Here is a 54541-nt window from a genome sequence, read left to right on the forward strand (position 1 = left end):
CGGCGGTGCCGGAACCGGTGGCGCTGGGCGAGCCGGACGCCGCGTACCCGTGGGCGTGGGCGGTGCACCGGTGGCTGGACGGCGAGGTGCCCGTACCGGGACGGCTGGAGCGTCCCGAGGCGCTGGCGGGGGAGCTCGGCGCCTTCGTACGGGCGCTGCACGGCGCGGGCACGGCCGGCGGCCACGCCGCGTACCGCAGCGAGACGCTCGCCTCGCGGGACGCCGCCACGCGCGCGGCGCTGGCGGCGGCAGCGGACCTGGTGCCGGACCCGGCCGCGCTGCTCACCGTCTGGGAGTCGGCCCTGGAGGCGCCGGATTGGGCGGGCGAGCCGGTGTGGATCCACGCCGACCTGCAGTCCGGGAACATGCTGCTGGGGCCCGGTGGGCGGCTCGGGGCGGTGATCGACTTCGGCTGTTTCGGGCTCGGCGACCCGGCGGTGGACCTGCTCTCCGCCTGGTACGTGCTGCCGGGCGGGGCGCGGAAGGAACTCCGGGCGGCGGCCGGCGCGGACGAGGCGATGTGGGTGCGCGGGCGGGGCTGGGCGGTGTCGGTCGCGCTGATGGAGCTGCAGTACTACCGGCGGCGCAGCCCCGCGATGGTGGCGTCGGCGCAGCGCGCGGTGGGCGGGCTGCTGGAGGGGGAGTAGGCGCCCGCGAGCCCGCCTGGCGGGGAGCGGGTCCGCGCGCGACAGCGGGCGGCGGGCGGAAGACGGCTGCGGGGGCGGGGTGGGCGGCGGCTGCGGGGGCCGGCGCGGGCCCGGCGGTCAGCCGGTGACGGTGGCCGGGGTCGGTGCGGGCTCACCGGTCGGGGTCGGGCGGTCGGCGGGGGCGGGGGCGGGGGCACCCGGGAGGTCGGTCACCCGAGGGGCCCGGGCGGGCGCGGGTGTCGGTGCGGCCGGGGTGCGGCCGGCGAGGCGGCAGCCGAGGCAGCCGGGGTGGCCGGCGCGGGCGGCGGTGTCGCGGTGGCGCCAGTGGCGGGCGTGCGGGGGCCGGGGGCCGCTGCGCTTGCCCCACCCGGCGAGGTGGAGCAGCCAGGCGGCGAGGCCGCCGAGGGCGGTGAGGGCGGCGCCGGCGATCAGTCCGGCGGTGGAGCCGGCGATGAGGGCCAGACCGGTCGCGGTGGTGCCGAGGACGGCGATGGCGGTGCCGGTCCAGCCGGCGACGGTGTGGCCCATGTCGTGGTGGTCGTGTGCGCCCATGTCGCCTTCTTTGGTGTGATGGGGTCCGCGTGGCCGGGCGTGCGAAGGCCGGCCCGCGGTGTGAGTGTTTATCTCACGAGCTAAGTAACTTAGATGCTAAGGAGATGTCCCGTGGAGGGCAAGCCGCGCCCCGAGGCGACCGCCGAGCAGGCGCTCTACGCGATGGACCGCATGATCGCGCTGGCCCAGTTCGGCCAGCAGGACATCGCCGCGCGGCTCGGGCTCAACGTCACCGACCTCACCTGCCTCGGCTTCGTCATCGAGGCCGCCCTCGCCGGCGAGCAGCTCGCCGCCGGCGACCTCGCCGAACGCGCCCAGCTCACCACCGGCGCCGTGACCGGCGTCCTCAACCGCCTGGAACGGGCCGGCTACGCCCGCCGCGAGGCGGACCCGGGCGACCGGCGGCGGGTCCGCGTGGTCATGGACGACACCGCGCAGGACCGGATCATGGCCGTCTACGGCCCGTTCTACGCCCGCCTCGGCGAGCTCTTCGCCGACTACACGCCCGACGAGGTCGCCGTCCTCGCCGACTGGTTCACCCGGGCGCGCGCCGCGATGCGGTCCTCCCTCGACGAGTTGAAGACCGGCTGAAGACCGGCCGAGGACGGGCTGAAGGAGTCGGCCGGCGAATGATCGCTGCGGGGGTGGAGTGGACCGAGGCGTGCGAGCGCTGCGGCGGAGCGATGCGCTGCGGCGGCGGGCAGACGCTGGTGCACGGCCGGCTGGAGTGGGGGATCGAGTACCGCTGCGCGTGCGGGGCCGCGGCGGCGGTTGCGGCGATACGGGACCGAGCGAGGCTCCTCGGTCGGAGCGTGGTGCGTAGAGAACACCAACGCAACGACCAGGGGCCTCGTCTGTTGCCCCACCCCGCTGAGCAGTCATTTCACCCTCCCAGGACAGGGTGAAAGGGGCTCAATGAATCAAGCCGGACTCCTCGCCTACGGCTTCACATCGAGACGCACGAGCGCGCCGATCTCGACGAGTTGGTCCGGCAGCGCCAAATCGGATACGCCCATGACCGTGCTGGCGGGCCGGTGCTTCCCGAAGTACTCGGCGTGGAGGCGTGCTGTCGTGTCGAAGTTCTCGCGCAGGTTTCTCACCAGAACCGTGGTCTCTGCTATCTGGCTACGCTCGGCCCCGAACTGCTTCAGTACCAGGTCCAGATTCTCCAGCGTGGTGCGGACCTGCAGTTCGAAGTCGTCGACACCCACGAAAGTGCCGTGATGGTCATGAGACAGCTGCCCCGACACATAAACCGTGTCACCGACCTGAGTGGCCTGACTGTATCCGTACAACGATTCCCACGGCATGCCGAATCCGAATGCCTTCACCTGAGTACTCATGACTCACTCCCTTGATACAGCTTGTGGGCCGCCAACTGCAGACAGGCCCCTTACGTGAAGAAGTTACGGGTTCGCGTAGACAATGCTTGTCTGGCAGTGCCGCCGAAGTGTCCTTTGTGCGCACAAAATTGGCTGCAGCGGCCCCTTCGGTCGCTGGCCGTCCTATTTCGCCCACCAGCACAGGATGAAAGGGACTCAATGACAGGGGTGGGCCCGGGCGTCCCCGGGTGGCTCGGCGATGTGGTGCGGGTTCGCTCGAATGCCTGAGCGGGGCCGTCGACCGGCTCTACGCTCCGTCAGGAGGACTGGTGCGCAGGCGGATCGGTCGAGGGGAGACGGGGATGAGTGCGGAGATCGTCCAGTTGGTGGAGCAGGCCGGCCCGTACCTGACGGCCGCCGCGAGTGCCTACGGCGGGGCCGTGCTGGCCCGGGCGGAGGACGCCGCCGTGGACGCCACCGCCAACGTCGGCCGCCGGATCCTGCAGGCCGTCTGGCACCGCCGCGCCGAACCCGAGCAGGCGGCCCTGGAGGCCGCCGTCCTGGACGTCGCGGAGGACGCCGAGGACGCGGACGCGGCGGCCGTGCTCCGGCAGCAGCTGAAGCGGGCCCTGCGCGAGGACGCCGGGCTGCGGGCCGAGATCGCCGCCCTGCTGCCGCCCGCACCCGCCGCCGGGGGCGTGACGGTCACCGCCGTCGGGACCCGGTCCATCGCGGCGCACACCATCACGAGCGCGAACACCGGCGACCGGGCGCGGATCACGCTGCCCCAGGCCGGCCCCGGGACGGGTGCGTGAGCGCCGAGGCGTCCGGCGAGCGGTCCGTCGCCGCGCAGAGCATCACCAACGCGTACACCGGCGACATCTCCTCGGTGGTGCTGTCCGCCGAGGTGCTGAACGCGGCCCGGGACGTCCAGGCCCCGCCCGGCCTGGCCAACCTCACCCCGCAGCCCCTGTGCCTGGGCCGCGACGAGGACCTGTCGTGGCTCGACACCGCCCTGGCCGCCGACGGCGGGACGGCCATCACCCAGGCGCCGGCGCTCCACGGCCTCGGCGGCATCGGCAAGACCACCCTCGCCCTCGCCTACGCCCACCGCCGCCGCGGCACGTACGCGCTCGTCTGGTGGCTCGACGCCGACACGCCCGCCGGTATCGAACGCTCGCTCGGCGCCCTGGCCACCCGGCTGTTCGCCGCCTGGGCGGGCCGGGCGGGCGAGCAGGAGCGCGCCGCGTGGGCGATGGCGTGGCTGCAGTGGCACCCCGGCTGGCTGCTGGTCTTCGACAACGTCGAGGACCCGCGCGACCTGGCCCCGTACACCGGCGCCCTGGCCGGCGGGCACGTGATCGTCACCAGTCGGAAGGCCACCGGCTGGCCGCCCACCACGCCGACCCGGGCGCTGGGGCTGCTCGACCCCGCCGAGGCCGCCGGGCTGATCTGCGCCTACGCCTTCCCCGACGGCACCCCCACGCCGCGCGAGCTCCGCGACGCGCGGGACCTCGCCGCGGACCTCGGCCACCTGCCGCTCGCGCTGGAGCAGGCGGGCGCCTACCTCCGCCAGAACCCCACCGTCACCGTCGACGCCTACCGCCGCCGGCTGCCCGCCAAGCTCGACAAGGCCGCCGACGGCATCGCCGCCGAGCGCACCATCGCCCGGATCTGGACCCAGACCCTCGACGCCCTCACCGCCCGCGACCCCCGCGCGGTCGAGGTCCTGCGCACCCTGGCCTGGCTCGGCCCCGACGGCGTGCCGGTCGGTCTCCTGGAGACGCCAGGCGCCGACAACGACGAGGTCCACGAGGCCCTCGGCCTGCTCCGCGCGTACAGCATGGCCGCCGTCGGCCGGCAGACCGTCGGTGTCCACCGGCTGCTCCAGGCGGTGCTGCGCTCCACCGCGCCGACCGGGCCCGACGGATCGCCGGCCGGGCGCGGCGCGGCCGAGGACGCCCTGGTCCGGGAGACCCTGGCGGCCCTCGACCCGCCGGCCCCGGACGCGCTCGCCCGCTGGGGCGTCCTGCTGCCCCACATCGTCGCCCTCGCCGCCACCAGGCCCGCCGGGCGCGTCGACCGCGCCGTCGATCTCTACGTCACCGCCGCCCAGTACCTCCGCGAGCAGGGCCACGACGCCCGCACGGTGCCGCTGCGCGAGGCCGTCCTCGCCCAGTCCGAGGAGGTGCACGGAGACCTCCACCCGGACACCCTGACCAGCCGCAACAACCTGGCCGGCGCGTACGAGGCGGCCGGGGAGCTGGAGCGGGCCGTCCACCTCCACACGACCGTCCTGGCCCAGAGCGGGACGGTGTTCGGCGACACCGATCCCAGGACCCTGACCAGCCGCAACAACCTCGGGAGCGTGTACGAGACGGCCGGCGACCCGCAGCGCGCGATCCCGCTGTACGAGACCGTCCTCGCCCAGCGCGCGGAGGTCCTCGGCGACACCCACCCGGACACCCTGACCAGCCGCAACAACCTCGCCGGCTGCTACGCGGCCACCGGGGACCTGGACCGGGCCGTGCCACTGTACGAGGCCACCCTCCGCCAGTTCGAGGAGGTGCTCGGCGCCACCGACCCGTCCACGCTGACCAGCCGCAACAACCTCGCCCACGCCTACGCGCAGGCCGGGCGCCTGGACCGGGCCATCCCGCTGTACGAGACCACCCTCGCCCAGTGCGAGGAGGTCCTCGGCGACACCCACCCCGACACCCTGGTCGGCCGCGGCAACCTGGCCGGCGCCTACGCGGACGCCGGGCGCCTCGAACTGGCGATCCCGCTGTACGAGACCACCCTCGCCCAGCGCGAGCAGGTCCTCGGCGACACCCACGCCCGGACCCTGGTCAGCCGCAACAACCTGGCCCACGCCTACGCGCGGGCCGGGGACCTGGACCGGGCCGTGCCGCTGTACGAGACCACCCTGGCCCAGTGCGAGCTCGTCCTCGGCGACACCCACCCGGGCACGGTGTCCGTCCGGGGGAACCTGGCCTGGGCCTACCGGAGGCTGGGCGTACCGGAGGCCGGTCAACCGCACCGAAGTTGACGACTGATCAGGTGTTTGGTTCGGGTCGAAACAGGATACGGTGTGGGATGTCCGGCGCGCCGGGTGGTCCTGGAGGGGCCGCGGCGCGAGCGACCGGACGGGTGGCGTGGGTGATTCGTACCGCCACCGGCTTCGCCGAGATCGAGGACACGCCCCGCCGCGGCCCTGCCGTGCGCTGCGCACGCGCGCCCTTCGACCGGCCAACGGGCAGAAGGAGCCTGGTGGATGAGTGACGACAGACACGCGCGGGGATTCCGCAGACTGTGGGCCGGCCAGTCGATATCGCAGTTCGGCGACCGGATCTCCGAGCTCGCCCTGCCGCTGATCGCGGTCGGCGCCCTGGACGCGTCGGTGACCGAGGTGTCGGCGCTGACGGCCATGGTGTGGGGGCCGAACCTGCTGGCGGTGTTCCTCGGCGCCTGGGTGGACCAGCGGCGCAGCAAGCGGCGGCTGATGGTGGTGGCGGACCTGGTGCGCGCGGCGGCGCTGCTCACCGTCCCGGCCGCCGCGCTCGCGGGTGCGCTGACGCTGGTTCAGCTGTACGCGGTGGCCGTGGTGACGGGTGCGGCCGGGGTGCTGTTCAACACCGCGTACCCGTCGTACTTCGCCGAGCTGGTGCCGCAGTCGGCGTACATCACCGCCAACAGCCGTCTGAGCGCCAGTCGTTCGGCGTCGTTCGTGGCCGGTCCGGCGGTCGGCGGCGGGCTGGTGCAGCTGCTGACGGCGCCGTTCGCGGTGCTGGTGGACGCGGTGTCGTTCGTCGGGTCGGCGGTGCTGATCGGGCGGACGGCGGTGGAGGAGGCCGAGCCGGGACCGGCCGGGCCGTCGATGCCGGCCCGGGCGCGGCTGGGGCTGGCGTTCATCGTCCGGCACCCGGTCCTGCGGGCGAGCCTCGGCACCTGTACGACGGTCAACCTGTTCACCTTCGTCGGCTACAGCCTGACGGTGCTGCTGGCGAGCCGGATCCTCGGACTGTCGGCGGGCGCGATCGGCCTCGCCTTCGGTGTCGGCGCGACCGGCAGCCTGCTCGCCGCGCTGGTCGCCCCCGCCGTGTCGCGCCGGCTCGGCGTCGGCCCGACGATCGCGCTCGGCGCGGTGCTCTTCCCCGCGTCGATGGCGCTGACGGCGGTGGCCGGCGGCCCGTTCTGGGCGCGGACCGGGGCGCTGGCGGCGGCTCAGTTCCTCGGCGGCATCGGGGTGATGTGGTTCGATATCAACCTCAACTCGCTGCAGGCGAGCGTCATCCCGGACGACATGCGCAGCCGCGTCTCCGGCGCGTTCAACACCGTCAACTACGGGATCCGGCCGCTGGGCGCGCTGCTCGGCGGCGTGCTGGGCACCACGCTCGGGGTGCGGACGGCGCTGATGGTGGCGGCGGTCGGCGGCACCCTGTGCGTGCTGTGGCTGCTGCCCTCGCCGATCCTGCGGATCCGCTCGCTGGACGACGTGGCGAAGCCGGTCGCGCCCGAGCCGGCCCCCGCGCCGGTGGGCTGAGCGGTCCGGCCCCCCGACTCAGTCGCGCGGGGCGAAGACGCAGAACTCGTTGCCCTCCGGGTCGGCGAGGATGTCCCACGCGATTTCCTCGTCGTCGCGCCCTCGCACCAGGGTCGCGCCGAGCGCGAGCAGTTCGGCGGAGTCGCCCACCACGTCGAGGTGCATGCGGTTCTTGACGGTCTTCGGCTCCGGCACCCGGTTCACCCAGATCAGCGGGCCCGCGCCGGCCGGGTCGACGATCGGCACCGGCCAGTCCTCGGGCCGCGGCTCGCCGGGACGGCGGACGTACCCCATCGCCGCGCACCACCAGTCGGCGAGCGCGTGGTGGTCGTGGGCGTCGATGCACAGGTCCTTGAAACGGGCGGGCACGTCGGTACTCCTCGCTGGGCCGCGGATCCACGGGTGGAACCCCGAGCGTACGCGGCGGCGTCCCCGGCTGCATGCGAATGATCAAGCTGCGCGGGATCGGGCTCCGGAGGATCGCGTCGGCGGGGGCCGGGCTGCGGACGATCGCGTCGGCGGTGGCCGGGCTCCGGAGGACCGCGTCGGCGGGGGCCGGGCGGCTGGCGATCGGACTGCGGGTGCTCGGACCGCGGCGGATCCGGGCTGCGTGGGCCGTCCCGGCGGCGGTCGCCGTGCTGCTGCTCGGCCACCGCCTGGTGCCGAACACCCTGTGGCACCTGGGGAGTCTGCTGGAGGCGCTGCTGCCCTGGCTCGGCCTCGCGGTGCCGGTCCTCCTGCTGGCCGCGCTGCTCCGCCGCTCGCGGCGGCTCGCGGTGGCCGCCCTGCTCCCCGCGCTGGCCTGGACGTCCGCGTTCGGCGGCCGGTTGCTGTCCGGCGGCGACGGCGGCGACGGTGCGTACGACCTGACGGTGGTGCAGCACAACGTGGCCGCGCAGAACGAGGATCCGCGCGGCACCGCCCGGGCGCTGGCCGCGACCGGCGCGGACCTGGTCGCCGTCGAGGAGCTGATGGATCCCGCGACGGCCGTGTACGAGCAGGAGTTGGCAGCCGCCTACCCGTACCGCGCCCGCTCGGGCACGGTCGGGCTGTGGTCGCGCCACCCGCTGTCGGACGTCCGGCCGGTCGACCTCAAGCCGAGCGGTCTGCAGGTGTACTGGAAGCGCGGCCTGCGGGCCGTCGCGCACACGCCGGACGGCGAGGTCGCCGTGTACGTCGCGCACCTGCCGTCGGTCAGGTTCGGCGGCCTGAGCGGCTTCACCTCCGAGCGGCGGGACGAGAGTGCCGGGAAGCTGGCCGCCGTGCTGGACGCGGAGCCGCTGCAACGCGTCATCCTTGCGGGCGATTTCAACAGCACCCTGGACGACCGCGGGCTGGCCCCGGTGACCTCGCGGCTGACCGCCGCCCGCTCCGGCTTCGACTTCTCCTGGCCGGCGGCCTTCCCGGTGGCCCGGATCGACCAGATCCTGTGCCGCGACCTGACCCCGGTGCGCACCTGGACCCTGCCCGCGACCGGCAGCGACCACCTGCCGGTCGCCGCGCGCATCCGCGTCAACGGGTCGTCGGCGTAGTACGTTCGTGGCGTGAGACTCCGGTTCGCCCACCCGATAGCGAGTGCGGCGCCGGTTACGACGGGGAAAGTCCGCCGTAATCCGGCGTAAACAATCTGTTGATCGACTGTCCCGATCAGCAGGTCCGGCACTCCCCACCCGAGGTGCGAACCCGATGAAGCTCACCCCCCGCGAGCAGGAACGCCTGCTCATCCACGTGGCCGCCGACGTGGCCCGCGCCCGCCGCGAACGCGGACTGCGGCTCAACCACCCCGAGGCCGTCGCCCTGATCACCTCCCACGTGCTGGAGGGCGCCCGCGACGGCCGTACCGTGGCCGAACTGATGGCCTCCGGCCGGGAGGTGCTCGGCCGCAAGGACGTGATGGACGGGATCCCCGAGATGATCCCCGACGTCCAGGTGGAGGCCACCTTCCCGGACGGCACCAAGCTGGTCACCGTGCACGGGCCGATCCGGTGAGCGGGGCCTTCGTCCCGGGCGAAGTCCTGTACGGCGAGGGGGAGATCGGGCTGAACGCCGGTCGCGCCGTCACCCGCGTCCGGGTCCTGAACACCGCCGACCGGCCGGTGCAGGTCGGCTCGCACTACCACTTCGCCGAGGCCAACCCCGGCCTGGAGCTCGACCGCGCCGCGGCCCGCGGGCAGCGGCTCAACATCCCGGCCGGCACCGCGGTCCGGTTCGAACCGGGCATCCCCGTGGAGGTCGAACTCGTCCCGCTCGGCGGGCTGCGCGAGGTCCACGGGCTGCGCGGCGAGACGGGAGGGCGGCTCGATGACTGACCGTCACGCGCTGTACCTAACCCGGGAGCGCTACGCCGACCTGTACGGTCCCACGGTCGGGGACCGGATCCGGCTCGCCGACACCGACCTGCTGATCGAGGTCGAGGAGGACCGCAGCCGCGGCGGCGACGAGGCGGTGTTCGGCGGCGGCAAGGTGATCCGCGAATCCATGGGCCAGGGCCGTGCCTCGCGCGCCGACGGCGCGCCGGACACGGTGATCACCGGCGCGGTGGTGCTCGACCACTGGGGCGTGGTGAAGGCCGACATCGGCCTGCGCGACGGCCGGATCACCGCGCTCGGCAAGGCCGGCAACCCCGAGACCATGGACGGCGTCCACCCCGACCTGGTGATCGGCCCGGAGACCGAGGTGATCGCCGGGAACGGGAAGATCCTCACCGCCGGTGCCATCGACGCCCATGTGCACTTCATCTGCCCGCAGTTGGCGGACGAGGCGCTGGCCGCCGGCATCACCACACTGGTCGGCGGCGGCACCGGGCCCGCCGAGGGCACCAAGGCGACCACCATCACCCCGGGCTCCTGGCACCTGGCCCGGATGTTCGCCGCGATGGACGACCTGCCGGTCAACATCGGCCTGCTCGGCAAGGGCAACACCGTCAACACCGCGGCCATGCACGCCCAACTGCGTGGCGGCGCCCTCGGATTCAAGATCCACGAGGACTGGGGTGCGACACCGGCGGCGATCGACGCCTGCCTTCGGGTCTGCGAGGAGAGCGGCGCCCAACTCGCCCTCCACACCGACACCCTGAACGAGGCCGGGTTCGTCGGCGACACCCTCGCGGCGATCGCCGGGCGCGGCATCCACGCCTACCACACCGAAGGCGCGGGCGGCGGGCACGCACCCGACATCATCACCGTGGTCGGCGCGCTCAACGTGCTGCCCAGCTCCACCAACCCGACCCGCCCGCACACCGTCAACACCGTCGACGAACACCTCGACATGCTGATGGTCTGCCACCACCTCAGCCCCCACGTGCCCGAGGACCTCGCCTTCGCCGAATCACGGATCCGGCCCTCCACCATCGCGGCCGAGGACCTGCTGCACGACCTCGGCGCGATCTCCATCATCAGCTCCGACTCGCAGGCCATGGGCCGGATCGGCGAGGTCGTCCTGCGCACCTGGCAGACCGCGCACGTGATGAAGGCCCGGCGCGGCCCGCTCGACGGCGACGGACGCGCCGACAACACCCGCGCCAGGCGGTACGTCGCCAAGTACACCATCAACCCGGCCAGGGCCCAGGGCCTGGACGGCGAGATCGGCTCCGTGGAGACCGGCAAGCTCGCCGACCTGGTGCTCTGGTCACCCGCCTTCTTCGGCGTCAAGCCCGACCTGGTGATCAAGGGCGGGCAGATCGCCTGGGCCCAGATGGGCGACGCCAACGCGTCCATCCCCACCCCGCAACCCGTGCTGCCCCGGCCGATGTTCGGCGCCACCGGACGTGCCCCCGGCCGCAACTCGCTCAACTTCACCTCCCAGGCCGCCCTCGACGACGGACTGCCCGAACGGCTCGGCCTGGCCAAGCAGTTCACCGCGATCCGGAACACCCGCGGCGTCACCAAGGACCAGATGGCCAACAACACCGCGCGGCCCGACGTCCGGGTCGACCCCGACACCTTCACCGTGACCGTCGACGGGGAAGCGGTCGTCCCGGCGCCCGCCGCCGAACTGCCGATGACCCAGCGGTACTTCCTGTTCTGACGGCCACCGTGAACACTGCCGCACTGCTGCTCCTCGCCGACGGCCGCTTCCCCGCCGGCGGACACGCCCACTCCGGCGGCGCCGAAGCCGCCGTCAAAGCCGGACGCATCCACGACACCGCCACCATGGCCGCGTTCCTCACCGGACGCCTGCACACCGCCGGGCTGACGGCAGCCGCACTCGCGGCCGCCGCCTGCCGGGCCTGCGCCGACGGCCAGGACCTCGTCGAACTCGACGAGGCAGCCGAAGCCCGCACCCCGTCACCCGCCCTGCGGTCCGTCAGCCGCCGCCTCGGACGGCAACTCCTGCGCGCCGCCCGCGCCGCCTGGCCCCACCCCGTCCTCGAACACCTCGCCACCCAGTACCCCGGCGGCGCCCACCACCCCGTCGTCCTCGGCGCCGTCGCCTACGCCGCCGGACTCGCCCCCCGCGACGCCGCCACCGCCACCGCCTACGAGAGCGTCAACGGCCCCGCCACCGCCTGCGTCCGGCTGCTCGGCCTCGACCCCTACCAGGTCGCCGCCGCACTCGCCGAACTCGCCCCGCAGGTCGACGCCGTCGCCGCCGCGGCCACCCGCGCGGCCGCGCAGCACCGGCTGCCCGCCGCCTCCGCCCCACTGCTCGACATCCACGCCGAACAGCACAGCACTTGGAAGGTGCGTCTCTTTGCATCGTGACCACGTGGACCTCCACGAAGCGCCCGTCCGGCACACCTACCCGGCGGCCGGCTCGGTGCCCGGCTCGGTGCCCGGCCCCGTGCCGGGTGCCCGCCGCGCCCTGCGGATCGGCCTCGGCGGGCCGGTCGGCTCCGGCAAGACCGCCACCGTCGCCGCCCTCTGCCGCGCCCTGCGCGAGGAACTCTCCCTCGCCGTCGTCACCAACGACATCTACACCACCGAGGACGCCGAGTTCCTGCTGCGCAACGCCGTCCTGCCGCCCGAACGGATCGCCGCCGTCGAGACCGGCTGCTGCCCGCACACCGCCATCCGCGACGACATCTCCGCCAACCTCGAAGCCGTCGAGGAACTCGAGGCCGCCGTCGGCCCCCTCGACCTCGTCCTGGTCGAATCCGGCGGCGACAACCTCACCGCCACCTTCAGCCGCGGCCTCGTCGACCACCAGATCTTCGTCATCGACGTCTCCGGCGGCGACAAGATCCCACGCAAGGGCGGCCCCGGCGTCTCCACCTCCGACCTGCTCGTCATCAACAAGACCGACCTCGCCCCCCTCGTCGGCGCCGACCTCGACGTCATGGCCCGCGACGCCAAGGCCCAGCGCGGCGCCCTGCCCACCGTCTTCACCGCCCTCTCCGCCCCCGACGGCGTCGCCCCCGTCGCCGCCTGGGTCCGCGAACGGCTCGCCGCATGGCGGGCCTGACCGCGTCCGGGGGCGCCGCCGCGACCGCCCGCGCCGCAGCTACTGCGACGGCCCGCGCCACCGCCGCGGCAGCCGTCCGCGCCCAGGCGCGGATCACCGCCGAACCCGACGGACGCGGCGGCACCGCCCTGCCCGAACTCGCCGGAGCCGGGCCGCTCGCCCTCCGCCGCACCCGCGACGGCGAAGGCGGCGCGGCCCGCGTCACCGTCATCGGCTCGATGGCCGGGCCGCTCGGCGGCGACCGGATCGGCCTGCGCATCGACGTCCGGGCCGGCGCGGCCCTGCACGTCGCCAGCGCCGCCGCCACCGTCAGCCTCCCCGGACCGCACCCCGCCCCCGCCCACTACGACCTCGACCTCACCGTCGGCGAGGACGCCACCCTCCACTGGCTCCCCGAGCAGGTCGTCGCCGCGAGCGGCAGCCACCTCATCACCCGCGTCCGGATCCGGCTCGCCGCCGGCGCCCGCCTCCGCTACCGCGAGGAACAGGTCCTCGGCCGCCACCACGACTGGACCACCGGCACCCCACCCGGCCGCCTCACCACCCGACTCACCGTCACCCGCACCGGCCGCACCGTCCTCGACCAGCAGACCGACATCGGCCCCGGCGCCCCGGCCTGGAACGGCCCCGCCGTCCTCGGCCCCCACCGCACCGCCGGCCAACTCCTCACCGTCGGCGACCCCTCCCCACCCCCACCACCCCCCGATGCCGACGCCGCCCTCCTCACCCTCCCCACCCCCGACGCCACCCTCCTCACCGCCCTCGCCCCCGACGCCCTCGCCCTCCGCCACCTCCTCGACCCCACCGCCCGGTAGCCCGTACGGGTCCTGCGGTCAGGCCCGCTTCCCCCGTGCCGCCGCCACGCCGGTCGGCCCGCTGCCCACGGCCACCGTGTCCGTGGCGCGGGCCGTGGCGGTGTCGACGACCGAGAGGGTGTCCGCGTTGAAGTCGCTCACGCAGACCTGCGAGCCTCCTGGGCCGACCGCGAGGCTGTTGGGGCCGTCACCCACGGCGACGGTGGCGGTGACGGCACAGTGACGGGTGCTGATCACCGACACAGTGTCCGAACCCGAATCGGTCACGTAGACACGGGAGCCGTCCGGGCTCACGGCCACGCTGTCCGGGCCGTCCCCGACCGGAACGCTGTCCACCACCACACCCGTCCCGGGGTCGACCACCGACACCGCATCGGACCGGAGGTCGGCAACGCAGACGAGGACATCGCCCCGCAGCGTCCCGTCGGCTGCGCCGGCCAAGCCTCCCGGACCCATCAGCGCCGCAGCCACACAGAGCACCACGGCCGCTCGCCGTCCCATGTCCTGATTCCTCGTCATGCGGCCAAGCCAGGCCTCCCGAGCGCAAAGGCCCGTGAGGATCACGCTCACACCGACCCGAACGGCGCACCCTCCGCCGTGCACAGCCCGCAGGCGGCTGATCGGGAGACGGGTCGGTCAAAGGCTCAGCAGGGCTGTGATTCCGTTCCCTCCGAGCGCGGGAACTCGGGGTCAGTACCAGCGGCTGAACGCGGCGGCGCCGGAGCCGGTGGCGGCGGCGTGGCGGAGGACTCGCAGTGGCGCGTCGACGAGTGCTGCCGCGCCGAAGTCGGTGTCGTCGCCCATGCCGGTCATCCAGGCCGTGATGCGGGTGAGGGCCGCGCTGCGCTCGGAGGGGGAGAAAAGGAGGGCTTCCTCCGCTCGCGGCAGGGCGTTGCGGACTTCCGAGGCCGACAGCAGGAAGTCCCCGAACCAGCCGGGAAGCATCGCCGACCGCTGTGCGCCGAGACCGTAGTGCAGGGCCGCGACGGGGTTCGCCTTGCGGGCGGTTGCGAGGTACAGGCCGGGGCCTTCGGCGTCGGGCATGAGTGCCGTGCCGGCGTCCCGCATGGCCTCGACCGCCTCGGTGGGCGGGTTGGCGTCCTCGACGAGATCCGCAAGGCGTCGGGCGGCAGGTGTCAGGGATACGGGCTTCGACGGGTCCACCGGAGGTTCGAAGAAAGGCTCGCGGTCGCCACCGTTCGACCACCACGCGAGGGCCTCGGCGAAGCCCGGCGGCTTCGTCCGGTCGCCCGGCCGGACGAGGTGGAAGAGGCGCTCGGGCAGCGCGAGCGCCTCCGCGTCCGGGACGACGCCGACCACCCACACCCCTGTCGAGCTCACCGGAACACCTCTCTGTCTGCGGGCGACGGGCAACTGTATCCGGCGCTTCGCGCAGGCCGGCCGCCCACCTCGCCGGGCCCCGCCGCGAGCTGCCGCTCGGTGGACCGGGAGACTGCCGGGATGACGCCTCGAAGCTTCGTCTTCCTCGACCCCGACGGAACCAGTGCCGGCGGTTGGCTGTACGCGGTGGTCGAGGCGGCGACCGGCGTGGTCTACCAGCAGCAGTACGGCGGAACCGCCTGCCGGCACGGGCAGGTCGAAGGCTTCCTGGTCCCATTGTTCGCCCGTGCCGAGCTCGACGCGCTGCGCGAGTTGTTCGAGAAGCGCTTCCGCGGATCCGGCACCTGGAACCACACATGGCCGGATGCCGAGCGGGACAGGCTCCGCGGGATCGTCGGCTCCATCCGCTACTGGGTGTCCGACGGGACGACCGACGAGCCGCACCCGCTGCGACTGGACGAGAGCCGGATCCGCGAGGCCGACGAGGCCTGGATCCCGGTGATCACCCCGATGGGCCCGGCCGTCCTGATGTGGCACAACTCGGACTGATACGAGGGACTCCGGGTAGCCTCGCTGCCGAGGAGAGGAGTGCCCTGCCGTGAGTCCGCCGGCCCACGATGGAGCCGAGCTCATTCCCCGGCCCGCGCAGGGTCCGGCCGCGCTCGCGGTCGTTGCCGTTGATCGGCTCCCGGAGATGGTCGACGGGCAGACCAAGGCGATGGCCGAGGCCCTCAGTACGGGGAGCGTGCAGCCGCTTCGGGCGTTCGTCGCCCACTGGGCGGCCGTCGTGGAGATCGAGCGCCACCCGGAGACGGCGAAGTCGTACCACCGGGCGAACTACCTGGCGAACCACGCCGGGACGGGCCGATGCTGATCGCGGCCGAAGGCGATCGCCCGTTGGTCAGGTGTCGCTGACGATCATGAGGTAGCCGACGGCGAGGACCGCGAGGACGACGAGCATGGCCAGGGCGAGGCCCAGGACGACAAGGAAGCCGGTGACGCCGGTGATCGCGGTCCGGCCGAGGCGGTTGGCGCGGGCGGCGCGGGCGAGGGCGTCGTCGAGGGCGGAGTCGTCGTTCCAGTCGGGGGCGTTCGGGGTGCTCATGGCGACACGATACGAGAGGTGATCTTGGGGTTCCGGGCTGGGGGAGGGTGGGCGTCTAGCCTGGCGGGATGATGGCTCGGGTGTCGCGGGGGCGCAGGTACCGGCCGCTGTCGCCGTTGCGGGAGCACGTGCGCGAGTCGTTCTGGGTGGCGCCGTTCGCGGCGTGTGCGGCGGCGGTGGTGCTGGCGGGGTTGACCAGCGAGCTGGACCAGCAGCTGTTCCAGGAGGTGTCGGCGCAGTCGGGGGACGCCGAGGCGCTGCTGCGGTTCACGAGTGCGGCGAAGGGCGTGGTGTCGACCGTCAGCTCGGCGATGCTGACGTTCATCGGTGTGGTGTTCTCGATCTCGCTGGTGGCGCTGCAGATGGCGGCGAGCCAGTTCAGCCCGCGGGTGCTGCGCCTGTACGTGCGCAGCCGGCTGACGAAGGCGACGTTCTCGGTGTGCCTGGCGACGTTCGTGTTCACGCTGCTGGTGCAGTTGACGTACGAGGACACCACGGACCCGTCGCAGGCGCAGACCGCCCAGGTGTTCTCGACGGTGGTGGCGCTGGCGCTGGTGATGCTGAGCCTGGCGCTGTTCGTGCTGTACGTGCAGGCGACGCTGCGGCTGCTGCGGGTGCCGCACGTGATCGACCGGGTGACCCGGGAGTCGGTGGCGGTGCTGGTGCAGTACCGGCGGCTGGCTCCGGAGACGGCGCCGCCGGGGGAGCTGCCGGGAGAGGGGCTGACGCTGCTGCACGAGGGCCGGGCGGGGGTGCTGCGGGACGTGAACATCGCGTGGCTGCTGCGGCTGGCGCGCAAGCACGGCGCGGTGCTGCACCTGGTGCCGCGGATCGGTGACTTCATCGCGCCGGGCACGCCGACGGTGGTGGTGGTCGGCGGGACGCCGCCGCGGCCGTGGCGGATCACCCGGGCGCTGAACGTGGGCGTGGACCGCACGATGCACCAGGACCTGAGTTTCGGCTTCCGCCAGCTGGTGGACATCGCGATCCGGGCGCTGTCGCCGGCGGTGAACGATCCGACGACGGCGGTGCAGGCGGTGGACCGGATCCACCAGCTGCTGGCGATGCTGGCCCCCTACACGATGGGGGAGCTGCGGCACCGGGACAAGGACGGCGCGGTGCGCCTGGTGCAGCCGGTGCCGGGGTGGTCGGCGACGGTGGACCTGGCGTTCACCGAGGTCCGGGTGTGCGGCGGCGGCCAGCCGCAGCTGACCCGGCGGCTCGCGGCGGCCCTGGACGACCTGCTGCGGATCACCCCGGCGGAGCGGCGCGGCCCGCTGCTGCTCCAGCGCGAGCTGCTGGAGCGCGCGGTCGGCGAGCACGTCGCCGACCCGCAGAACCGGGCCTTCGCGCTCGACCCGGACCGCCAGGGCATCGGCTGACGACACTGCCGACAGAGGGGCAGCGAAAAGCCCCGGCCCGCGGGTGCGGGCCGGGGCCGGGGACGAGGGCGAACGGGATCAGGACGCGGCCCGCTGGTCGCGCCGGTCGAGCGAGGCGAGGTACGCGTTGTACGCGGCGAGCTCGGCGTCGCCGTCGCGGTCGGCGGCGCGGTCGGCGCGGCGGGCCTGGCGCTCCTCCGAGCGGGCCCACTGCAGGGTGAGCGCGATCAGCACGATCGCGGTGGGGATCTCGCCGAACGCCCAGGTGATGCCGCCGGCGATCTGCTGGTCCTTGAGCAGGTCGGTGCCGGGCGGGGCCGTCTCGGTGGTGAAGGTGGTGACCAGCGGGTGGGTGGCCATCATCACGGCGACGCCGAAGAAGGCGTGGAACGGCATGCCCATGAACAGCTCGATGATCCGCATCACGAAGCCCGGCCGGTGCGGGCCCGGGTCGACGCCCATGATCGGCCAGAAGAAGACCAGGCCGACCGCGAGGAAGTGCACCATCATCCCGATGTGCCCGAGGCGGTACTGCATCAGGAAGTCGAACAGCGGGGAGAAGTACACCCCGTACAGGCTGGCGATGAACAGCGGGATGGTGAACGCCGGGTGCGAGACCACCCGCACGTACCGGCTGTGCAGCAGGGCGACCAGCAGCTCGCGCGGGCCCTTGCCGCTGCCCTTGGGGGCGGGGCGCAGGGCGCGCAGGGCGAGGGTGATCGGCGCGCCGAGCAGCAGCAGGATCGGCGACAGCATGGAGAGCACCATGTGCTGGATCATGTGCGCGCTGAACAGCACCATGCCGTAGTCGTTCAGTCCGGAGCAGGTGACCAGCAGGATGGTGCCGACGCCGGCCACCCAGGCGATCAGGCGGCCGACCGGCCAGCGGTCGCCGCGCCGCCACAGGCGGACGGCGGCGGCGACGTACAGGCCGAGGGCCAGCAGGCAGCCGACCAGGAAGGGCCAGTCGGGCGACCAGCCGAGGGCGGAGGAGAGGCCGAACGGGCCGAGGCTCCCCCCTCCGTGGTGGTGCATCCCTGCCATGCCGTCGCCCATCGGCGGGTCCCGCTTTCCGTTTCGCCCGTTTTGCTTCCGGTCAAGCCTAGGTGCCGCTTACACCGGACCTTCACGCGACCCCCGGGCCGGCCCCGTGCGGCCGGCCGCGCTCCGATCCCTTACCGAAGGATTACCGGCCGCCGTCGGCACCGGGTGGAGGCCGGTTCGCGTGCTTGGCTGGGACCCGACGACGTATCCGACCCGGAGGGACGACCTGTGACGAGACGCCGGTTGTGGGCGCTGCTCGGCGCCGTGGCGATGGCCGCGGCTGCCGCAGGACTGTGGCTGTTCGCGCCGTGGAAGGCGTTCACGGACACCACGGTCGACGAGGCACTGCCGGCGGCGGGTCCCGCGCTTGTCTCCCCGGCCGCCGAGCCGCCCTCCATCGGTCCGGCCGTCGGTGCGACGGCGAGCGCCGGTGCGGCCTCCCCGGGACCTGTGGAGCTGGCGAGCGGGACCTTCCGGTCCGGAGAGCACACCACCACCGGCACCGCGAAGCTGGTGCGGCTCCCCGACGGCAGCACCGTGCTGCGGCTGGAGAACCTGAGCACCTCGGACGGCCCGGACGTACGGGTGTACCTCTCCGCCGAGCCGGCCGCCGTGTCACGGCTGGACAGCCTCGGCGACGGTGCGCTCGAACTCGCGGGGCTGAAGGGCAACCTCGGGAACCAGAACTACACCGTCCCGGCCGGCACCGACCTGTCGAGGTTCCGCAGCGCGGTGCTGTGGTGCCATCGGTTCTCGGTCGGCTTCGGTGCCGCCGACCTCACTCCGCGAGCGGGATGAGGGTGTTCTCGCTGCGGCGGCCGGCTTCGAAGTCGTCGACGTTGCGGAGGGTGGCGTCGATGATCTGGCCGACGGCGGTGCGGGTGAAGTAGGCCTGGTGGGAGGTGACGACGACCTGGGGGAAGGTGACCAGGCGGGCGAGGACGTCGTCGGTGATGCCGCTGATGGAGAGGTCGGTGAAGAAGACGCCGGTCTCCTCCTCGTACACGTCGAGGCCGACGCCGGCGAGGCGGCCGGCGCGGAGGCTCTCGACGAGGGCGGCGCTGTCGACCAGGCCGCCGCGGCTGGAGTTGACCAGGATGGCGTCGGGTTTCATGGCGGCGAGGGCGGCCGCGTCGATCAGGTGGTGGGTGGCGGGGAGCAGTGGGACGTGCAGGCTGACGATGTCGCTGCGGGTGAGGAGTCGGTCGAGGTCGACGTAGGTCATGCCGAGGTCGCGGCAGGCGGGGTTCTCGGTGATGTCCCAGCCGAGGAGTTCGGTGCCGAAGCCGTGGGCGATGCGGGTGAAGCATTCGCCGATCTTGCCGGTGCCGACGACGCCGACCGTCATGCCGTGGATGTCGCGGCCGAGCAGCCCGTCGAGCCGGAAGTCGAATTCGCGGGAGCGGTTGGCGGCGCGGGAGAGGCGGCGGTTGACGGCGAGGGCGAGGGTCCAGGCGTGTTCGGCGACGGAGTAGGGGCTGTAGTGGGAGACCCGGGCGACGGTGAGGCCGAGTTCGGCGGCCGCGTCGAGGTCGATGTTGTTGAAGCCGGTGGAGCGCTGGGCGATCAGTCGGGTGCCGCCGGCGGCGAGGAGCGCGAGGGTGTCGGCGTCGAGTTCGCCGTTGACGCTGCTGGACACGGCGGGGTAGCCGGCGGCGAGTGGCGCGGTGTCGCGGTTGAGGAAGACGTCGAGGCAGCGCAGCCGGTGCCGGGCCGCGAAGGCCTGCTCCAGGATGGGTCGCTCGTCCGCCAGCACGCCGTACGCGAGGATCTCCATGGCGCCCACGCTAGCCGGACGGGCGTACCGCGCGGGAGTGCGGCTCGCCGGTCCGGCGCCGAGGCGGGTCGGACCGGCGTCAGGCGGCCGCGCCGCCGTCGATGACGAGGTCGGTGCCGACGACGGAGGCGGCGGCGGGGGAGGCGAGGTAGCGGACGGCGGCGGCGACCTCGTCGACGGTGGAGACCCGGCCGAGCGGGGACTGCTCCTTCATCCGGGCGTCCCGTTCCTCGGGGGTCTCGCCGGGGAGCAGGGACATGGTGGTGTCGGCGGCGCCGGGGCTGACGGCGTTGATGCGGACGCCGTCGGCGATGTGGTCGAGCGCGGCGGCCCGGGTGAGGGCGGAGACGGCGGCCTTGGAGGCGATGTACGCGGCGAGGCCGGGGCGGCGGCGGTGCGCGCCGAGATTGGAGGCGATGTTGACGACGGCTCCGCCGCCGTGGGCGCGCATCCAGGCGATCTGCGGCTGCATCGCGGCGACCACGCCGAGGACGTTGGTGTCGAGGACGGCGCGCCAGTCGGCGAGCGGCTGGTCGGCGAGGGGGCGGCCGCCGCGGAAGATGCCGGCGTTGTTGACCGCGACGTCCAGTGAGCCGAAGGCCCGGACGGTGTCGGTGACGAGGCGTTCGGCCTGTTCGGGGTCGGTGATGTCGGTGGGGAGGGCGAGGGCCCGGCCGCCGGCGGCCTCGATCAGGGCGACGGTCTCGGCGAGCGGTTCGGGGCTGCGTCCGGCGACGGCGACGGCGGCGCCCTCGGCGGCGAAGGCGAGCGCGATGCCCCGGCCGAGGCCGCTGCCGGCGCCGGTGACCAGGACGGTTCGGGAGTGGGTCATGGCGTACTCCTTGATTGGAACGATCGGTACAGAATGAGGGCGCAACAAAGGGCGACGGCGGCGGGGCTCAGTCCAGGAGGGTCAGGGCCTGCTCGGCGGCCTGGCGCAGCCGGGCGGGCTCGCCGGCCGTCCGGCCGACCACCCGAAGGCCCTGGAGCAGCACCAGCAGCATCCGGGCGAGTGCCTGCGGGTCGCGGTCGGCGGGGAGTTCGCCCTGGGCGCGGGCGCGGGTGAGCGCGGAGGTGAGCAGCAGTTCGAGCCGGTCCCAGCTGGCGTGGACGCGGCGTTCGGCGTCGGGGTCGTGGCCGGCGAGTTCGGCGGCGGTGTTGGTGACCAGGCAGCCGCGCCGGCGCTGGTCGTGGACGCCTTCCTCGGCGAAGCGGCGGACCACCGCGCGGACGGCGGGCAGCGCCGGGCCGGGGGCGGAGAGTTCGTCGAGCAGCCGTCCGTCGCCGACCTCGCGGTAGCGGTCGAGGGCGCGCAGGAAGAGCTCGTGCTTGCTGCCGAAGGTGGCGTAGAGGCTGGCCCGGCCGATCCCGAGACGTTCGGTCAGGTCGGCCATCGAGGTGGCCTCGTAGCCGCGCTCCCAGAACAGGTCCAGGGCGGAGCGCAGTGCCGCGTCGGGATCGAACTCCTTGGTCCTCGCCATGGTCCTGACCCTAGGTCTATCCGGACCGATCGGTCAAGAAAGAGGGGCGAAGAAAGGCCCCCGCGGGCAAGGCGGGGGCCCGACTTCGACAGGGCGTCAGATGACGGTCTCGGCCTCGACGTAGCGCTCGGCGGGGACGGTCTTCAGCTCGGCGACCGCCTCGGCGAGCGGCACCAGCTTGATGTCGGTGCCCTGCAGGGCGGTGATGTGGCCGAAGGCGCCCTTGTGGGCGGCCTCGACGGCGTGCCAGCCGAAGCGGGTGGCGAGCACCCGGTCGTACGCGGTGGGGGTGCCGCCGCGCTGGGTGTGGCCCAGGATGACCGGGCGGGCCTCCTTGCCGAGGCGGTGCTCCAGCTCGCGGGAGAGCTGGGTGGCGATGCCGGTGAAGCGCTCGTGGCCGTACATGTCCTTGGTGCCCTCCTCCCACGGCATGGTGTCGGGCTCGGGCTTGGCGCCCTCGGCGCAGACCACGATGGCGAACTTCTTCTGCCGCTCGAAGCGCTCGCGGACGACCTCGGTGAGCTTGTCGATGTGGAACGGGCGCTCCGGGACGACGATCGCGTGGGCGCCGGCGGCCATGCCCGCGTTGAGGGCGATCCAGCCGGTGTGGCGGCCCATCACCTCGACGACCATGACCCGCTGGTGCGACTCGGCGGTGGTCTTGAGGCGGTCCAGGGCGTCGGTGGCCACCGTGACGGCGGTGTCGAAGCCGAAGGTGACGTCGGTGCAGGCGATGTCGTTGTCGATGGTCTTCGGGACGCCGATGACCGGGACGCCGCCGTCGCTCATCAGCTTCGCGGCCTTGAGCGTGCCCTCGCCGCCGATCGGGATGACCGCGTCGATGCCGAGGTCGGCGAGGAGCTTCTTGGCCCGCTCGACGCCGTCCCGCAGGTGGCTGGGCTGGACCCGCGAGGAGCCGAGGATCGTGCCGCCCTGGGCCAGGATGCCGCTCACCGAATCCAGGGTCAGCGGGCGGTGGACACCCTCCAGGAGACCGCGCCACCCGTCCTGGAAACCGATGATCTCGTCGCCGTGGTCGACCACCCCCCGGTGGACCACGGAGCGGATCACGGCGTTCAGGCCGGGGCAGTCACCACCGCTGGTCAGGACACCAATACGCATTGCTTTGCCAACTCCCGAGCAGTTCGGACGGCCGGACTGGTGGGTGGGAAACGGACAAAGAGCCCGAAACCAGCCTGCTGAACAGCATACGGTTCCTGCGTCCGGCCGGGCAGAAACCGACGCGGGAGCGGCATCCTCGACGCGCCACACGTAACTGCTGGCCCCGACGCCGAGGAGGGTGGTGCGTCCGGGCCTCTCTATTCTGCTATGGATCGCCCCCTCGGCGGACCCGCCGACCACATCGCGGTCAGCGGGCCCGGCCGAAAGCTACGCGGGACGGGTGGTGGCGGCGATGCGCTCGGTGCGCAGCGCGTCGTACCAGGTGGTGTCGGCCGGCGGCAGGGCGCTCACGTCCAGTGCCAGCTTGAGCAGCATGTCGGCGACGGCGGGGTTGCGGGCCATCACCGGGCCGTGCAGGTAGGTGCCGAAGACGGTGTCCCGCCAGGCGCCCTCGGTGCCGTCGCCGGTGCCGTTGCCCCGGCCGACCTGCACCCGGGCGAGCGGCTTGGCGCCCTCGCCGAGGTGGGTGACGCCCTGGTGGTTCTCGAAGCCGGTCAGCTGCGGCAGGCCGAGCTGCGGGTCGACGTCGGCGAGCACGTCGCCGACGCACCGGGCGCCCTCGCCGCGGGTGGTCCACACGTCCAGCAGGCCGAGGCCCGGCTCGCGCTGGCCCAGGTCGTTGATGAACTCGTGGCCGAGGATCTGGAAGCCGGCGCACACCGAGAAGATGATCGCGCCGTTCTCGGCGGCCCGGACCAGGCCGCCGTCGTTGCGCAGCCGCTCGGCGGCGAGCCGCTGCGGGCGGTCCTCGCCGCCGCCGATCAGGTAGATGTCGCCGGAGGTCGGCACCGCCTGGTCGGAGCGGACGTCGATCCGGGTCACCCCGAGGCCGCGCTGGCGGGCCCGGCGTTCCACGACCAGGGCGTTGCCGCGGTCGCCGTACGTGCTCAGCAGGTCGGGGTAGACCCAGACCAGCCGCAGGCTGCTCTCACTCATCTTCGAAGGCCTTCCGTACTGCTGACCGTGCTGGCTGTACTGGCTGTCGTACTGCGGGTTCGGCGGTATCGACATCAGGCAGCGACCGCCTTGCGCAGCTGCTGGAAGGCGGTGTAGTTGGCGATCGCCTCGATCCGGCCGGGCGGGGCGGCGGCGACGGCCTCGGCGAGCGAGTCGACCACCTGGAACTGCAGGCCCGCGACCTCCAGGCGGACCGCCAGGTCGAGCTTGCGCTGGCCCATCACGAAGATCGGGTGGCCGGCCAGGCGCTCGTAGTCGACGTCCCACAGCCAGGAGGTGTCGGTGCCGTCGGCGTCCATCGCGTTGACCGAGAGGATCACCGGCGCCGGCGGGCCGTCGATCAGCGAGAAGGTCTCCAGCCAGCCGGCCGGGTTCTTCGCCAGCAGCAGCCTTATGTCGCGGCCCTGGTACTGCACCACGTCGTAGCGGCCGGCCACCGCGGTGACCGCCTGCATGCGCTGCAGGGCGACCTGCGGGGCGACGCCGAAGACGGCGGCGACGGCGGCGGAGGAGGTGGCGTTGGCCAGGTTGGCGCGGCCGGGCAGCTGCAGCTGGATCGGCCAGGCGCCGCGGTGCGGGTCGATCACGTGGGTGCCCTGGAGCGCCCAGTGCGGGTTGGGGCGGCGGAAGCCGCACTCGCCGCAGAACCAGTCCTCGCCGGGGCGCTGCATCACGCCGCCGCAGGACGGGCACGACCAGGCGTCCTCCTTCCACGCCTGCCCGGCGGCCACCCAGACCACCTTCTTGCAGGAGGAGGCGGCCCAGGTCACCAGCGGGTCGTCGGCGTTGGCGATGATCACCGCGTCGGTGTCCTTCAGGCCCTCGCGCCACTTCTCGGCCATCATCCGGGTCTCGGCGGCCCGGTCCAGCTGGTCGCGGGAGAGGTTGAGCAGCGCTATGGCCTTCGGCCGGGTGTCCCGGGCGACCATCGGCAGGTACTTCTCGTCCACCTCGATCACGCCGAAGCGGGCCTCGGTGCCGTCGGTCAGGGCGGCGGTGATGCCGGCCGGCATGTTGGCGCCGAGCGCGTTGGAGACCACCGGGCCGGCGGCGCGCAGCGCCTCGGCGATCAGGCGGGTGGTGGTGGTCTTGCCGTTGGTCGCGCTGACCAGGACCACGTCGAGGTGCTCGGCCAGGGTGGCGAGCAGGTCGGGGTCGAGCTTCAGCGCGATCTTGCCGCCGATCACCGAGCCACTGCCGCGTCCGGCCTTCTGCGAAAGGGCGGCGGCCATCTTCCCGGCCGTCACGGCGATCTTGGCGCGGGCGGGCAGGCCGTCGCGTGCGCCTTCCGAATCGGTGGCTGGCATGCTCAGCGGTTCCTCCTTGCTGCGGCACCGCCCGGGCCGGGGGGTGACTCGGGCGGCATGGACGAGGCCAGCCTACCTACTCCCGCCAGTGTCGTTGAGCCGGGGCACACGCTGGTGGATCAGAGGGCCTAACGGACCGTGAGATGAGCGAGCTCGGGAAAGAGCCGGTCATCGGCCCTGGCGCGCAGGTAGCTGACCCCGGCGCTGCCCGCGGTGCCCGGCTGGGCGCCGATCTGCCGCTCGGCCACCAGTGCGTGCCGGAAGCGCCACAGGGCCCAGGCGTGCTCGTAGTCGCGCAGGGCCTCCGCCAGGTCGAGGACGTCCGTCCGGACCGTGTCGCCGGGCAGTCCGGCCAGGGCGCGCTGCCGGGCGGCGGCGTCGGAGACGTCGAGTCCGCTCAGGTCGAGGACGCCGAGGAAGCCCTCCCACAGGGTCGGCTCGGCGAGCCGGCGGGCCAGCCGGGCCCGCTCGGCGTCGGTCAGCCAGCCGAACCGGGCGACCCGGCCCGGGTCGGTGCGCGCGGCCAGCAGCTCCAGTTCGTGGAACTGCGCGGACTGGGCGCCGCTGGCGGTGCCGAGCGCGCCGCGGAAGGCCGCGAACTCGCCCGGCGTCATCGAGTCCAGCAGGGCGGTGGCCTCCTGCAGCATCCGCTGCACCGCCAGGCAGCGGCGCAGTCGCTGCGCGGGGATCCGGGTCTCGCCGAGCAGCATCCGGTCGCGGGCGTCCGAGAGGTCGTACAGCAGCTGCTCGAACCAGAGCTCGTTCACCCGGTGCACGGCGATGAACAGCGCCTCGTCGTGGGCGGGTGTGCGGGCGGTGGCGGGGCCGCCGAGCAGGCGGGGCAGGTCGAGGTAGCCGCCGTAGGCGAGCCGTTCGGGTGCGGTGGTGATCACCGGGGGTCCTCCGTGCCGTCGCCGAGGCCGTGGGCGGCGAAGGTGTCCCGCACCCCCGGCAGGTCGAACGCGCCGACCGAGGCGCAGAGCTTCAGGGTGGCCCGGGCCATCCGGTTGAGGCTGACGGTCCCGGCGGGGCCCGCGTAGCAGTCGCGGACCACCTGCTCGGCGGTCGGCCGGTCGAGTCCGGCCAGCCGCAGCGAGCCGCGGACCGGGTCGAGGTCCCAGTCCAGCGCCGCGTGGATGAGCCCGGGCATGGCGTTCGCGGCCCGGATCCGCAGCGGCCGGTCGAGCCCGGCCCACAGCTCCTGGAAGAGCCCGGCGAAGAAGCGGTGGTGGCGGCCCTCGTCCACGGCGTGGTCGCGCATCAGCTCGCGGACCGTGGAGACGACCCGCTCGTCGCCGGGCAGCTGGTTGAGCACGGACGTGATCAAGGTCTCGAAGACCACCGCCTGGAGGAGCGCGGCCAGCACCGGCTCGCCCGGCAACTGCCGCCGGCCGGCCTCGGCGAGCTGCTCGACGAAGCCGCCGTAGTCGAAGGCGGGCACCGGGATGCCGGTGGCGCCGGCGATCTGCTGGGCCAGGTCGAGGCTGTACAGCGCGTGGTACCCCTCGTCGCAGTACACCTTGAAGGCGTCCAGCCGCAGTTCCGGCGTCAGGTCCAGGCCGACCCGGCCGTTGGCGATCGGCTCGGCGGCGCCGGCGTTCACCACCCGGGCCTCCAGGTGGGTGGTGGAGAGCAGGAACTGGTACAGGTGGCGGACGGTCAGCTCGCGCCGGCGCTCGGGCGCCAGCTCCCCGACGGCCGGGTGGTCCAGGTACGGGACCAGCTCCTCGGGGAAGAAGACCAGGCCCTGCTCGGACTCCTCGTGGAAGACGCGGCGCACCCCGGTGCGCACCCCGGCCGCCTCGTACCAGCGGTCGAGCGGTCCGGGGCGCGGTGTTCCGGTGGTGCTCATCGCTCGCTCCGCGGGTGCTGGGGCTCGCCGAGGTGCTCGGCGAGGCGGGTGAGGGCCTCCTTGACCACGGCGGGGTCGAGGGTGTGGCAGAGCCGGAAGCGGCCCGGCCGCGAGGCGTGGAACACCTCGCCGGGGGTCAGGGAGACCCGGGCCCGCTCGAACAGCCGCCGCCACAGGACCCGCTCGCCGCCCCGGTCGCCGGTGGGCAGCCACGGCTCCAGGTCCGCCCAGATCGAGAAGCCGGCGCCGGCGGGCGCGTACGGGATGCCGTGGGCGTCCAGCAGGCCCGCGGCGGCGGTGTAGGACGCGGCCAGCCGGCGGCGGTTCTCGGCCAGGAAGGCGTCGGTCCAGGCGACGTCCGAGAGCAGCCAGGCGAGCAGCGCCTGGGTGTCGGTGGCGACCGGCGCGAAGTAGGCCAGGGCGCGGACGGCGGCCACCACCTCGGGGTCGGAGCTGTGCAGCACCCCGACCTTGAGGCCGGGCAGGCCGAAGTCCTTGGCGAAGCCCCACACCTGGTGGACGCCGGGCCGCCCGGCCAGGGTGGTGAAGGCGGTCGGGCCGAAGACCGAGCCGGCGTAGATCTCGTCGGCGATCACGTCCGCGCCGTGCGCCCGGGCAACCGCGAGCAGCTGCTCCAGGGTCTCGGCGGAGTACACCTCGCCGGTCGGGTTGCAGGGCGAGGAGAGCGCCACCGCGCGGACCGCGGCGCCGGAGCGGCGGGCCCGCTCCAGGGCCCGGTCCACGGCCTGCGGCAGGCCCTCGCCGCCGTCGGTGACGGCGGGCACCAGGCGGGCGCCGGAGCGGCCGGCCAGGTCGGTGTCGAAGGCGCCGTAGTAGGGGGCGGGGACCACGATCACGTCCCCGGGGTCGCAGAGGGCCGCGGCGACCGCGTCCAGGGCCGCGCTGGCCCCGGCGACCACCGCCAGGCCGTCGGCCTCCAGCGGGGTGCCGGTGAGCCGGGAGAGCAGGCCGGCGATCCGGTGCCGCAGCTCGGCGGTGCCGTGCAGCGGCGCGTAGCGGGTGTCCCGCTCGTGCAGGGGCGGGCGGCTCTCCAGGCGTTCGGCGAGCAGGTCCCAGACCAGTCGGTTCTCGGCGGTGCCGAGGTTGAGGTAGCCGTCGGGGCACAGGTCGGGGTGGTACGGGCAGGCCTCGGCGCGGAAGTGCGCCTCGGCGATGGCCGGGGACTCGGCCAGCAGCGCCTGCGCGATCCGGGACACCATCAGCGGCCTCCCGGCAGGTCGGCGGGGTGGGCGGCCGCGGCGCCGGTGAGCAGCCCGGGGTGGACCCCGAGGCCCATCGAGGCGTCCAGGACCGCGCCGTGCAGCGCGGCCGAGTCGGGTCCGGCCAGCCAGTGCACGGTGTCGGCGATCTCCCGCGGCTGGATCAGCCGGCCGCCCGGCAGCCGGGCGAGCAGCGCGGCGTGCTCGGCGGCGGTCAGCGCGTCCAGGGTGGAGGCGGCGAACATGCCGGTCTCCGTCGCGCCCGGGCACACCGCGTACACGTCCACCGGCCGGTGGACCAGCTCGGCGGCCAGCTGCCGGGTGAAGTGGCCGAGCGCGGCCTTGCTCATGCCGTCGACCAGGCGGAACCCGGGGAAGACGCCGATCCCGCCGCCGACGCTGGAGATGTTGACCACCTTGCCCCGGCCGCGCTCCAGCATGCCCGGCAGCAGCGCCCGGGTGAGCCAGAGCGGCCCCAGCGCGTTGATCCGCAGGAAGGCCTCGTCCTGGGCGGCCGGGGAGCCGTCGGCGTAGCGGCCGACGGTGGCCGAGCCGACCGCCGCGTTGTTGACCAGGACGTCCACCGGGCCGGGCAGTTCGGCCACCAGCCGCTCGTGGTCGGCCGGGTCGCCCTGGTTGAACTCGAAGGCCCGCACCCGCGGCCCGTACTGCCCGACCAGCCGGCTGACGATCTCGGCGGCGCGCTCACGGCCGTTGCGGTAGGTGAACCAGACCTCGTCGCCGCCGCGGGCGAAGCGCTCCGCGCAGGCCTCGCCGATGCCGGCCGAGCCACCGGTGATCAGGACATTCCTGGGCGTGCGAGAACCGGGACTGCTCGCCATCGACCGCATCCTTCCGTCCGCCGCGGACGGGTCCGCCGCCCGCCCCGCAGCGTGACGCTAACGGGGCGGGCGGGCCGGGGGCACGGGACAGCGGCACGGGACGCGTACCTCTACGACTGGACGGGCGCACTGTGCCCAGTCGATGGCAGGGTCATGACCGTCAGGCGCGGCCGGGCCAGGCGGCCGGCAGCTGGTCGGCGGCCTCCGCGAGGTGCGCGGTGATCACCAGAGTGCCGTCCTCGACCTGGTAGTCGAGCGGGGCGGAGAGCCGGCGCATGGTGGAGATCAGGCCGGTGTTGGAGGAGGTGGTGACCGCGTACACGGTCTTCACCCCGGCCTCCAGCGCGGAGGAGGCCATCCGGCGCAGCAGGTCCACGCCCAGGCCCCGGCGCTGCCAGTCGTCCTCGACCAGCAGGGCGACCTCCGCGCCCTCGTCGTCCCACATCAGGTGGGCGAGCGCCACGATCCGGCCGTCGGCGGTCTCCACGGCGAGGGTCTGGCCGTGCCGCGGGTCGAGCAGGTGGTCGAGGTAGCGGTCGGCGTCCCGGACCGGGCCGTGGTAGCGCTTGCGCAGCGCGTCCGGGGAGCAGCGCCGGTGCATGGCGAGCGCCTGCGCCTTGTCCTCGGGCACCGCGCGGCGGACGGTCAGGTCGTCCTCGCCGGCCGGCTGCGGCAGCCGGGCCGCGACCTGCGGGACGCGCGGGCCGAGCAGGCTGTCCAGCTCCACCAGGGCCTGCGCCCGGGCGAACTCGGTCGGGGTGAACGGCAGGTGCGGGCGGCTCAGCTCGATCAGGTCGCCGCCGGGCACCGGCAGGCGCATCACGTGCCCGTCCACCCCGGCCGGGGTGGAGCGGCCCTTGTCCGGGTACTGCCGGATGGTCGAGCGGCCGAACAGCTGCCGCAGCGCCACCGGCAGCTCGGAGGCGTCCAGCGCGGTCCGGGTGGCGAGCGCCAGGACGTGCGCGGGCACGTCGACCAGCTCGTGGGCGTCGGCCTCGTCGGTCCAGATGTCGTGCCCGCCGGCCGCCGCAAGGGCGGAGGTCAGCTCGGCCCGGGCCAGCGAGCGCGGCGCCCGGACCAGGAACTCGTCGACCGTGCCGGAGGGCAGCGGGTGCGTCTGCAGGGAGACGATGTTGACCCGCAGCGAGGCGAGCGCCGTGCACACCTTCGCCAGGCTGCCGGTGGAGTCCTCGACGGTGGTGCGGATCCGCCAGAGCACGCTCGGCTCGTACTCCTCCAGCGGCCCGCCGGCCTCGCCCGCCGCCTCCGCCGGGCCGGGCGGTGCGGGGGTGTCGGGCGAGGGCGGTCCGTGCGGATGGCGATGCGCCCACCAGCTGTGGAACAGCGCCGTGGCGAGCAGTGCGGCGGCCGAGACCACCAGCAGCACCGGTCCGTCGTGGCCGTGCACCACGACGTTGGCGACCAGGTCGGCCGCGGCTACGGCGGTGAAGATGGCAGCGATCTCGACGGCGTCGCGCCGCCAGCGCTGCTTGCGGATGGCGCTTCTGGTCTTCGGGAAGGTGATTTCGTCCATGACAGCATCGTCGCGCGCTGCTGTTTCACGATCACGAATCTCCCGTGACCTCGCGGTAAATGTCTGTCAGTTCGGAGCCCGCCGATCGCACTTCCGAGAGCAGGAGGTGCAGGTCGGCCTCGGTGGTGGTGGCGTTCAGCAGACAGGCGCGGATCATTTCCCGACCCTGGTGCAACGCGCCGGTGACGAAAACCTCACCGCGCAGCTGGACGGCGACCGGAAGCTCTTTGTTGACGGTGTTCAGTCGACTTTCTTCGATTCCGGCGGGTGCATAGCGGAATGCCACGATCGAGGTCTCCACCGGGGCGATCAGCTCCAGCTCCGGGTCCGCCTCCACCAGCTCGCCGAGCCGGCGGGCCAGCGCCGTGGTGTGCGCGATGTCCGCCGCCACCCCGGCCCGGCCGCGGTGCGCGATCGACGCCCACACCTTCAGCGAGCGGAACGGCCGGGTCTGCTCGGTGCCGTACTCGGAGAACCAGCCGAGCGAGCCGGCGGCCTCGTCGCGCAGGTAGGACGGCACCAGGCTGAAGGTGCCGCGCAGCTCCTCGGTGTCGCGCACCAGCGCGCAGCCGCAGTCCACCGGCACGCCCAGCCACTTGTGCGGGTCCAGGGCCAGCGAGTCGGCCCGCTCCATGCCCGCGTAGCGGTGCGCGATCGTCTCGTCCAGCACGCCGAAGGCGCCGTACGCGCCGTCCACGTGCAGCCACAGGCCCTCGCGCTCGGCCAGGTCGGCGATCGGCTCGAACGGGTCGACCGCGCCGGTGCCGACCGTGCCCGCCGAGGCCACCACCAGGAACGGCAGCCGGCCGGCCGCCCGGTCCTCGGCGACGGCCGCGGCCAGCGCGTCCAGGTCCAGGTGCCCTTCGGCGTCGGTGGCGACCGTGCGCAGGTTGCGGCTGCCCAGGCCCAGCAGCTCGGCCGCCTTGCGGACACAGGAGTGGGTCTCGCCGGTGACGTAGCCGACCAGCGGCGGCATCCCCGCCAGGCCGTCCTCCCGGACGTCCCACCCGGCCGCCCGGGCGGCGCGGTTGCGGGCCGCGGCCAGGCAGACGATGGTCGCCATCGAGGTGCCCGAGGTCAGCAGGCCGCCGCCGGCCGGGTGCGGGAAGCCCACCAGCTCGGCGATCCAGCGCACCACCGCCCGCTCCAGGTGGACGTCCGCGTGGTCGCCGCCCGCCGAGCTCGGGTTCATCGCCGAGGCGGCCAGCGTCGCCAGCACGCCGGCCGGCTGCGGGGCCGAGTTCACCCAGCCGAAGAACCGCTGGTTGCCGTTGCCCATCGGCGCGGACATGATCCGCTCGCCGACCGTCTTCAGCAGCTCCTCCAGCGGCGCGCCGTGCTCCGGCAGCTCCAGGTCGAGCAGCGCCTGCCGCTCGGAGTCGTCCATCGGCTGCCACACCGGCCGCGCGGGCAGGCCCTCCAGGTAGTCGGAGACCAGCTCGGCGGCGGTGTGCGCGGCGGTGCGGAAGTCGTCGGTGCGGAAGTCATCGGTCACGGCAGCAGCTCCCAAAGGCGCGGGGAACTCGGGCACGGCGCCGTCGGCGTACCGGGGATCACCGTGATCGTACGCGACCGGTCAGTCGAGGGTGCTGGCGAGTCCCGCGCTGTTGCGGCAGTACCCCTGGATCTCCTTGTTGGTCAGCTGCGAGCACAACCGCGCCGCCGCACCGGACTCGGTGTAGTTGACGGTGTAGTAGCTGACCAGCCCCGCGGTGCAGTCCTTGCGCTGGGTGGCGTCCTTGCCGGTGGCGCACTGCTGAGCGGCCCAGTCGACCCGGTCCAGGTTGTACTTCATCGTGCGCGAGCCCACGCCGTGGGCGCAGTCGGTCCTGCCGCCGCCCGCCCCCTGGCACCACTTCAGGGCCTCGGCGAACACCTCGGGGTGGTTCGCGTAGTCGTGCGAGGACAGGTAGAAGGTCGGGGCGTAGAAGTAGCAGGCCGACTGGAACAGGCTGGGCTGCTCCGAGCACGGGTAGAACGGGTCGGCGGCGAGCTTGTCCGCGGGCAGGTTCGCCTTGGCCTTCTCGTCCTCCTCGTCCGGGGCGAAGAGCTGCATGAAGACGCCCTCGGAGCAGGTGATCTGCTGGTGCTGGGTCGGGAACTTCTTGCACAGCTCGCGGGCCTGCGGGATGTCCTGCTTGGTGACGAACATGATCCCGTGGCCGACGCCGTGGATGCACGGGCCCTTGTTGGCCGGCGCGCACAGCTTCAGGATGTCGCCCTGCGGGTCCTTGGAGTTGGCCAGCATCTCCTCGACCGCGCCGTGCAGGTAGCCCGCCGCGCAGGTCTCGTGCGGGAAGGAGATCACCTTCTGGAAGTCCTGCTTGTACCGCTGCACCGCCGCGTGGCCCAGCTCGTGGGCGATCGGGTGGCAGAAGCGGACCGTGTAGGGCTTCTCCTTGGTGGTCTTGTCCAGGTCGGCCAGGGCGACGCCCGGGTCGGCCTTCTCCATCTCCGACATCAGCTTGTTGCGCAGCGTCGAACGGGTCCACACCGCCGGGTCGGCGGTCGAGGACGGCTGCGCCGAGCCGGAACCGGACGGCTGCGCGCCGCCCGCCGCGGGCGGCGCGGCGGAACTCGCCACGGGGGAGGAGGCCGGAGCCCAGTCGGTCACGGCCACCGCCCCGAGGCCCAGTGCGCCCAACAGGACAGCGGTGATGATCGCGAAGAGTCGCGGCTGCATGACGTGGATCCCCCGGTGGATCGACGGATACGGACGGTACGCGGTCCCATCCTGACGGCTACCGTCCGGAAACCCCGGATCGGTGCGGCCAAGCAGGGGAGTGTCGGACGTCGATCATCCCGACACAGTGCGCACACCCTCTCACAACGAGGGCGCCACATCATAAGACCGGCCGAGGCGGCCACCGGTTCCGCCTCTTTCGGAGCAGTGAACCTGCCAGTCCTGCCCGAAATCGGGCAGGATTCTTGGTGAACCCGCCACTGATGCATAGGCTGCTCACTCGTGCCCGCCTCACCCCACCCTCACGAAGACCTGCTCGCCCACCTCACCCGCACCACGCCGCTGGCGCCGGGAGAGGCCGCGCGGGTGGTCGCGGAGGTGCTCGCCTACTTCTCCGAATCCACCGAGGAGTACGTGCGCCGCCGTCACGGGGAGCTGCAGGCGCGGGGCCTGACCAACGAGAAGATCTTCGCCCGGCTCGGCGCCGAACTCGCCGCCCGGCGGGTCGCCGCACCCGAGCTGTCCACCCGTCAGCTGCGCCGGATCGTCTACGGCTGAGGCGTCAGGCCCGTCACCCGTACGAAAACTGCAGGGCAACCACCAGGGAGTCGACCATGTGCGGAATCGTGGCCTACATCGGCCCGAAGGACGCGACCACCTTCCTCCTCGAAGGCCTCCAGCGGCTGGAGTACCGGGGCTACGACTCCGCCGGCGTCGCCGTCCTCGGCAAGTCCGGCGCCCTCAAGGTCTGCAAGACCAAGGGCCGGGTCGCCGACCTCGCCGCCGCCCTGCCCGCCCGCTTCAAGGGCACCACCGGCATCGGCCACACCCGCTGGGCCACCCACGGCGAGCCCAGCGACGCCAACGCCCACCCGCACACCGACAACGCCGAGCGCATCGCGGTCGTCCACAACGGCATCATCGAGAACGCCGACGAACTGCGCGCCAAGCTCACCGCCGAGGGTGCGGTCTTCCGCTCCGAGACCGACACCGAGGTCCTCTCCCACCTGGTCGCCGCCCACCTCGGCGACGGCGAGGGCCAGCTGGAGGACGCGGTGCGCGCCGCGCTCAAGCTGGTCGTCGGCACCTACGGCATCGCCGTCGTCGACTCCGCCCAGCCCGACCGGATCGTGGTCGCCCGCAACGGCAGCCCGATCGTGCTCGGCCTCGGCGAGAAGGAGATGTTCGCCGCCTCCGACGTCGCCGCCCTGGTCCGCTACACCCGCCAGGTCGTCCACCTGGAGGACGGCGAGCTCGCCGTGGTCCGCGCCGACGGCTTCCGCACCTTCACCGAGGACGCCCGCACCGTCACCCGCCAGCCGTCCACCGTCGACTGGGAGGTCGGCTCCTACGACACAGGCGGCTACGAGCACTACCTGCTCAAGGAGATCCACGAGCAGCCCGCCGCCGTCGAGCGCACCCTCTCCGGCCGGCTCGACGAGCGCTTCGCCACCGCCCACCTCGGCGGCCTCAACCTCGACGCCCGCGAACTGCGCGAGATCCGCCGGGTGAAGATCCTCGGCTGCGGATCCGCCTACTACGCCGGCGAGATGGGCGCCCAGCTGATCGAGGAACTCGCCCGCATCCCCGCCCACTCCGAGCCCGCCTCCGAGTTCCGCTACCGCAACCCGGTGATCGAGGCCGACACCCTCTACGTCGCGGTCAGCCAGTCCGGCGAGACCTACGACACCCTCGCCGCCGTCCAGGAGATCAAGCGCAAGGGCGGCCGCGTCCTCGGCGTCGTCAACACCGTCGGCAGCGCCATCGCGCGCGAGTGCGACGGCGGCATCTACCTGCACGCCGGCCCCGAGATCTCGGTCGCCTCCACCAAGGCCTTCACCTCCACGGTCATCGCCTTCGCGCTGCTCGCCCTGCACTTCGGCCGGATCCACGACCTCTCGCCCGCGGACGGCCGGCGCATCGTCTCCGCGCTCAAGGCCCTGCCCGGCCACATCCGGCAGATCCTGGAGCAGGACAAGGAGATCGCCGAGCTCGCCGCCAAGTACGCCGACAACGCCGGGATGATGTTCATCGGGCGCGTCCGCGGCTACCCCGTGGCACGGGAAGGTGCGCAGAAGCTCAAGGAGATCTCGTACGTGCACGCCGAGGCGTACCCCGCCAGCGAGCTCAAGCACGGCCCGCTCGCGCTGATCAGCCCCGAGCTGCCCACCGTCGCCCTGGTGCCCGACGACGAGCTGCTCGACAAGAACCTCACCACCCTCGGCGAGATCAAGGCCCGCTCCGGCCGCGTCCTCGCCGTCGCCCACCGGGCACCCGAGGCCAAGCTCGCCGACCACTGCATCCTGGTGCCCAAGAGCGAGCCCGAGCTCGACCCGCTGCTCCTCAACATCCCGCTCCAGCTGCTCGCCTACCACGCCGCGGTCGCGCTCGGCCGGGACGTGGACAAGCCGCGCAACCTCGCCAAGAGCGTGACGGTCGAGTAGGCCGCTCGTCCCGGACTCAGGGGACGAGCGCGAGCTCCAGGTACGCCGCGAGCAGGGCGAGGTGCACCCCGCCCTGCAGCGGCGTCGCCCGCTTCGGGATCACGGTGAGGGTGCCGACCGCCACGGTCAGCGCGAGCAGCACCATGTGGTTGGGGCCGAGGCCGAGGAGCAGCGGGCCCTCCAGCCAGACCGAGGCCAGGGCCACCGCCGGGATGGTCAGGCCGATCGAGGCCAGGGCCGAACCGAGGGCCAGGTTGAGACTGGTCTGCACCTCGTTGCGGACCGCCGCCCGGACCGCGGCGATCGTCTCCGGCAGCAGCACCAGCAGCGCGATCACCACGCCGACCACCGAGGCCGGCAGCCCGGCCGCCGCCACGCCGTCCTCGATGGTCGGCGAGATGCCCTTCGCCAGGCCGACCACCGAGATCAGGGCGAGCGCCAGCAGGACCAGGCTGGTCGCCGTCTCGCGGTTGCTCGGCGGATCCGCGTGGTCCGCGGTGTCCAGCACGTCGCCGGCGGGCGTGACCGGGAGGAAGTCCTCCCGGTGACGCACCGTCAGCGTCGCCACGAACAGGCCGTACAGCACGATGGACGCCGTCGCGGCGAAGACCAGCTGCGGCGGCGAGAACTCCGGCCCCGGCTTCGACGTGGTGAACGTCGGCAGCACCATGCTGAGGGTCGCGAGCGTGGCGATCGTCGCGAACGCGGCGCCCGTCCCCTCGGCGTTGAACACCGCCACCCGGTACTTGAGCGCGCCCACCAGGATCGACAGCCCCAGGATCCCGTTGCAGGTGATCATCACCGCGGCGAACACCGTGTCCCGGGCCAGGCCCGCGCTCTTGTCGCCGCCGTCCGCCATCAGCGTGACGATCAGCGCCACCTCGATGATCGTCACCGCCACCGCCAGGACCAGCGAACCGTACGGCTCGCCCACCCGGTGCGCGACCACCTCCGCGTGGTGCACCGCGGCGAGGACCGCGGCCGCCAGGAAGACCGCCACCAGGGCCACCAGCGGCCCCGGCAGGTCCCGCTTCCACGTCGCGAGGAGCAGCGCGAACGCCAGCACCGGCGCGCCCGTCGTCCACTGGAGCAGCAGCGGTCGGTTCGTCGAGGCCATAGCGCCGAGCTTCGCAGATCGCTCCTGCGATGATCGGAATTGACACTCGGTCGGTGCACGGTGGCGGCCCGTCACGAACGTAACGTTCTGCGGGGAGCGGGCGGAAGGCGACGGAGGTCGGGATGGCGGTCGGACGACGGGCGGTCCTGGGAGCACTGGCGGTCGGCGCGCTGGGCGGATGCGGACGCGGCCGCGGTGCCGAACCGCCGGACGACGGGCCGCCCGCGGCGCCGCCGGCGCCCGTGGCGCCCGTGGCGGTCCCGGCGGCACTGCCGGACCGGGCGGCGGTGGTCGCCCGGTACGCGGGGATCCGGCCGGAGAGCTGGGGCACCGACGTGGCAGGCGTGGTGACGGCCCGTCCCGGCCCGGCCCTCGCCCTCACCTTCGACGCCTGCGGCGGACCCGGCGGTGACGGCTACGACGGCGCGCTGATCGACACCCTGCGCACGCACCGGGTACCCGCCACGCTCTTCCTGAACGCCCGCTGGACCGACGCCAACCCGGAACGGGCCCGCGAACTCGCCGCCGACCCGCTGTTCGAGATCGGCAACCACGGCACCGCGCACCGCCCGCTCTCCGTCACCGGGCGCGCCGCCTACGGCATCGCGGGCACCCACGACGCCGGCGAGGCCTACGACGAGGTCGCCGGCAACCACGCCCGGCTCACCGCGCTGCTCGGCCGGCCGCCGCGCTGGTTCCGCTCCGGCACCGCCCACTACGACGAGGTCGCCACCCGGATCGTCGCCGACCTCGGCGAACAGGTCGCCGGCTTCGCCGTCAACGCGGACGGCGGCGCCACCTTCACCGCCGAGCAGGTCCGCACCGCCCTCGCCGACGTCCCCCCGGGCGCCCTCGTCATCGCCCACCTCAACCACCCCGCCGGCGGCACCGCCCCCGGCTTCGCCGCCGCCATCCCCGCCCTCCTCGCCACCGGCCACACCTTCGCCCGCCTCAGCGACTGACGGCCACCGCCTCTACCGTGTGGGGGTGCGGGCTTCCGGCCGGATGTCCGCAGGCGGATGTGGACGGAGACGGACGGTGAGCGCGGAGCCCATCGCGTACGCGGATGTGAACCACGAGGCCGCGCTGAAGTACGCCGTTCAGTTCACCGACCACCGGTGGGCCCAGGTCATCGAGGGGCGGATCGTCCTGGTGCCACGAACGTGGGACCACGAGAAGGTCGCAGCGAAGATCCGCGGGCAGCTCCGTGCACGCGTCGACGAGCTCGGATGTACCAGCGGCTCGGGCAGCCTCGACTTCCCCGGCTCGGCGAATTGGTACGTGCCCAGCCTCGCCGTCGTCCCCGAGCGCCTCGCGGCCGGCGCCGGCGCGCTCACCCCCGACCAGACCCTGCTGATCGTCGAGGTCACCTGCGAGTCCAACGGCGACATCGACCGTGTCGTCAAGCGCAAGCGCTACGCCCAGTACGGCGCCCCGCTCCACCTGCTCGCCGACCGGCAGAACCGGACCTGCACGCTGTTCTCCGAGCCGCACGACCTCGGCTACGCCGTCGTGGACGGCCCCCACCCCTTCGGCACGCCGATCCGGCTGCCGGAACCGTTCGGCCTGCTGCTGGACACCGAGGGCTTCTGACCGGTTCTCCGGAGGGCCCGCTCCGGTGGTCACGGCGGGCTGATCGAACAGGTTCGGTGCGGCAGGCCTGGTAGAACACTGACCCGTGGGTATCCAGGAGCGCGAACGCAAGATGTACCGGCCGCTGCGGCGGGCCGGTATCGAGGTGATCCCCGGCGCCGTGCCGGACGGGACGATGCCGTTCGTCTTCGCATTCGGCTCCGAGGACGTCGTCGGTGGTTTCTCCCACCGGTACGAGACTCCGCGGCTGGTGGAGCGCCTCAATGAGGACTGGTACGACCTGGCTGTCTCCTCGGGTCTCTTCGACCGGCGGCGCGAGTTCCTCCTCATGCTTCCGGGGCATACCCGTACCCACGGTGCCTTCTTGCGGGAGTTGCACGGGGGCCGCCGCGCCGCACCGTCGGTGTGGACCAGGGTCCGGCTCATGGGGCGCTGGGACGTCATGGGCCGGGGTGCGGCGTCGGCGTTCCTCGGTATCCGGGCGGGCCATCCGGGCTTCGGCATGATGGCGCTGGACAGCAGCGTGCACATCAGTTGCTCGACGGGTGAGAGCGGCGTCGATGTGGTCGCCGTGGGACACCCGGACCGTTCGGTGAACATCCTGCGGCAGTTGGAGTGGTTCGCGTCGTGGGAGGGCAGCGTCGACCGCGCGTTGCGGGAGCGGGTCGCCCGCTGGCTTGCCGGCCGCGGAACCCCGGCCTGATATCCGGCTGCGCGGTTCGTGCCCGCGTCGATGCGGTGACACCTTTCCCGCCACTGTCAACCTATAGCCGAGTGGGGGCCTTGCGGCAAGGCCCCCTCGGTGTCGCAGAATGTCGGGCCGAGGCCAGAACCTGCAGAAATAGGTGATTTGCTACACATGCGCGCTGAGCGACTGCACCACGAGGACGTCTTCGACCTGCCCGGGCGGCTTGCCGCCAAGGCGGATCCGGCGCTGATCGGCGCGGACCGGGAGCAGTTCGCGGCCATCGCCGAGAGCCTGGAGCAGACCGTCGCCGAGCTGTCCGAGCGGCTGGACGCGCTGCGCCGCGAACCGGGCGGGGCGGGCCGGGCGGCGATGGACCGGGACAACGAGATCCACCGGCTGAGCGGCCGGCTGAGGGCGCTGCGCCGGTTCGGGCTGGACCTGTGCCTGGGCCGGATCGTGGCGGAGGGCGACACCGAGCCGGTGTACATCGGCCGGCTCGGGCTGACCGACGGCGACGGGCGCCGGCTGCTGATCGACTGGCGGTCCCCGGCGGCGGAGCCGTTCTTCGCCGCGACCCACGCCCAGCCGATGGGCTTGGCCAGCCGCCGCCGCTACCGCTGGACGCGCGGCCGGATCAACGACTACTGGGACGAGGTGTTCACCGCGGACGGTCTCGCCGGGAACGCCGCGCTCGACGACCAGTCGGCGTTCATCGCGAGCCTGGGCTCCAGCCGCTCGTCGCGGATGCGGGACGTGCTGGCCACCATCCAGTCCGACCAGGACGCGATCATCCGGGCGGGCTCGCGCGGCGCGCTGGTCGTCGACGGCGGCCCGGGCACCGGCAAGACGGTGGTGGCGCTGCACCGCTCCGCGCACCTGCTGTACTCCGACCCGCGCCTGGGCCACCGCCGCGGCGGGGTGCTGTTTGTCGGCCCGCACCAGCCGTACCTGGCGTACGTCGCGGACGTGCTGCCGAGCCTCGGCGAGGAGGGCGTGCAGACCTGCACCGTCCGCGACCTGGTCGACGAGGGGGCGGTCGCGGCGGTCGAGCACGATCCGGAGGTGGCCCGGCTGAAGGCGTCCGCGGAGCTGGTGAAGGGCATCGAGGCGGCCGTGCGGATCTACGAGGAGCCGCCGACCGAGGGCATGGAGGTCTCCACGTACTGGGAGCAGCTCTGGCTGAGCGCCGACGACTGGGTGCGGGCGTTCGAGGCCGTGGCCCCCGGCACTCCGCACAACGAGGCGCGGGCGCAGATCTGGGAGGAGATCGTCACGCTGCTGCGCGACAAGCTGGAGGTGGACGAGGAGGAGGACGAGGTCGAGGTCACGCCCGCGCTGTTCCGCCGCTCGCTGCGGGAGAACCGGGAGCTGGTCACCACCCTGAACAAGGCGTGGCCGACGATCGAGGCCGCCGACCTGGTCGGCGACCTGTGGACCGTCCCCGCGTACCTGCGGCTGGCCGCGCCGTGGCTCTCCCGGGAGGAGATCCGGCTGATGCAGCGCGAGGACCCGCAGGCGTGGACGGTCTCCGACCTGCCGCTGCTCGACGCCGCCCGGCAGCGCCTCGGCGACCCGGAGTCGGCGAAGGTCCAGCGGCGCCGGGAGGCGGCGCTCGCCGCCGAGCGCGAGCGGATGTCCGGTGTCATCGACCACCTGCTGAACGCCGACGACGACGGCGAGGGCGTGGTCACCATGCTGCGCGGCCAGGACCTCAGGGACAGCCTGATCGACGGCGACGCCCTGCCCACCCTCGACCCGGACCGGCTGGCCGGCCCGTTCGCCCACATCGTCATCGACGAGGCGCAGGAACTCACCGACGCCGAATGGCAGATGCTGCTCCGGCGCTGCCCGTCCCGCAGCTTCACCATCGTCGGCGACCGGGCGCAGGCCCGGCACGGCTTCACCGAGAGCTGGCAGGAGCGCCTCGCCCGGGTCGGCCTCGACCGGATCGAACTGGCCTCGCTGCGGATCAACTACCGCACCCCTGAGGAGGTCATGGCCGAGGCCGCGCCGGTCATCCGGGCCGCCCTGCCGGACGCCAACGTGCCGACCTCCGTGCGCAGCAGCGGACTTCCGGTGGTGCACGGCCCGGCCGCCTCGCTGGAGACCGTCGTCGCGGACTGGCTGGCCGCGCACGAGGACGGCGTCGCCTGCGTGATCGGCGACCCCGGGTACCCGGAGAGCGCGCGGGTGCGCTCGCTCACGCCGTCGCTCTCCAAGGGCCTGGAGTTCGACCTGGTGGTGCTGGTCGACCCGCAGGCGTTCGGCGAGGGCATCGAGGGCGCGGTCGACCGGTACGTGGCGATGACCCGGACGACCGGGCAGCTGGTGGTGCTCACCACCGGCTGACGGCCGGCCGGCGGCTCCCGGCTCAGTCCTGCCAGTGGAACAGCAGGGTGTCGACGGTCAGCGGCACCCGGGCGCCGAACCAGTACACGGCCAGGTCGGTGACCAGCACGCCGCCGGTCTCCCCGTCGATCCAGCGGAACCCGGCCGCCTCCAGCGCGGGGCGTGCCGGGTGGTCGTCGTCCTCGGCGGTCACGAACCGGCCGAGGGTGCTGACCAGGACCTCGCCGGGCGCCAACGGGTAGACGTGGTACGTGCCTTCGCCCTGGCCGTGGTGGTCGCCCGCCTCGACGGGCGGGGCCGGGTCCAGGTCGGCGGCGGCCAGGGCGGCGGTCGCGCGCTCCAGCTGCGCCGGTACGTCGACCGGGTCGGCGGGCGAGGCGCAGATTGCCTCGATCCGCCAGCGCGGATCGCTCGGCCGCTCGCACCACGGCGCCCAGGCGCGAACGATCGGCGCCCGCAACTCCTCGTCCAGGCCGGGGACTTCGACCCGAGGTCGGCCGAGCGCCGCGTCGATCGCGCGGGTCTCGTCGGCGTCCTCGGTCCGCTGGTGGAGCGCGTACGCGGCCCACAGCGCCGCCTCCACGGTCGGTGCCGCGGCCGCGGCCGCGTACGCGCGCAGCCGGTCGAGGTCGGTGAGCCGCTCCTGGGCGGCGAAGGCGACCGTGCGATCGGGGTCGGCGAGCGCATCGGTGACGTCCTCGCCGGCGCGGTCGCGCAGCCGGACGCGGGCCGTGCGGTGCTCGGGGGTGCCGGTGCCGAGCCGGTCCAGGACGGCCGCCGTCCCGTACCGCGCCACCAGCGCGTCCAGGCCCGCCTCGCCGGCCTCGCGGCGGTGCCGCCACGGCTGCGCCGCCGCCACCGCCAGACCGCCGACCGCGGTCGCGTCGCCGAGCCGTCCGCGCGCCAGCAGGTACGCCTCGGCGAGGCCGTAGCTGCTGTCCCGTTCCCGCTCAGGGTCCTGCAGCCAGGGCAGCAACTCGGCCCGTTCGGCGAGCAGTTCGAGCAGCGCGATGCGGACCTCCGGGGTGTCGCGGCTGTCCCGCACCCGGTCCAGCAGCGCGGGCACCCGGCGCTCCGGCACCCGCCCGGCGAGCGCCTCGACGCACGGGCGCCGCCGCCACCACGGGTGCGAGGCGTCCGCGACGTACCGCGCCAAGCGGTCGGGGTCCATCCCGGCCAGGCCGTCGCGGTCGATCCGGCCGGCCTGCGGGACGAACGATCCGATCATGCGCATCCCCGCATGCTAGGGCGTCGGCGTCTCCTCCACCGTCCCGTCCGGTCGAACCCGCGTCCTCCGCACCCCGACCGTACGCCCCCCTCGGGCGCGGTGGGGGACCCCGTGCGGCGACGCGGGCCCGTACCCCGGGTGGTGTCAGGTCAGCAGCCACCTCCTGAAGTCGGCGTCGTAGCTGGTTCCGATGGTCTGCTTGAGGTACGTGCGGGCCGCCTGCCAGTTGCCGGTGCGGTAGTGGCCGAGGACCTTCGCCACGTCGGCCGGGTGGTTCTCCAGCATGTAGTAGACGGCGAGGTAGCCCCAGGCGTAGATCCGGTCCTGGTCGTTCTGCTGCGTGGTGTCGAAGAGCGTGCTCAGCGCGTACGTCTGCTGGGACGCCACACCGCCCGCCCACGCGTTCCACTTGCCGAGGTAGCCGTACGACACGTACTCGGCCAGGCCCTCGATCCACCACAGCGTCGGCGTGGACGTGTTGGCCGTCCAGTCGCCGTACATGTCGAAGCGGCCGTCGAGGTAGTGGGTGTACTCGTGGTTGAGGTTCTTGATCGTGAACGTGGAGGCGGTGTCGTCGCGGTAGGTGACGAACCGTGCCTGGTTGCCGTACGCGGACGGGTCGCCCTCCATGTACTGGCCGCCCGCGCCGGTGTTGGCGCCGTACAGGTAGCCGGCCAGCCGCCGGTACTCGGAACCGGAGCTGAACACCACCACCTCCAGCGAGGTGTTCCGGTCGTTGGCCACCGGCTGCCCGGTGTCCTTCACCACGTTGTGGAAGTACGCGTCCTGACCGGCGAGGCTCCGGCACGTCGACTGGAGCTGCGTGGTGGTCATCTGCTGCGCCTTGATCCGCAAGGTGCTGCTGCACGTGTAGTTGACGGGCAGGTACGCGTCGGCGCCCTGCGCGCTCGCCGACGCGGGGACGACCGCGAGGGTCGTCGCCGCGGCCGCCAGGGCCGTGAGCGCGACCTGGACGACGCGTCGGCGGACCGGGACGAGGGACATGGTTCTCCTGAGGGTTCGTGGGGGTTCGCGGCCGAGGGCGGGTGGACGCCGGCGCGGGGGAGTGGCGCGCACCGCCCAGGAGGGTGGGAGGCGGCACGCACCCCCGGCGGATCGCGAGCGGCTTGTGGCCGCCGGGCTGTCGGACGCCGGGTGCCTGAACTGTGTCGGCCGCGCGACCCACCGACAATGCGGTGCCCGCCGATTCCGGATACGCAAAAAACCGCCGTGCGGTCCTCCGGCGGGCCGACGCCGGGCATCCGTTCTCCCCCGCGCAGGGGAGCCGGACGAACCGCGGGACGGAGGTGGGCGGCTGCGGTGACGAACGAGCCTTGGAACATCGGCAACCCGGAGACACGGAGGTCACGATGGTCGGTCGGCCCGGCTCGGACATGGGCGGCGCTCGCACCGCGCAGCGCGCGAACCTACGGCTTCGGCGGTGGCCCCGGTGGGTGCCGGCGGCCGCTGCCGGGTGGGGAGTGGCGTACGCCGCCGTGGAGGTCGCGTGGGCGGTGGCGGGCGTGACGGTGCCGTGGACGGCACACGCCACGTACGCGCCGGCGGTCCAACTGCTCCTGGCGGCACTTGCGCTCCTGGCCGGTGGCGCCTGCCTCGCGACCACCCGAGTCCTCCGACGGCCGGGCCGGGTCGGCGTGGCGGCCGTGCTGACCGCGGCGCTGCCGGTGTTCGTCGTGGGAACGGGCGGACTTCCGATCCACTTCGTGACGCTGGCGACGTTCTCGGGGATCGAGAGCGCCACCGGGCTGGCCCAGGTGCTGTTGAACACCGCCGGCGCCACGCTGCTGCTGCTCGTCGCCCTGTCGTACCGCCGACGGCTGCGCGGCGAATGCCCGCGCTGCGGGCAGACCCATGGCGGCGCCGACGACGGCCCGCTCGTCCACCCGGCCCCCTCCCGGGCCCCGAGGCGCACCCGCATCGCGGCATACCTGCTCATGGGCGGACTCCTGCCGTGGGCCGGAGCCAAAACCGTCTGGACCCTGGGCGGCAGCGCGCTCGGCGTCGCGGGCGACGACTGGGACCGGACGGTGAACGTCCGCGCCTCGGGGCCGTCGAAGGCACTCGCGTCGGTCGGAATCGACGTCACCGTGCTCGCCGCGGCGGTCGGCGTCTTCCTGCTGCTCGGCCTGCTGCACGCCTGGGGGCAGGTGTTCCCCCGCTGGACGCTGCCACTGGCCGGGCGGCGGGTCCCGCGACTGCTGCCCCTGGTCCCGGCCTGGCTGACCGGCATCCCCCTGGCCATGTACGGGGCCGTCCTCACCGTCACGGCCCCGCTCGTCGCCGTCGGCGTACTCCCCGGGATCGAGCCGTCCCCGCCGTTCACCACCAGCGCGGGCATCACCTGGATGGTCGGGTTCGGCGGCCTGGCCTTCGCCGGCCTGGGCCTCGCACTCGTCGTGGCCGCCCGCTCCTACGCCACCCGTACCCGCCCCGTCTGCGCAGGCGCCGAGGGCGGGCCGCGAAACCGGTTCGCGTCCGGCGGCCGACGTAGCGTAGAGTCTGGTTCACCGACGCGGGGTGGAGCAGCTCGGTAGCTCGCTGGGCTCATAACCCAGAGGTCGCAGGTTCAAATCCTGTCCCCGCTACCAACAGACCGGGCCCGGTGCGCACAAGCGCACCGGGCCCGGTCGCTTTTCTCCGACCGGGGACTGACGGGCCGTCGGCGCATTGTGGCCCATGACACGCAGACATAGACTCGCGTCCCGGAACCATGAGCCGAACGGAGCGCACCCATGTCCAAGGTCACTGCGATCGCCCTGCTCAAGGCCGCCCCCGGCGCCGAGGACAAGGTGCGTGAACAGGCGCTGTCCTTGGTCGCGCCGTCGCGGGCCGAGCCGGGCAACATCAGCTACCAGGCGTACGTCCACCCCGAGGACCCGAGCGCGTGGCTGGTGTTCGAGGAGTGGGAGGACCGGGCCGCGTTCGAGGCGCACCTGTCGAGCCCGCACCTGACCGAGGCGCTCGCGGCGGGTCCGGGACTGCTGGTCGGCCCGCCGGCGGAGCACGTGTTCACCGCTGCTGAGTGATCGGGGGCATTCAGTCCGGGCCGGACCAGTCGAAGGTGATGGTCTTGCTGGACCGGCCGGAGCGGTTCCAGGCGAAGCCGAAGCCGTCGGCCCGGTCGGTGGTGGCGCGGCCCCAGGTGGCGAGCTGGCCGGGTCCGGTCTCGCAGCCGGGGAGGTTGGTCGACTGGACGCGGGCGCCGTCCGGGGTGGTCGGGCCGGTGAGGGCCTCGGCGCGGGCTTCGAGGCGTCCCGGCACGCTGGCGCGCCAGGTGGCGAGATCCTCGTCGATCTCGACCTCGATGGGCGCGAACTCCATGCCCCGCACTTCGAAGGCGGCCATGCCGATCAGCTGGGCGGGCCAGCTGCCGGCCTGTCCACTGAAGATCATCTGCAGCGCCTGGCGCTGACCCTCGTCGGCCCGTTCGTCGAAGATGAGGGCCGCGTACGAGTCGGAGTGCTCGCCCCAGATGTTGCCGACGAAGGAGCCGAGCATCGCCATGTTCAGGCCGTCCAGACGGACGTCGCCGTAGCTGCCTTCACGGATGTGCCAGATCAGGATGCCCTCGCAGTCGCCGGTGGTCGGCGGTTGGGCGAACGAACAAGGGCACGGCACGTTGCACTTGCACACGTCGAACCAGTCACCCGACACACGCCAGGCCGGCACGGCCGTTGCCGCCTGCGTCATCGTCCTCACTCCTCACACAGCCACGGCCGCGGGCCGAGGGGGGCGGAGCGTCGGACGGGTGTTCCCGGTGCGTCCCGCCGCGCCCGGCGGCCAGGATGGGTCGGCCTTCTCCTCCTTCCCATGGTGCTCCCGCACCCGTCGCGGCGGCCAGCGGCGGGAGTGTCGTGGCGCCGGGATCCGTGCTGTGCTGGAAGGATCCGACGGGAGTACGTCATGCGTACGGTTCAGCAGCCGATCAGCAACGACCATCCGCTGCGGCCGGGGGTGCTGCTGCCGGCCAGGGAGCTCGCCGTCGCCTGGGCGCTCGTGGTCGTGATCGCCGCCCTGGCCTGGCTGCTCACCGTGGGCCAGGCCCTGGACATGGGCATCGAGCCCGGAACGATGGGGATGGCGCTGCCGCTGTTCCTCGTGCTGTGGCTCGCGATGATGGCCGCGATGATGCTGCCCTCCGTCGCACCCGTCGCGGTGACCTGGGCCAGGGGGATCGCCCGGCAGTCCGGCGGCGCCACCCGGGCGCTTCGCACCGCGGAGTTCCTCGCCGGGTACCTGGTCGCCTGGACGGCGGTCGGCCTGCTCGCCTACGGAGCGCTCGCGCTCACCGGAGACCTGGTCGACCGGAACCCGGACGCGGGCAAGTGGATCGGCGCGGCCGCCTTCGCCCTGGCCGGCCTGTACCAGCTGGGCCCGCTCAAGAACATCTGCCTGCGCCACTGCCGCAGCCCGATGGCGCAGCTGATGCACTACGCCGCGTACCGGCCGCGGATGCGCGACCTGCGGGTGGGGCTGCATCACGGCGCGTACTGCGTGGGCTGCTGCTGGGCACTCATGGTGGTGCTGATCCCGCTGGGCGTCATGAACATCGCGGCGATGGCGGGACTGGCGGCGCTGATCTTCCTGGAGAAGCTCTGGTACCGGGGACCGCAGCTGGCCCGGGTGGCCGGCGTCGCGTTCCTGGTGCTGGCCGTGCTGGCGCCCTTCCAGGACTGGCTGCTGCCCGGTCTGCAGCCGTCGATGTCGCCGATGTGACCCACGCCACACCTCTCTCCTGTCAGGAATCGGTGCGCTGCCCCGCTCAAGCCACCGAGAGCAGGCAGAACGACAGGAGCGAGAGATGAAGCACCGCATCGTCGTCCTCGGCGCCGGCTACGCCGGGGCCTTCGTGGCCGGGACCCTGGCCCGGCGGCTGTCCCCGGAGGACACCGAGATCACCGTGGTCAACGCCGAGCCGGACTTCGTCCAGCGGCTGCGGCTGCACCAACTCGCGGCCGGCCAGGAGATCGAGGCCCCGAAGCTCGCCGACGTCTTCGCGGGCACCGGGGTCGGGCTGCGCCTGGCCCGTGTCACCGCGGTCGACCCCGAGCGGCAGGTCGTCGTCGTGGCCGACGCCTCCGGCGGCGGCGAGCTCGGCTACGACACGCTCGTCCACGCCCTCGGCAGCCGCGGGGACGACCACGGCGTCCCGGGCGTCGCCGAGTACGCGTTCGACGTCGCCGCCCGACCGTCGGCGCTGCGCCTGCGCGAGCGCCTGGCCGGGCTCGGCGACGGCGGGCGCGTGGTGGTCGTCGGCGACGGGCTGACCGGCATCGAGAGCGCCACCGAGATCGCCGAGTCCCGGCCCGACCTGTCGGTGGCGCTGGTCGCCCGCGGGGAGCTGGGCGCCCGGCTCTCGGCGGGAGCCCGCGGCCACCTGCGCCGGGCCTGCGAGCGGCTCGGCATCACCGTCCGGGAACACGCCGAGGTCGAAGCCGTCGAGGCGGCGCGGGTGCTGTGCGCCGACGGGACGGTCCTGGCGTCCGACGCGACCGTGTGGACGGCCGGGTTCGCGGTCGACACCCTCGCCACCGCCGCCGGACTGGAGGTCGCCGAGAACGGCCGGATCGTCGTCGACCGCACCATGCGGTCGGTCTCCCACCCGAACGTCTACGCCGTGGGCGACAGCGCCTACGCAGTCGGCGACAACGGCCGGCCGCTGCCGATGTCCTGCGCCTCGGCCGGCTACACCGGCCGGCAGGCCACGGACGCGATCGTGGGACGTCTGACCGGCCGGGCGGTCGTGACCAGCAAGCTGGAGTACCTGGGCAACCACATCAGCCTCGGTCGACGGGACGGGATCCTGCAGATGGTCGACGGGGAAGGGCGGGCCAAGCCGAAGTACGTGGGCGGCCTGCGGGCCGCGCGGATCAAGGCGGGCATCGTCCGGATGTCGCTGTGGGCCACCTCGCACCCGACCTTCTGCCTGCCCAGGCGCAGGCGCCGCCTCGCGACCGGGACGGTCGCGGCGTCCGCCGAGCCGGCAGCGGCGACGGCCTGATCCCCTTCAACCACTTCCGCAAGATCCTCTAAGGTGGCTCGCGTGGACAGCACCGCCGCTGATCGCTTCGACACCGGCCGGTTCGAGGCCGGCCGGACCCGGCTGGCCTCGCTGGCGTACCGGCTCCTCGGCTCGGCGTCCGATGCCGAGGACGCCGTGCAGGACGCGTTCCTGCACTGGCAGGCCGCCGACCGGCAGCGGATCAGGGTGCCCGAGGCATGGCTGACCAAGGTCGTCACCAACCTCTGCCTCGACCGGCTCCGCTCGGCACAGGCCCGCCGCGAACGCACCGTCGGCGCCTGGCTGCCCGAACCGCTCCTCGACGGTGACCCGATGCTCGGCCCCGCCGACACCTTCGAGCAGCGCGAATCCGTCTCACTGGCCGTGCTGACGCTCATGGAGCGCCTGTCGCCCGTGGAGCGGGCCGTCTACGTCCTGCGCGAGGCGTTCGACCACGGCCACGCCGAGATCGCCGAGATCCTCGACATCACCGAGTCCGCGAGCCAGCAGCACCTCCACCGGGCCCGGCACCGCATCTCGGCCGCCCGCCGACGCGGCGGCGAGGTCGACCCGGCGACCGCCCGCAGGATCGTCGAGGAATTCCTCGCCGCAGCCTCCTCGGGCCGCACCGAACGGCTGGTGGCCCTGCTCACCGACGACGTGATCGCGATCTCCGACGGCGCCGGCCTGGCCGAGAAGCTGCTCCGCTTCGACACCCCGCAGCGCGTCGCCGCCGTCGCCCGGGCCGGCTTCAAGCCCACCCCCGCGAAGCGGCGCCTGGCCGGCGGCACGCCCGCCATCCACTACGCGGTCGTCAACGGCACCCCCGCCGTCCTGACCGTGGTCGGCGATCGGGTCGTCGGCTCCGTGACCTTCGACATCACGGGCGGCAAGATCTCTACCGTCCGCGGCATCGCCGCCCCCGCCCGCCTCACCCGCCTCACCGAGGCCTGGCGGCAGCACCGACCGGACGCGCCGCTCATCGCCGAGTGGTGACCCGACGGATCGGGCCCGGAGCGGCGAGGCGCTCCGGGCCCGGGCGGGTGGCGCCAGGTCCGGCTCCGAGCCCGGATGCCGAGAGCGACCGGCCGGTGCCGGATGAATGCCGCCCCCGGGGGTCGACCCCCGGGGGCGGCTGTTTCGCGGTCGGGAACCGCTACCGGTCGCCCATGCTCTCGGCGTCGGCCACCGCGATGGCGACTCCGAAGGCCTCGGTGATGTGCGTAGCGGCCGACATCACCCGCGCGGTGCCGACGATCGGCGCGATCGCGACGAGGACGTCCTGCAACTGGCCGAGGGTCAGGTTCTCCTGCATCGCCGGTCCGAGGTGCGTGAGGTACGACAGGGCCGGGGCGTCCATCGCGGCCAGCGCGGCGATCCGGGTGAGGATCAGCATGTCGGGAGCCAGGCCGCACCGGTCGATCGAGTCGGCGGTCATGGCGACGAGGGTGTCGAGGACGGGGGTCTCGGACGATGTGGTGGGCATGCCTGACCATCTCCTGGTGTCGTTGCTGGGTTGCCGGTGCTTCCTGCCGCGGCGAGGGCGCTCCGTGGAAGCCCCCGTCCGAACGTAGGCAACCGGCGAACCTGCCGCACCGGCAGTGGGCCATCCGGGTCGGCGGCCTCGCTGGGGCCTGCTCCGAACGGGGGACCGGCGGGCACTGTTCGGGCGACTCCCGGTGGTGGGCCGGCCACCCGGCGCCTCTCCTGGAAGGGCATGTGGCGGCCACCCGGCCAAGGAGGAAGCGATGGCGTCACCCCCACCGAATTCCGGCCCGGACGACTCCGAGGAGACCGGTGTTCCCGGTCGCGGTGGTGAGCCCGAGCAGCCGTCGCCGCCGCCCCCCGCCGGCAGCGCCGCGACGCCGGGGCCGGCCGGAGCCGCGCCGGCCGGAGCCGCGCCGGCCGGCGACGCGGCCGGCGAGATCGCCCGACTGCACGCCCGGATCGCCGCCCTCGAGGAAGCCCCTCGCAAGAAGGAGCACCACCGCTGGCGGACCTCGGGCGCCGTGATTCTCATCGTGATCGCCTCGGTGCTCTCCCTGGTCTCCGTGCTGGCGGTCTGGACGGCCGACTTCGTCGGCAACACCGACCGGTACGTCTCCACCGTGGCGCCGTTGGCCACCGACGCCGACATCCAGGCGGCCGTCACCAACCGGGTCACCCAGGTCGTGCTGGAACAGATCGACGTGGACGCCCTGGTGCAGGAGCTCTCCGACGCGGCCGCCCAGCAGGGCGTGCCGGAGAACGCGGCGAAGCTGATCGGCAATCTCAAGGGGCCCATCAAGAGCGGCCTCACCCAGCTGATCAGCACGACCGTCAACAAGGTGGTCACCAGCGACGCGTTCGCCACCGTCTGGGTCGACGCGAACCGGCTCGTCCACTCCGCCCTCAACAAGGCGTTGACCGGCGAGGGCGGCGGCGCGGTCAAGCTGGAGAACAACCAGGTCGCCATCGACATCGGGCCGATCGTCGCCAAGGTGAAGGACGAGCTGGTCAACGCGGGCCTCGGTCCGGCCGCCAGGATTCCCGAGGTGCACACCAACTTCGTGGTCTTCGCCTCCAACGATGTCGGGAAGGTCAAGACGTACTTCCGGCTGCTCGAGGTCATGGGCGTGTGGCTGCCGATCGTCACCGTGCTGATCGCCGCCGGCGGTGTCTTCCTGGCCGTCAACCGGCGCCGGGCGCTGATCGGTGCCGCGGTCGGCGTGTTCTTCGGCATGCTGCTGCTCGGCATCGTCCTGACAGTGTTCCGGGAGATCTACCTGGACCGCCTGCCACCGGGCGCCAACCAGGCCGCGGCCGCCACGATCTACGACACGCTGGTCCGGTTCATGCGGGCGAGCATCCGCGCGATCGGCACGGTCGCCGTGGTGACCGCCGTCGGCGCCTTCCTGATCGGCCCGTCCAAGCCGGCCGTCGCCGTGCGCACCGCCTGCCGACGGATCATCGGGTCGCTGCGCGGTGCGCTGTACTCGCTCGGCATGAAGCTCGGGCCGGTCGGCCCGTTCGTGCACCGCTGGAAGCGCTGGATCGGCGTGGCCATCCTGCTGGTCGCCGCCGTGATCCTGGCGACCTGGTCGTACCCGACGTGGGGCGTGGTGCTGTGGATCACCTTCTTCGTGGCGCTGGCCTTCGCCATCCGGGAGTTCCTCGACACGGGGTCCGACGGTGACCACGCCCCGCCCCCGGCGGCCCCCGGAGGCCCGCCACCCGCACACGCCTGACCCCAGTCGCTCCGGCTGCCCTCCCGGCCCGGCGGGCGGCGGGCCGGTGGCGCAGGCAGTGGTTGCGAGCCGCCCGGGGTGCTCAGTGGTCCTGGCGGTGGTCGGGGATCAAGGGACGGAGGCTCTCCGGGATGGCGTCGCCGAAGGTCTCCTCGAGGTGCCTGCGGGTTTCGTCGCCCGCGTGGCTCATGCGGGTGAACATGGCCTGCTCGTAGGAGGCGAGGCCGGCCTCGGGGTCGTCGGGGTGGGCGGCGAGGGCGAGGGCGAGTTCGGCGCCGTCGCACATGGCCCAGTTGGCTCCCTCGCCGTCGGGGGCCTGGAGGTGCGCGGCGTCGCCGATCAGGGTCACCCCGGGGGTGCGTTCCCAGCGGTGTCCCTCGGGCAGGGCGTAGTGCGGACGCAGCACCGGCGGGGTGTCGGTGTCGGTGATGAGTGCGGTGAGCTCGGGCGCCCAGCCGTCGAACTCGGCGGCGACGCGGGTGGCGGCCGCGGCCGGGTCGGTGAAGTCGATGCCGTCGAACCACTCCAGCGGCCTGGTGAGGGAGACGTACGCGTGCAGGGTGTCGCCCCGCTCGCGGTGGGCCGTGATCGTCCGGTCCGGTGCGGGGGCGAACATCGAACCGCCGCCGACCGCCCGGGCGGCGGCCGGGTGGCGGGTGTCGGCGTCGAACAGGTAGGTCTCGACGAAGGAGGTGCCGGCGTAGGCGGGCGTCGCCGCGGACAGCAGCGGGCGGATCCGGGACCAGGCGCCGTCCGCGCCGACGAGCAGGTCCGTGGTGAGGGCGGAGCCGTCGGCGAACTGCACCTCGTGGCGGCCGTCCGCGAGGCTCCGGGCGCCGGTGGCCTTCCGGCCCCACCGCACCGTGCCCGCGGGGAGGGCGTCGAGCAGCATCCGCCGCAGGTCCGCGCGCTGCGCCTCCGGCCTGCCGCCGGTGCCGTCGTCGTCCATTTCGAACAGGACGGTGCCGTCCTGGCCCAGGGCGCGGGTCGCCTGGCGGCCGTCGAGGACGATGGCCCGGAACTCGGCCGTCAGTCCGGCCGCCTCGATGGCGGTCTGGCCGTTGTAGTCGTGGATGTCGAGCATTCCGCCCTGCGCCCGGGCGGCGGGCGAGGCTTCGGCCTCGTGGACCTCGGCCGGTATGCCGTGGACGTGCAGGACGCGGGCCAGCGTGAGGCCGCCGAGCCCGGCGCCGATGATCGTGACGGTCTTCAAGGTGACTCCCTCCGAACGTGGTCGACGTGGCCGCCGGACCGGTTTGGTGCGGCGTGCCAAAGTCGACGGTACGCCTTTTGGTGCGGCGTTCCAAGTTGGTTCAGTGCACTAAATGTGGCAGCATGGAGTCATGACGACGCCAGCGGGCCGGCCCCCGCGCCGCAACCAGGTGCTCTCCCGGGAGCAGATCGTCGACGCCGCGGTCGCGCTGCTGGACGCGGGCGGCGAGGACGCGCTGACCGTCCGGGCGCTCAGCGAGCGCCTGTCCACCGGGTCCGGTGCCATCGCGTACCACGTGGGCCGACGGGACGAGCTGCTGGACACCGCGACCGAGACGGTCGTGACGGCCGCCCTGGCGGCCAGGCCCGCCCGGGAGTCGGCCGCCCCGGCCGAGGAGATCCGGGCCGTCGCGCTGGCCCTGTTCGACGCGATCACCGAGCACCGGTGGCTCGCCACCCGGCTGACCCTGCAGATCGTCCGCAACCCGGTCGGCCCGGTGACGGTCGGCATCTTCGAACGGATCGGTCGCCAGGTCGCCGCGCTGGGCGTGCCGCGGGAGCGCTGGTTCGACGCGGCCTCGACGCTCGTGCACTACATCCTCGGAGCGGTCAGCCAGAACGCCCGGATCGAGGGCGACACCTCGGGCATCGACCCCGACGCGGACCGCGAGCAGCTCTTCGGCGCGACCACGGCGGCCTGGCGGCAACTCGACCCCGCCGAGCACCCGTTCATGCACGCCATCGTCGACCAGGTCACGGGCCACGACGACCGCGAGCAGTTCCTCACCGGCATCGGCATCATCCTCGACGGCCTCACCCGCCTGCGCTGACCCGCCTGCGGGTCGGCCGGGCCGTCGAGGCGTCCGTCAGGGTGCTGCCGGGCCGGTCGCGGTGGTCAGGAAGAACGTGACCACGTAGGTGAACCGCCGGGTGCGCACCGCAGTGTCGAACCGGTCGACGAACCGATCGGCCTGTGCGGCGGTGAGGTGACCGGCCTCGGCGGCAGTGTGCGCCCAGGACCGCAGTCCCATGCAGTTGTCGGCGGCCGCCGGATCGCGAAGGACGAGGGTACGGGCCTCGGCCGTGACGTTGTCGCAGCCGTGTCGCGCGAGGAGGCCGGGGTGTCGGTGGGCGAGCGTGCCGTTGCGCAGCAGGACGTCGGCGCGGAAGCGGAGCACCTCGCGGGCCAGTGCCTGGTCCTCGATGTCGAGGACCTGGGTGTCGTAGTCGGGATCGGCCAGGCCGATCCGTCCGCCGGGTCGCAGGACCCTCAGCATCTCGCGGACGGCCTCCTCTGGCCGGGACAGGTGTTGGAGAACGCGGTCGGCCGTCACAGCATCGAAGGTGGCGGTGCGGAAGGGCAGCCGGTGGCCGTCCGCCACGACGGCGGGCAGACCTCGGGCGGCTGACCGGCGGGCCATGGTGTGCGAGGAATCGAGGGCGACGACGTCGGCACCGGTGCGGGAAGTGAGGGCCGCGGCGCCGCTTCCCGTACCGGCCCCGACATCGAGCACCCGCGTGCCGGGGCCGGCCCGGAGGAGCCGGTGGAGCCGTTCCTTGTACGCGCAGTAGAAGGGGTTCGGCGTCGAGCGCGTTCAGCACGCGGACGAAGTCGCCCGGATGCGGCTGGTCGTCGACGCCGGTGAAGCCGTGGACTGTCGAGCGGTGGGTC

The 54541-nt window shown here is 73.4% G+C and carries 56 protein-coding genes and 1 tRNA gene (1 of these 57 only partly in view); 30 read left to right on the plus strand and 27 right to left on the minus strand.

From position 1 onward, the window contains the following. Nucleotides 1–647, plus strand: the 3' portion of a protein-coding gene (locus tag ACGFX4_RS04295) for an aminoglycoside phosphotransferase family protein (protein WP_393070126.1). It extends 241 nt beyond the left edge of the window; only the last 647 of its 888 coding nucleotides appear in the window; its start codon lies off the left edge, out of view; it ends in the stop codon at nucleotides 645–647. 117 nt (nucleotides 648–764) lie between these two features. Here ACGFX4_RS04295 and ACGFX4_RS04300 read toward each other — a convergent pair whose 3' ends face one another. Next, the gene (locus ACGFX4_RS04300) at nucleotides 765–1199 is read right to left on the minus strand and encodes an HGxxPAAW family protein (RefSeq protein WP_393070128.1); all 435 of its coding nucleotides are present in this window, start codon (nucleotides 1197–1199) and stop codon (nucleotides 765–767) included. 111 nt (nucleotides 1200–1310) lie between these two features. On the opposite strand from ACGFX4_RS04300, the gene ACGFX4_RS04305 reads away from it, so the two are divergent. Continuing rightward, the gene (locus ACGFX4_RS04305) at nucleotides 1311–1790 is read left to right on the plus strand and encodes a MarR family winged helix-turn-helix transcriptional regulator (protein ID WP_393070130.1); all 480 of its coding nucleotides are present in this window, start codon (nucleotides 1311–1313) and stop codon (nucleotides 1788–1790) included. A 347-nt stretch (nucleotides 1791–2137) separates the two neighbouring features. Here the strand turns inward: ACGFX4_RS04305 and ACGFX4_RS04310 are convergent, their stop codons facing one another. Then, the gene (locus tag ACGFX4_RS04310) at nucleotides 2138–2542 is read right to left on the minus strand and encodes a RidA family protein (protein ID WP_393070132.1); all 405 of its coding nucleotides are present in this window, start codon (nucleotides 2540–2542) and stop codon (nucleotides 2138–2140) included. A gap of 341 nt (nucleotides 2543–2883) precedes the next feature. On the opposite strand from ACGFX4_RS04310, the gene ACGFX4_RS04315 reads away from it, so the two are divergent. From ACGFX4_RS04315 to ACGFX4_RS04325, 3 genes are all read left to right on the plus strand, one after another. After that, complete coding sequence (locus tag ACGFX4_RS04315) at nucleotides 2884–3336, plus strand: hypothetical protein (RefSeq protein WP_393070134.1); 453 nt, start codon at nucleotides 2884–2886, stop codon at nucleotides 3334–3336. After that, complete coding sequence (locus tag ACGFX4_RS04320; protein WP_393070136.1) at nucleotides 3333–5570, plus strand: tetratricopeptide repeat protein; 2238 nt, start codon at nucleotides 3333–3335, stop codon at nucleotides 5568–5570. The genes ACGFX4_RS04315 and ACGFX4_RS04320 overlap by 4 nt, the downstream gene beginning before the upstream one ends. Nucleotides 5571–5795: 225 nt before the next feature. Then, a complete protein-coding gene (locus ACGFX4_RS04325; protein WP_393070138.1) occupies nucleotides 5796–7064 on the plus strand; it encodes an MFS transporter in 1269 nt (422 codons plus the stop codon). An 18-nt stretch (nucleotides 7065–7082) separates the two neighbouring features. Here the strand turns inward: ACGFX4_RS04325 and ACGFX4_RS04330 are convergent, their stop codons facing one another. Beyond that, nucleotides 7083–7433: a VOC family protein gene (locus tag ACGFX4_RS04330; RefSeq protein WP_393070140.1), complete on the minus strand. Its 351-nt coding sequence runs from the start codon at nucleotides 7431–7433 to the stop codon at nucleotides 7083–7085. 71 nt (nucleotides 7434–7504) lie between these two features. Here ACGFX4_RS04330 and ACGFX4_RS04335 point away from each other — a divergent pair, with 71 nt between their 5' ends. The 7 genes from ACGFX4_RS04335 to ACGFX4_RS04365 all read left to right on the plus strand — a co-directional run bounded on the left by ACGFX4_RS04335 (nucleotide 7505) and on the right by ACGFX4_RS04365 (nucleotide 13282). After that, nucleotides 7505–8596: an endonuclease/exonuclease/phosphatase family protein gene (locus ACGFX4_RS04335; RefSeq protein ID WP_393070142.1), complete on the plus strand. Its 1092-nt coding sequence runs from the start codon at nucleotides 7505–7507 to the stop codon at nucleotides 8594–8596. A gap of 154 nt (nucleotides 8597–8750) precedes the next feature. After that, complete coding sequence (locus tag ACGFX4_RS04340) at nucleotides 8751–9053, plus strand: urease subunit gamma (RefSeq protein ID WP_393070144.1); 303 nt, start codon at nucleotides 8751–8753, stop codon at nucleotides 9051–9053. Continuing rightward, nucleotides 9050–9373: an urease subunit beta gene (locus ACGFX4_RS04345; protein WP_393070146.1), complete on the plus strand. Its 324-nt coding sequence runs from the start codon at nucleotides 9050–9052 to the stop codon at nucleotides 9371–9373. The genes ACGFX4_RS04340 and ACGFX4_RS04345 overlap by 4 nt, the downstream gene beginning before the upstream one ends. Next, the gene (locus ACGFX4_RS04350; RefSeq protein ID WP_393070148.1) at nucleotides 9366–11090 is read left to right on the plus strand and encodes an urease subunit alpha; all 1725 of its coding nucleotides are present in this window, start codon (nucleotides 9366–9368) and stop codon (nucleotides 11088–11090) included. The genes ACGFX4_RS04345 and ACGFX4_RS04350 overlap by 8 nt, the downstream gene beginning before the upstream one ends. Nucleotides 11091–11098: 8 nt before the next feature. Next, nucleotides 11099–11767: an urease accessory UreF family protein gene (locus tag ACGFX4_RS04355; protein ID WP_345700999.1), complete on the plus strand. Its 669-nt coding sequence runs from the start codon at nucleotides 11099–11101 to the stop codon at nucleotides 11765–11767. Further along, nucleotides 11757–12467 (plus strand): urease accessory protein UreG, encoded by a 711-nt coding sequence (gene ureG / locus ACGFX4_RS04360; protein ID WP_393070151.1) that lies wholly within the window; start codon nucleotides 11757–11759, stop codon nucleotides 12465–12467. Before ACGFX4_RS04355 ends, ureG begins: the two co-directional genes overlap by 11 nt. Beyond that, on the plus strand, nucleotides 12455–13282 hold the full coding sequence (locus tag ACGFX4_RS04365) for an urease accessory protein UreD (RefSeq protein ID WP_393070153.1): 828 nt from the start codon (nucleotides 12455–12457) through the stop codon (nucleotides 13280–13282). Before ureG ends, ACGFX4_RS04365 begins: the two co-directional genes overlap by 13 nt. An 18-nt stretch (nucleotides 13283–13300) precedes the next feature. On the opposite strand, the gene ACGFX4_RS04370 is transcribed toward ACGFX4_RS04365, so the two are convergent. Both ACGFX4_RS04370 and ACGFX4_RS04375 read right to left on the minus strand, forming a co-directional pair. Beyond that, the gene (locus tag ACGFX4_RS04370) at nucleotides 13301–13846 is read right to left on the minus strand and encodes a YncE family protein (RefSeq protein WP_393070155.1); all 546 of its coding nucleotides are present in this window, start codon (nucleotides 13844–13846) and stop codon (nucleotides 13301–13303) included. A gap of 126 nt (nucleotides 13847–13972) precedes the next feature. Further along, nucleotides 13973–14623 carry a hypothetical protein gene (locus tag ACGFX4_RS04375; RefSeq protein WP_393070157.1) on the minus strand — a complete coding sequence of 217 codons (651 nt, stop codon included), beginning with the start codon at nucleotides 14621–14623 and terminating at the stop codon, nucleotides 13973–13975. A 120-nt stretch (nucleotides 14624–14743) separates the two neighbouring features. On the opposite strand from ACGFX4_RS04375, the gene ACGFX4_RS04380 reads away from it, so the two are divergent. Continuing rightward, nucleotides 14744–15172, plus strand: coding sequence for a DUF6210 family protein (locus ACGFX4_RS04380; RefSeq protein ID WP_393070159.1), 429 nt, complete (start codon nucleotides 14744–14746; stop codon nucleotides 15170–15172). A 145-nt stretch (nucleotides 15173–15317) separates the two neighbouring features. Continuing rightward, nucleotides 15318–15497 (plus strand): hypothetical protein, encoded by a 180-nt coding sequence (locus tag ACGFX4_RS04385; RefSeq protein WP_393070161.1) that lies wholly within the window; start codon nucleotides 15318–15320, stop codon nucleotides 15495–15497. A 27-nt stretch (nucleotides 15498–15524) separates the two neighbouring features. On the opposite strand, the gene ACGFX4_RS04390 is transcribed toward ACGFX4_RS04385, so the two are convergent. Next, on the minus strand, nucleotides 15525–15728 hold the full coding sequence (locus ACGFX4_RS04390; protein ID WP_393070163.1) for a hypothetical protein: 204 nt from the start codon (nucleotides 15726–15728) through the stop codon (nucleotides 15525–15527). Nucleotides 15729–15796: 68 nt separating this feature from the next. Here ACGFX4_RS04390 and ACGFX4_RS04395 point away from each other — a divergent pair, with 68 nt between their 5' ends. Next, nucleotides 15797–17110, plus strand: a complete 1314-nt coding sequence (locus tag ACGFX4_RS04395) for a DUF2254 domain-containing protein (protein ID WP_393070165.1) — start codon at nucleotides 15797–15799, stop codon at nucleotides 17108–17110. Nucleotides 17111–17188: 78 nt separating this feature from the next. Here the strand turns inward: ACGFX4_RS04395 and ACGFX4_RS04400 are convergent, their stop codons facing one another. Then, the gene (locus tag ACGFX4_RS04400) at nucleotides 17189–18145 is read right to left on the minus strand and encodes a cytochrome c oxidase assembly protein (RefSeq protein ID WP_393070279.1); all 957 of its coding nucleotides are present in this window, start codon (nucleotides 18143–18145) and stop codon (nucleotides 17189–17191) included. Between the two features lie 237 nt (nucleotides 18146–18382). Here ACGFX4_RS04400 and ACGFX4_RS04405 point away from each other — a divergent pair, with 237 nt between their 5' ends. Next, nucleotides 18383–18952 (plus strand): DM13 domain-containing protein, encoded by a 570-nt coding sequence (locus ACGFX4_RS04405; RefSeq protein WP_393070167.1) that lies wholly within the window; start codon nucleotides 18383–18385, stop codon nucleotides 18950–18952. Here the strand turns inward: ACGFX4_RS04405 and ACGFX4_RS04410 are convergent. From ACGFX4_RS04410 to ACGFX4_RS04470, 13 genes are all read right to left on the minus strand, one after another. Beyond that, nucleotides 18933–19931, minus strand: coding sequence for a 2-hydroxyacid dehydrogenase (locus tag ACGFX4_RS04410; protein WP_393070169.1), 999 nt, complete (start codon nucleotides 19929–19931; stop codon nucleotides 18933–18935). The two genes, ACGFX4_RS04405 and ACGFX4_RS04410, sit on opposite strands and share 20 nt — an antisense overlap. A gap of 79 nt (nucleotides 19932–20010) precedes the next feature. Beyond that, nucleotides 20011–20763: an SDR family NAD(P)-dependent oxidoreductase gene (locus ACGFX4_RS04415; RefSeq protein ID WP_393070171.1), complete on the minus strand. Its 753-nt coding sequence runs from the start codon at nucleotides 20761–20763 to the stop codon at nucleotides 20011–20013. A 67-nt stretch (nucleotides 20764–20830) separates the two neighbouring features. Next, a complete protein-coding gene (locus ACGFX4_RS04420) occupies nucleotides 20831–21412 on the minus strand; it encodes a TetR/AcrR family transcriptional regulator (RefSeq protein ID WP_393070173.1) in 582 nt (193 codons plus the stop codon). Nucleotides 21413–21508: 96 nt separating this feature from the next. Then, nucleotides 21509–22534 (minus strand): 6-phosphofructokinase, encoded by a 1026-nt coding sequence (locus ACGFX4_RS04425; RefSeq protein ID WP_393070175.1) that lies wholly within the window; start codon nucleotides 22532–22534, stop codon nucleotides 21509–21511. A 267-nt stretch (nucleotides 22535–22801) separates the two neighbouring features. Then, on the minus strand, nucleotides 22802–23530 hold the full coding sequence (locus ACGFX4_RS04430; RefSeq protein ID WP_345702093.1) for a glutamine amidotransferase: 729 nt from the start codon (nucleotides 23528–23530) through the stop codon (nucleotides 22802–22804). Between the two features lie 74 nt (nucleotides 23531–23604). Beyond that, nucleotides 23605–24858 (minus strand): MurT ligase domain-containing protein, encoded by a 1254-nt coding sequence (locus tag ACGFX4_RS04435; protein ID WP_345701010.1) that lies wholly within the window; start codon nucleotides 24856–24858, stop codon nucleotides 23605–23607. 128 nt (nucleotides 24859–24986) lie between these two features. Further along, nucleotides 24987–25751: a tryptophan 2,3-dioxygenase family protein gene (locus ACGFX4_RS04440; protein WP_393070178.1), complete on the minus strand. Its 765-nt coding sequence runs from the start codon at nucleotides 25749–25751 to the stop codon at nucleotides 24987–24989. Then, nucleotides 25748–26710 (minus strand): diiron oxygenase, encoded by a 963-nt coding sequence (locus tag ACGFX4_RS04445; protein WP_393070180.1) that lies wholly within the window; start codon nucleotides 26708–26710, stop codon nucleotides 25748–25750. Before ACGFX4_RS04445 ends, ACGFX4_RS04440 begins: the two co-directional genes overlap by 4 nt. Continuing rightward, a complete protein-coding gene (locus tag ACGFX4_RS04450) occupies nucleotides 26707–27930 on the minus strand; it encodes an aminotransferase class I/II-fold pyridoxal phosphate-dependent enzyme (RefSeq protein WP_393070182.1) in 1224 nt (407 codons plus the stop codon). Before ACGFX4_RS04450 ends, ACGFX4_RS04445 begins: the two co-directional genes overlap by 4 nt. Next, nucleotides 27930–28772 (minus strand): SDR family NAD(P)-dependent oxidoreductase, encoded by an 843-nt coding sequence (locus ACGFX4_RS04455; protein ID WP_393070184.1) that lies wholly within the window; start codon nucleotides 28770–28772, stop codon nucleotides 27930–27932. Before ACGFX4_RS04455 ends, ACGFX4_RS04450 begins: the two co-directional genes overlap by 1 nt. A 160-nt stretch (nucleotides 28773–28932) precedes the next feature. Continuing rightward, nucleotides 28933–30306 carry a GNAT family N-acetyltransferase gene (locus tag ACGFX4_RS04460; protein WP_393070185.1) on the minus strand — a complete coding sequence of 458 codons (1374 nt, stop codon included), beginning with the start codon at nucleotides 30304–30306 and terminating at the stop codon, nucleotides 28933–28935. Nucleotides 30307–30337: 31 nt separating this feature from the next. Then, entirely contained in the window at nucleotides 30338–31801 is a 1464-nt protein-coding gene (locus ACGFX4_RS04465) for a pyridoxal phosphate-dependent decarboxylase family protein (RefSeq protein ID WP_393070187.1), read from the minus strand. Nucleotides 31802–31882: 81 nt separating this feature from the next. Beyond that, nucleotides 31883–32989: a hypothetical protein gene (locus ACGFX4_RS04470; RefSeq protein ID WP_393070189.1), complete on the minus strand. Its 1107-nt coding sequence runs from the start codon at nucleotides 32987–32989 to the stop codon at nucleotides 31883–31885. Between the two features lie 282 nt (nucleotides 32990–33271). On the opposite strand from ACGFX4_RS04470, the gene ACGFX4_RS04475 reads away from it, so the two are divergent. Next, nucleotides 33272–33547, plus strand: a complete 276-nt coding sequence (locus tag ACGFX4_RS04475; RefSeq protein WP_345701017.1) for a hypothetical protein — start codon at nucleotides 33272–33274, stop codon at nucleotides 33545–33547. Nucleotides 33548–33603: 56 nt separating this feature from the next. Beyond that, nucleotides 33604–35433, plus strand: a complete 1830-nt coding sequence (gene glmS / locus ACGFX4_RS04480; protein ID WP_393070191.1) for a glutamine--fructose-6-phosphate transaminase (isomerizing) — start codon at nucleotides 33604–33606, stop codon at nucleotides 35431–35433. A gap of 16 nt (nucleotides 35434–35449) precedes the next feature. On the opposite strand, the gene ACGFX4_RS04485 is transcribed toward glmS, so the two are convergent. Then, complete coding sequence (locus tag ACGFX4_RS04485) at nucleotides 35450–36550, minus strand: calcium:proton antiporter (protein WP_393070193.1); 1101 nt, start codon at nucleotides 36548–36550, stop codon at nucleotides 35450–35452. Nucleotides 36551–36672: 122 nt separating this feature from the next. Between ACGFX4_RS04485 and ACGFX4_RS04490 the strand changes: the two genes are divergently transcribed. The 4 genes from ACGFX4_RS04490 to helR all read left to right on the plus strand — a co-directional run bounded on the left by ACGFX4_RS04490 (nucleotide 36673) and on the right by helR (nucleotide 41180). Continuing rightward, complete coding sequence (locus tag ACGFX4_RS04490; RefSeq protein WP_393070195.1) at nucleotides 36673–37512, plus strand: polysaccharide deacetylase family protein; 840 nt, start codon at nucleotides 36673–36675, stop codon at nucleotides 37510–37512. Between the two features lie 76 nt (nucleotides 37513–37588). Further along, nucleotides 37589–38143, plus strand: coding sequence for a Uma2 family endonuclease (locus tag ACGFX4_RS04495; RefSeq protein ID WP_393070197.1), 555 nt, complete (start codon nucleotides 37589–37591; stop codon nucleotides 38141–38143). A gap of 85 nt (nucleotides 38144–38228) precedes the next feature. Then, on the plus strand, nucleotides 38229–38846 hold the full coding sequence (locus tag ACGFX4_RS04500) for a hypothetical protein (RefSeq protein WP_393070199.1): 618 nt from the start codon (nucleotides 38229–38231) through the stop codon (nucleotides 38844–38846). Nucleotides 38847–39002: 156 nt separating this feature from the next. Continuing rightward, complete coding sequence (gene helR / locus ACGFX4_RS04505) at nucleotides 39003–41180, plus strand: RNA polymerase recycling motor ATPase HelR (protein WP_393070200.1); 2178 nt, start codon at nucleotides 39003–39005, stop codon at nucleotides 41178–41180. Nucleotides 41181–41202: 22 nt separating this feature from the next. Here helR and ACGFX4_RS04510 read toward each other — a convergent pair whose 3' ends face one another. Together ACGFX4_RS04510 and ACGFX4_RS04515 are read right to left on the minus strand one after the other, a co-directional pair. Then, the gene (locus ACGFX4_RS04510; RefSeq protein WP_393070201.1) at nucleotides 41203–42414 is read right to left on the minus strand and encodes a hypothetical protein; all 1212 of its coding nucleotides are present in this window, start codon (nucleotides 42412–42414) and stop codon (nucleotides 41203–41205) included. A 138-nt stretch (nucleotides 42415–42552) separates the two neighbouring features. Continuing rightward, entirely contained in the window at nucleotides 42553–43413 is an 861-nt protein-coding gene (locus ACGFX4_RS04515; protein WP_393070203.1) for a collagenase, read from the minus strand. Nucleotides 43414–43889: 476 nt separating this feature from the next. Here ACGFX4_RS04515 and ACGFX4_RS04520 point away from each other — a divergent pair, with 476 nt between their 5' ends. The 3 genes from ACGFX4_RS04520 to ACGFX4_RS04530 all read left to right on the plus strand — a co-directional run bounded on the left by ACGFX4_RS04520 (nucleotide 43890) and on the right by ACGFX4_RS04530 (nucleotide 45455). Continuing rightward, a complete protein-coding gene (locus ACGFX4_RS04520; protein ID WP_393070205.1) occupies nucleotides 43890–44963 on the plus strand; it encodes a hypothetical protein in 1074 nt (357 codons plus the stop codon). Further along, nucleotides 44941–45017 (plus strand) — tRNA-Met (locus tag ACGFX4_RS04525). Before ACGFX4_RS04520 ends, ACGFX4_RS04525 begins: the two co-directional genes overlap by 23 nt. Nucleotides 45018–45161: 144 nt before the next feature. Beyond that, nucleotides 45162–45455 (plus strand): putative quinol monooxygenase, encoded by a 294-nt coding sequence (locus tag ACGFX4_RS04530; protein WP_393070207.1) that lies wholly within the window; start codon nucleotides 45162–45164, stop codon nucleotides 45453–45455. A 10-nt stretch (nucleotides 45456–45465) separates the two neighbouring features. Here the strand turns inward: ACGFX4_RS04530 and ACGFX4_RS04535 are convergent, their stop codons facing one another. After that, entirely contained in the window at nucleotides 45466–46119 is a 654-nt protein-coding gene (locus tag ACGFX4_RS04535; RefSeq protein WP_393070209.1) for a DUF1326 domain-containing protein, read from the minus strand. Nucleotides 46120–46332: 213 nt separating this feature from the next. Between ACGFX4_RS04535 and ACGFX4_RS04540 the strand changes: the two genes are divergently transcribed. From ACGFX4_RS04540 to ACGFX4_RS04550, 3 genes are all read left to right on the plus strand, one after another. Continuing rightward, nucleotides 46333–47145: a DUF2182 domain-containing protein gene (locus ACGFX4_RS04540; RefSeq protein ID WP_393070210.1), complete on the plus strand. Its 813-nt coding sequence runs from the start codon at nucleotides 46333–46335 to the stop codon at nucleotides 47143–47145. A gap of 85 nt (nucleotides 47146–47230) precedes the next feature. Beyond that, nucleotides 47231–48430, plus strand: a complete 1200-nt coding sequence (locus tag ACGFX4_RS04545) for an NAD(P)/FAD-dependent oxidoreductase (protein WP_393070212.1) — start codon at nucleotides 47231–47233, stop codon at nucleotides 48428–48430. A 42-nt stretch (nucleotides 48431–48472) separates the two neighbouring features. Beyond that, nucleotides 48473–49426: a sigma-70 family RNA polymerase sigma factor gene (locus ACGFX4_RS04550; protein ID WP_393070214.1), complete on the plus strand. Its 954-nt coding sequence runs from the start codon at nucleotides 48473–48475 to the stop codon at nucleotides 49424–49426. Nucleotides 49427–49586: 160 nt separating this feature from the next. Here the strand turns inward: ACGFX4_RS04550 and ACGFX4_RS04555 are convergent, their stop codons facing one another. After that, nucleotides 49587–49916 carry a carboxymuconolactone decarboxylase gene (locus ACGFX4_RS04555; protein ID WP_393070215.1) on the minus strand — a complete coding sequence of 110 codons (330 nt, stop codon included), beginning with the start codon at nucleotides 49914–49916 and terminating at the stop codon, nucleotides 49587–49589. A 262-nt stretch (nucleotides 49917–50178) separates the two neighbouring features. Between ACGFX4_RS04555 and ACGFX4_RS04560 the strand changes: the two genes are divergently transcribed. Further along, nucleotides 50179–51657: a hypothetical protein gene (locus ACGFX4_RS04560; protein ID WP_393070216.1), complete on the plus strand. Its 1479-nt coding sequence runs from the start codon at nucleotides 50179–50181 to the stop codon at nucleotides 51655–51657. Nucleotides 51658–51739: 82 nt separating this feature from the next. On the opposite strand, the gene ACGFX4_RS04565 is transcribed toward ACGFX4_RS04560, so the two are convergent. Then, nucleotides 51740–52870, minus strand: a complete 1131-nt coding sequence (locus tag ACGFX4_RS04565; RefSeq protein WP_393070217.1) for an FAD-dependent oxidoreductase — start codon at nucleotides 52868–52870, stop codon at nucleotides 51740–51742. Nucleotides 52871–53000: 130 nt separating this feature from the next. On the opposite strand from ACGFX4_RS04565, the gene ACGFX4_RS04570 reads away from it, so the two are divergent. After that, a complete protein-coding gene (locus ACGFX4_RS04570; RefSeq protein ID WP_393070218.1) occupies nucleotides 53001–53699 on the plus strand; it encodes a TetR/AcrR family transcriptional regulator in 699 nt (232 codons plus the stop codon). A 36-nt stretch (nucleotides 53700–53735) separates the two neighbouring features. Here ACGFX4_RS04570 and ACGFX4_RS04575 read toward each other — a convergent pair whose 3' ends face one another. Continuing rightward, complete coding sequence (locus tag ACGFX4_RS04575; RefSeq protein WP_393070219.1) at nucleotides 53736–54383, minus strand: methyltransferase domain-containing protein; 648 nt, start codon at nucleotides 54381–54383, stop codon at nucleotides 53736–53738. Nucleotides 54384–54541: the final 158 nt, after the last annotated feature.

The sequence above is a fragment of the Kitasatospora sp. NPDC048365 genome (assembly GCF_043200835.1).
GTDB classification, from domain to species: Bacteria; Actinomycetota; Actinomycetes; order Streptomycetales; family Streptomycetaceae; genus Kitasatospora; species Kitasatospora terrestris.

Excerpts from the sequence above, each read along its gene's own strand:
- ACGFX4_RS04300 (WP_393070128.1), bottom strand. The coding sequence starts at position 1,199 with ATGGGCGCACACGACCACCACGACATGGGCCACACCGTCGCCGGCTGG.
- ACGFX4_RS04310 (WP_393070132.1), bottom strand. The coding sequence starts at position 2,542 with ATGAGTACTCAGGTGAAGGCATTCGGATTCGGCATGCCGTGGGAATCG.
- ACGFX4_RS04315 (WP_393070134.1), top strand. The coding sequence starts at position 2,884 with ATGAGTGCGGAGATCGTCCAGTTGGTGGAGCAGGCCGGCCCGTACCTG.
- ACGFX4_RS04325 (WP_393070138.1), top strand. The coding sequence starts at position 5,796 with ATGAGTGACGACAGACACGCGCGGGGATTCCGCAGACTGTGGGCCGGC.
- ACGFX4_RS04335 (WP_393070142.1), top strand. The coding sequence starts at position 7,505 with ATGCGAATGATCAAGCTGCGCGGGATCGGGCTCCGGAGGATCGCGTCG.
- ACGFX4_RS04340 (WP_393070144.1), top strand. The coding sequence starts at position 8,751 with ATGAAGCTCACCCCCCGCGAGCAGGAACGCCTGCTCATCCACGTGGCC.
- ACGFX4_RS04350 (WP_393070148.1), top strand. The coding sequence starts at position 9,366 with ATGACTGACCGTCACGCGCTGTACCTAACCCGGGAGCGCTACGCCGAC.
- ACGFX4_RS04365 (WP_393070153.1), top strand. The coding sequence starts at position 12,455 with ATGGCGGGCCTGACCGCGTCCGGGGGCGCCGCCGCGACCGCCCGCGCC.
- ACGFX4_RS04380 (WP_393070159.1), top strand. The coding sequence starts at position 14,744 with ATGACGCCTCGAAGCTTCGTCTTCCTCGACCCCGACGGAACCAGTGCC.
- ACGFX4_RS04385 (WP_393070161.1), top strand. The coding sequence starts at position 15,318 with ATGGTCGACGGGCAGACCAAGGCGATGGCCGAGGCCCTCAGTACGGGG.
- ACGFX4_RS04390 (WP_393070163.1), bottom strand. The coding sequence starts at position 15,728 with ATGAGCACCCCGAACGCCCCCGACTGGAACGACGACTCCGCCCTCGAC.
- ACGFX4_RS04395 (WP_393070165.1), top strand. The coding sequence starts at position 15,797 with ATGATGGCTCGGGTGTCGCGGGGGCGCAGGTACCGGCCGCTGTCGCCG.
- ACGFX4_RS04400 (WP_393070279.1), bottom strand. The coding sequence starts at position 18,145 with ATGCACCACCACGGAGGGGGGAGCCTCGGCCCGTTCGGCCTCTCCTCC.
- ACGFX4_RS04410 (WP_393070169.1), bottom strand. The coding sequence starts at position 19,931 with ATGGAGATCCTCGCGTACGGCGTGCTGGCGGACGAGCGACCCATCCTG.
- ACGFX4_RS04415 (WP_393070171.1), bottom strand. The coding sequence starts at position 20,763 with ATGACCCACTCCCGAACCGTCCTGGTCACCGGCGCCGGCAGCGGCCTC.
- ACGFX4_RS04420 (WP_393070173.1), bottom strand. The coding sequence starts at position 21,412 with ATGGCGAGGACCAAGGAGTTCGATCCCGACGCGGCACTGCGCTCCGCC.
- ACGFX4_RS04425 (WP_393070175.1), bottom strand. The coding sequence starts at position 22,534 with ATGCGTATTGGTGTCCTGACCAGCGGTGGTGACTGCCCCGGCCTGAAC.
- ACGFX4_RS04430 (WP_345702093.1), bottom strand. The coding sequence starts at position 23,530 with ATGAGTGAGAGCAGCCTGCGGCTGGTCTGGGTCTACCCCGACCTGCTG.
- ACGFX4_RS04435 (WP_345701010.1), bottom strand. The coding sequence starts at position 24,858 with ATGCCAGCCACCGATTCGGAAGGCGCACGCGACGGCCTGCCCGCCCGC.
- ACGFX4_RS04445 (WP_393070180.1), bottom strand. The coding sequence starts at position 26,710 with ATGAGCACCACCGGAACACCGCGCCCCGGACCGCTCGACCGCTGGTAC.
- ACGFX4_RS04450 (WP_393070182.1), bottom strand. The coding sequence starts at position 27,930 with ATGGTGTCCCGGATCGCGCAGGCGCTGCTGGCCGAGTCCCCGGCCATC.
- ACGFX4_RS04455 (WP_393070184.1), bottom strand. The coding sequence starts at position 28,772 with ATGGCGAGCAGTCCCGGTTCTCGCACGCCCAGGAATGTCCTGATCACC.
- ACGFX4_RS04460 (WP_393070185.1), bottom strand. The coding sequence starts at position 30,306 with ATGGACGAAATCACCTTCCCGAAGACCAGAAGCGCCATCCGCAAGCAG.
- ACGFX4_RS04470 (WP_393070189.1), bottom strand. The coding sequence starts at position 32,989 with ATGCAGCCGCGACTCTTCGCGATCATCACCGCTGTCCTGTTGGGCGCA.
- glmS (WP_393070191.1), top strand. The coding sequence starts at position 33,604 with ATGTGCGGAATCGTGGCCTACATCGGCCCGAAGGACGCGACCACCTTC.
- ACGFX4_RS04485 (WP_393070193.1), bottom strand. The coding sequence starts at position 36,550 with ATGGCCTCGACGAACCGACCGCTGCTGCTCCAGTGGACGACGGGCGCG.
- ACGFX4_RS04490 (WP_393070195.1), top strand. The coding sequence starts at position 36,673 with ATGGCGGTCGGACGACGGGCGGTCCTGGGAGCACTGGCGGTCGGCGCG.
- helR (WP_393070200.1), top strand. The coding sequence starts at position 39,003 with ATGCGCGCTGAGCGACTGCACCACGAGGACGTCTTCGACCTGCCCGGG.
- ACGFX4_RS04510 (WP_393070201.1), bottom strand. The coding sequence starts at position 42,414 with ATGCGCATGATCGGATCGTTCGTCCCGCAGGCCGGCCGGATCGACCGC.
- ACGFX4_RS04515 (WP_393070203.1), bottom strand. The coding sequence starts at position 43,413 with ATGTCCCTCGTCCCGGTCCGCCGACGCGTCGTCCAGGTCGCGCTCACG.
- ACGFX4_RS04530 (WP_393070207.1), top strand. The coding sequence starts at position 45,162 with ATGTCCAAGGTCACTGCGATCGCCCTGCTCAAGGCCGCCCCCGGCGCC.
- ACGFX4_RS04535 (WP_393070209.1), bottom strand. The coding sequence starts at position 46,119 with ATGACGCAGGCGGCAACGGCCGTGCCGGCCTGGCGTGTGTCGGGTGAC.
- ACGFX4_RS04540 (WP_393070210.1), top strand. The coding sequence starts at position 46,333 with ATGCGTACGGTTCAGCAGCCGATCAGCAACGACCATCCGCTGCGGCCG.
- ACGFX4_RS04545 (WP_393070212.1), top strand. The coding sequence starts at position 47,231 with ATGAAGCACCGCATCGTCGTCCTCGGCGCCGGCTACGCCGGGGCCTTC.
- ACGFX4_RS04555 (WP_393070215.1), bottom strand. The coding sequence starts at position 49,916 with ATGCCCACCACATCGTCCGAGACCCCCGTCCTCGACACCCTCGTCGCC.
- ACGFX4_RS04560 (WP_393070216.1), top strand. The coding sequence starts at position 50,179 with ATGGCGTCACCCCCACCGAATTCCGGCCCGGACGACTCCGAGGAGACC.
- ACGFX4_RS04570 (WP_393070218.1), top strand. The coding sequence starts at position 53,001 with ATGACGACGCCAGCGGGCCGGCCCCCGCGCCGCAACCAGGTGCTCTCC.